Annotated in this window: 55 protein-coding genes (1 of these 55 cut by a window edge); 15 read left to right on the forward strand and 40 right to left on the reverse strand. The window is 60.5% G+C overall.

All coding sequences use genetic code 11. The annotated features are described in order from the left end of the window. Nucleotides 1-1,632, reverse strand: a 1,632-nt coding sequence (locus BM317_RS23495; RefSeq protein ID WP_092476476.1) for a GGDEF domain-containing protein, incomplete at its 3' end; no start/stop codon positions are given. A gap of 118 nt (nucleotides 1,633-1,750) precedes the next feature. Then, the gene (locus BM317_RS23500; protein WP_170842340.1) at nucleotides 1,751-3,829 is read right to left on the reverse strand and encodes a carboxy terminal-processing peptidase; all 2,079 of its coding nucleotides are present in this window, start codon (nucleotides 3,827-3,829) and stop codon (nucleotides 1,751-1,753) included. A 139-nt stretch (nucleotides 3,830-3,968) separates the two neighbouring features. Between BM317_RS23500 and BM317_RS23505 the strand changes: the two genes are divergently transcribed. Further along, a complete protein-coding gene (locus BM317_RS23505; RefSeq protein ID WP_092171176.1) occupies nucleotides 3,969-4,931 on the forward strand; it encodes a zinc-binding dehydrogenase in 963 nt (320 codons plus the stop codon). A 112-nt stretch (nucleotides 4,932-5,043) separates the two neighbouring features. On the opposite strand, the gene BM317_RS23510 is transcribed toward BM317_RS23505, so the two are convergent. The 6 genes from BM317_RS23510 to BM317_RS23535 form a co-directional block, all read right to left on the reverse strand. Beyond that, nucleotides 5,044-5,697: an HAD family hydrolase gene (locus BM317_RS23510; protein ID WP_060741106.1), complete on the reverse strand. Its 654-nt coding sequence runs from the start codon at nucleotides 5,695-5,697 to the stop codon at nucleotides 5,044-5,046. Nucleotides 5,698-5,743: 46 nt separating this feature from the next. After that, nucleotides 5,744-6,733 (reverse strand): ABC transporter ATP-binding protein, encoded by a 990-nt coding sequence (locus BM317_RS23515; protein ID WP_060741107.1) that lies wholly within the window; start codon nucleotides 6,731-6,733, stop codon nucleotides 5,744-5,746. Further along, a complete protein-coding gene (locus BM317_RS23520) occupies nucleotides 6,730-7,530 on the reverse strand; it encodes an ABC transporter permease (protein WP_060741108.1) in 801 nt (266 codons plus the stop codon). The genes BM317_RS23515 and BM317_RS23520 overlap by 4 nt, the downstream gene beginning before the upstream one ends. Beyond that, a complete protein-coding gene (locus BM317_RS23525; RefSeq protein ID WP_170842339.1) occupies nucleotides 7,517-8,353 on the reverse strand; it encodes an ABC transporter permease in 837 nt (278 codons plus the stop codon). The genes BM317_RS23520 and BM317_RS23525 overlap by 14 nt, the downstream gene beginning before the upstream one ends. 5 nt (nucleotides 8,354-8,358) lie before the next feature. Then, on the reverse strand, nucleotides 8,359-9,165 hold the full coding sequence (locus BM317_RS23530; protein WP_092476478.1) for an alkaline phosphatase family protein: 807 nt from the start codon (nucleotides 9,163-9,165) through the stop codon (nucleotides 8,359-8,361). 209 nt (nucleotides 9,166-9,374) lie between these two features. Further along, entirely contained in the window at nucleotides 9,375-10,442 is a 1,068-nt protein-coding gene (locus BM317_RS23535) for an ABC transporter substrate-binding protein (RefSeq protein WP_092171164.1), read from the reverse strand. 349 nt (nucleotides 10,443-10,791) lie between these two features. Here BM317_RS23535 and BM317_RS23540 point away from each other — a divergent pair, with 349 nt between their 5' ends. After that, entirely contained in the window at nucleotides 10,792-11,520 is a 729-nt protein-coding gene (locus tag BM317_RS23540; protein ID WP_092171160.1) for a UTRA domain-containing protein, read from the forward strand. A 7-nt stretch (nucleotides 11,521-11,527) separates the two neighbouring features. Here BM317_RS23540 and BM317_RS23545 read toward each other — a convergent pair whose 3' ends face one another. From BM317_RS23545 to minC, 7 genes are all read right to left on the reverse strand, one after another. Next, nucleotides 11,528-11,710, reverse strand: coding sequence for a hypothetical protein (locus tag BM317_RS23545; RefSeq protein ID WP_092171156.1), 183 nt, complete (start codon nucleotides 11,708-11,710; stop codon nucleotides 11,528-11,530). A 262-nt stretch (nucleotides 11,711-11,972) separates the two neighbouring features. Continuing rightward, nucleotides 11,973-13,262 (reverse strand): M18 family aminopeptidase, encoded by a 1,290-nt coding sequence (locus BM317_RS23550; protein WP_014339686.1) that lies wholly within the window; start codon nucleotides 13,260-13,262, stop codon nucleotides 11,973-11,975. A 101-nt stretch (nucleotides 13,263-13,363) separates the two neighbouring features. Then, nucleotides 13,364-14,467 carry a hypothetical protein gene (locus tag BM317_RS23555; protein ID WP_092476480.1) on the reverse strand — a complete coding sequence of 368 codons (1,104 nt, stop codon included), beginning with the start codon at nucleotides 14,465-14,467 and terminating at the stop codon, nucleotides 13,364-13,366. A gap of 37 nt (nucleotides 14,468-14,504) precedes the next feature. Further along, complete coding sequence (locus BM317_RS23560) at nucleotides 14,505-15,140, reverse strand: RluA family pseudouridine synthase (protein WP_092171147.1); 636 nt, start codon at nucleotides 15,138-15,140, stop codon at nucleotides 14,505-14,507. 102 nt (nucleotides 15,141-15,242) lie between these two features. Continuing rightward, nucleotides 15,243-15,497 carry a cell division topological specificity factor MinE gene (gene minE / locus BM317_RS23565; RefSeq protein WP_003179111.1) on the reverse strand — a complete coding sequence of 85 codons (255 nt, stop codon included), beginning with the start codon at nucleotides 15,495-15,497 and terminating at the stop codon, nucleotides 15,243-15,245. After that, a complete protein-coding gene (gene minD / locus BM317_RS23570) occupies nucleotides 15,497-16,309 on the reverse strand; it encodes a septum site-determining protein MinD (RefSeq protein ID WP_003179114.1) in 813 nt (270 codons plus the stop codon). The genes minE and minD overlap by 1 nt, the downstream gene beginning before the upstream one ends. Nucleotides 16,310-16,510: 201 nt before the next feature. After that, a complete protein-coding gene (gene minC, locus BM317_RS23575; RefSeq protein WP_092171142.1) occupies nucleotides 16,511-17,248 on the reverse strand; it encodes a septum site-determining protein MinC in 738 nt (245 codons plus the stop codon). A 118-nt stretch (nucleotides 17,249-17,366) separates the two neighbouring features. On the opposite strand from minC, the gene BM317_RS23580 reads away from it, so the two are divergent. Both BM317_RS23580 and BM317_RS23585 read left to right on the forward strand, forming a co-directional pair. Next, a complete protein-coding gene (locus tag BM317_RS23580) occupies nucleotides 17,367-18,299 on the forward strand; it encodes a lipid A biosynthesis lauroyl acyltransferase (protein ID WP_092476481.1) in 933 nt (310 codons plus the stop codon). A gap of 35 nt (nucleotides 18,300-18,334) precedes the next feature. Beyond that, complete coding sequence (locus BM317_RS23585; RefSeq protein WP_092476483.1) at nucleotides 18,335-19,495, forward strand: patatin-like phospholipase family protein; 1,161 nt, start codon at nucleotides 18,335-18,337, stop codon at nucleotides 19,493-19,495. A gap of 138 nt (nucleotides 19,496-19,633) precedes the next feature. Here BM317_RS23585 and BM317_RS23595 read toward each other — a convergent pair whose 3' ends face one another. The 6 genes from BM317_RS23595 to puuE form a co-directional block, all read right to left on the reverse strand. Beyond that, nucleotides 19,634-20,419 (reverse strand): outer membrane protein OmpK, encoded by a 786-nt coding sequence (locus tag BM317_RS23595; RefSeq protein WP_092171125.1) that lies wholly within the window; start codon nucleotides 20,417-20,419, stop codon nucleotides 19,634-19,636. Between the two features lie 500 nt (nucleotides 20,420-20,919). Then, on the reverse strand, nucleotides 20,920-22,221 hold the full coding sequence (locus BM317_RS23600) for a urate hydroxylase PuuD (protein ID WP_092171121.1): 1,302 nt from the start codon (nucleotides 22,219-22,221) through the stop codon (nucleotides 20,920-20,922). Between the two features lie 51 nt (nucleotides 22,222-22,272). Then, nucleotides 22,273-22,776 carry an ureidoglycolate lyase gene (locus BM317_RS23605; protein ID WP_092147750.1) on the reverse strand — a complete coding sequence of 168 codons (504 nt, stop codon included), beginning with the start codon at nucleotides 22,774-22,776 and terminating at the stop codon, nucleotides 22,273-22,275. Nucleotides 22,777-22,914: 138 nt separating this feature from the next. Beyond that, nucleotides 22,915-23,910, reverse strand: a complete 996-nt coding sequence (gene alc, locus BM317_RS23610) for an allantoicase (RefSeq protein ID WP_092171116.1) — start codon at nucleotides 23,908-23,910, stop codon at nucleotides 22,915-22,917. 67 nt (nucleotides 23,911-23,977) lie between these two features. After that, nucleotides 23,978-24,493 (reverse strand): 2-oxo-4-hydroxy-4-carboxy-5-ureidoimidazoline decarboxylase, encoded by a 516-nt coding sequence (uraD, locus tag BM317_RS23615; RefSeq protein WP_072406513.1) that lies wholly within the window; start codon nucleotides 24,491-24,493, stop codon nucleotides 23,978-23,980. After that, complete coding sequence (gene puuE / locus BM317_RS23620; RefSeq protein ID WP_092171113.1) at nucleotides 24,490-25,431, reverse strand: allantoinase PuuE; 942 nt, start codon at nucleotides 25,429-25,431, stop codon at nucleotides 24,490-24,492. The genes uraD and puuE overlap by 4 nt, the downstream gene beginning before the upstream one ends. Before the next feature lie 413 nt (nucleotides 25,432-25,844). On the opposite strand from puuE, the gene uraH reads away from it, so the two are divergent. Then, a complete protein-coding gene (gene uraH / locus BM317_RS23630; RefSeq protein ID WP_092171104.1) occupies nucleotides 25,845-26,198 on the forward strand; it encodes a hydroxyisourate hydrolase in 354 nt (117 codons plus the stop codon). A gap of 92 nt (nucleotides 26,199-26,290) precedes the next feature. Here uraH and BM317_RS23635 read toward each other — a convergent pair whose 3' ends face one another. The 5 genes from BM317_RS23635 to BM317_RS23655 form a co-directional block, all read right to left on the reverse strand. Next, nucleotides 26,291-27,865 (reverse strand): hypothetical protein, encoded by a 1,575-nt coding sequence (locus BM317_RS23635; RefSeq protein WP_139236060.1) that lies wholly within the window; start codon nucleotides 27,863-27,865, stop codon nucleotides 26,291-26,293. Nucleotides 27,866-28,030: 165 nt separating this feature from the next. Next, nucleotides 28,031-31,756 (reverse strand): calcium-binding protein, encoded by a 3,726-nt coding sequence (locus tag BM317_RS23640; protein WP_092476485.1) that lies wholly within the window; start codon nucleotides 31,754-31,756, stop codon nucleotides 28,031-28,033. A gap of 131 nt (nucleotides 31,757-31,887) precedes the next feature. After that, entirely contained in the window at nucleotides 31,888-32,517 is a 630-nt protein-coding gene (locus BM317_RS23645) for a LysE family translocator (protein WP_092171006.1), read from the reverse strand. A 62-nt stretch (nucleotides 32,518-32,579) separates the two neighbouring features. Further along, complete coding sequence (locus BM317_RS23650; RefSeq protein ID WP_092171002.1) at nucleotides 32,580-33,929, reverse strand: NCS2 family permease; 1,350 nt, start codon at nucleotides 33,927-33,929, stop codon at nucleotides 32,580-32,582. A 333-nt stretch (nucleotides 33,930-34,262) separates the two neighbouring features. After that, entirely contained in the window at nucleotides 34,263-34,700 is a 438-nt protein-coding gene (locus BM317_RS23655; RefSeq protein WP_092170998.1) for a MarR family winged helix-turn-helix transcriptional regulator, read from the reverse strand. An 84-nt stretch (nucleotides 34,701-34,784) separates the two neighbouring features. On the opposite strand from BM317_RS23655, the gene BM317_RS23660 reads away from it, so the two are divergent. After that, nucleotides 34,785-35,951: an aminotransferase-like domain-containing protein gene (locus BM317_RS23660; RefSeq protein WP_092170994.1), complete on the forward strand. Its 1,167-nt coding sequence runs from the start codon at nucleotides 34,785-34,787 to the stop codon at nucleotides 35,949-35,951. Nucleotides 35,952-36,073: 122 nt separating this feature from the next. Here BM317_RS23660 and BM317_RS23665 read toward each other — a convergent pair whose 3' ends face one another. Both BM317_RS23665 and folE read right to left on the reverse strand, forming a co-directional pair. Further along, nucleotides 36,074-36,445, reverse strand: coding sequence for a glutathione S-transferase N-terminal domain-containing protein (locus BM317_RS23665; protein ID WP_092476506.1), 372 nt, complete (start codon nucleotides 36,443-36,445; stop codon nucleotides 36,074-36,076). 103 nt (nucleotides 36,446-36,548) lie between these two features. Then, nucleotides 36,549-37,094 (reverse strand): GTP cyclohydrolase I FolE, encoded by a 546-nt coding sequence (folE, locus tag BM317_RS23670; RefSeq protein ID WP_010456659.1) that lies wholly within the window; start codon nucleotides 37,092-37,094, stop codon nucleotides 36,549-36,551. 160 nt (nucleotides 37,095-37,254) lie between these two features. Here folE and BM317_RS23675 point away from each other — a divergent pair, with 160 nt between their 5' ends. Further along, nucleotides 37,255-38,124 carry a hypothetical protein gene (locus BM317_RS23675; RefSeq protein WP_139197876.1) on the forward strand — a complete coding sequence of 290 codons (870 nt, stop codon included), beginning with the start codon at nucleotides 37,255-37,257 and terminating at the stop codon, nucleotides 38,122-38,124. Nucleotides 38,125-38,577: 453 nt separating this feature from the next. Here the strand turns inward: BM317_RS23675 and BM317_RS23685 are convergent, their stop codons facing one another. The 5 genes from BM317_RS23685 to BM317_RS23705 form a co-directional block, all read right to left on the reverse strand. Beyond that, nucleotides 38,578-39,324, reverse strand: a complete 747-nt coding sequence (locus BM317_RS23685; RefSeq protein WP_092170988.1) for a hypothetical protein — start codon at nucleotides 39,322-39,324, stop codon at nucleotides 38,578-38,580. Nucleotides 39,325-39,445: 121 nt separating this feature from the next. Continuing rightward, entirely contained in the window at nucleotides 39,446-39,859 is a 414-nt protein-coding gene (locus BM317_RS23690; RefSeq protein WP_092476487.1) for a DUF4430 domain-containing protein, read from the reverse strand. A gap of 295 nt (nucleotides 39,860-40,154) precedes the next feature. Next, on the reverse strand, nucleotides 40,155-40,712 hold the full coding sequence (locus BM317_RS23695; protein ID WP_053146321.1) for a Smr/MutS family protein: 558 nt from the start codon (nucleotides 40,710-40,712) through the stop codon (nucleotides 40,155-40,157). A 73-nt stretch (nucleotides 40,713-40,785) separates the two neighbouring features. Then, nucleotides 40,786-41,106, reverse strand: coding sequence for a hypothetical protein (locus BM317_RS23700; RefSeq protein WP_060741130.1), 321 nt, complete (start codon nucleotides 41,104-41,106; stop codon nucleotides 40,786-40,788). Between the two features lie 130 nt (nucleotides 41,107-41,236). Then, entirely contained in the window at nucleotides 41,237-41,827 is a 591-nt protein-coding gene (locus BM317_RS23705; protein ID WP_092170980.1) for a cysteine hydrolase family protein, read from the reverse strand. Nucleotides 41,828-42,081: 254 nt separating this feature from the next. Between BM317_RS23705 and prmB the strand changes: the two genes are divergently transcribed. Beyond that, complete coding sequence (gene prmB, locus BM317_RS23710; protein WP_060741132.1) at nucleotides 42,082-42,990, forward strand: 50S ribosomal protein L3 N(5)-glutamine methyltransferase; 909 nt, start codon at nucleotides 42,082-42,084, stop codon at nucleotides 42,988-42,990. 174 nt (nucleotides 42,991-43,164) lie between these two features. Here prmB and BM317_RS23715 read toward each other — a convergent pair whose 3' ends face one another. Both BM317_RS23715 and BM317_RS23720 read right to left on the reverse strand, forming a co-directional pair. Beyond that, nucleotides 43,165-43,953: a hypothetical protein gene (locus BM317_RS23715; RefSeq protein ID WP_060741133.1), complete on the reverse strand. Its 789-nt coding sequence runs from the start codon at nucleotides 43,951-43,953 to the stop codon at nucleotides 43,165-43,167. Nucleotides 43,954-44,059: 106 nt separating this feature from the next. Beyond that, nucleotides 44,060-45,025, reverse strand: coding sequence for an alpha/beta hydrolase (locus tag BM317_RS23720; RefSeq protein WP_092170977.1), 966 nt, complete (start codon nucleotides 45,023-45,025; stop codon nucleotides 44,060-44,062). Nucleotides 45,026-45,168: 143 nt separating this feature from the next. Here BM317_RS23720 and aroC point away from each other — a divergent pair, with 143 nt between their 5' ends. From aroC to BM317_RS23735, 3 genes are read left to right on the forward strand one after another with little or no spacing between them, the layout of a single operon-like run. Continuing rightward, complete coding sequence (gene aroC, locus BM317_RS23725; protein ID WP_060741135.1) at nucleotides 45,169-46,260, forward strand: chorismate synthase; 1,092 nt, start codon at nucleotides 45,169-45,171, stop codon at nucleotides 46,258-46,260. Nucleotides 46,261-46,294: 34 nt separating this feature from the next. Next, nucleotides 46,295-47,440 (forward strand): MFS transporter, encoded by a 1,146-nt coding sequence (locus BM317_RS23730; RefSeq protein WP_092170974.1) that lies wholly within the window; start codon nucleotides 46,295-46,297, stop codon nucleotides 47,438-47,440. Nucleotides 47,441-47,474: 34 nt separating this feature from the next. Continuing rightward, on the forward strand, nucleotides 47,475-48,020 hold the full coding sequence (locus BM317_RS23735; RefSeq protein WP_092476489.1) for a 1,2-dihydroxy-3-keto-5-methylthiopentene dioxygenase: 546 nt from the start codon (nucleotides 47,475-47,477) through the stop codon (nucleotides 48,018-48,020). A 158-nt stretch (nucleotides 48,021-48,178) separates the two neighbouring features. On the opposite strand, the gene BM317_RS23740 is transcribed toward BM317_RS23735, so the two are convergent. Continuing rightward, nucleotides 48,179-48,457 (reverse strand): DUF3509 domain-containing protein, encoded by a 279-nt coding sequence (locus BM317_RS23740; protein WP_003204481.1) that lies wholly within the window; start codon nucleotides 48,455-48,457, stop codon nucleotides 48,179-48,181. A gap of 354 nt (nucleotides 48,458-48,811) precedes the next feature. Between BM317_RS23740 and BM317_RS23745 the strand changes: the two genes are divergently transcribed. The 4 genes from BM317_RS23745 to BM317_RS23760 all read left to right on the forward strand — a co-directional run bounded on the left by BM317_RS23745 (nucleotide 48,812) and on the right by BM317_RS23760 (nucleotide 52,295). Next, the gene (locus tag BM317_RS23745) at nucleotides 48,812-50,638 is read left to right on the forward strand and encodes a long-chain-acyl-CoA synthetase (protein ID WP_092476490.1); all 1,827 of its coding nucleotides are present in this window, start codon (nucleotides 48,812-48,814) and stop codon (nucleotides 50,636-50,638) included. A gap of 94 nt (nucleotides 50,639-50,732) precedes the next feature. Then, nucleotides 50,733-51,251, forward strand: coding sequence for an ankyrin repeat domain-containing protein (locus tag BM317_RS23750; RefSeq protein WP_092170964.1), 519 nt, complete (start codon nucleotides 50,733-50,735; stop codon nucleotides 51,249-51,251). 250 nt (nucleotides 51,252-51,501) lie between these two features. After that, nucleotides 51,502-52,032 carry a hypothetical protein gene (locus BM317_RS23755; RefSeq protein WP_092476492.1) on the forward strand — a complete coding sequence of 177 codons (531 nt, stop codon included), beginning with the start codon at nucleotides 51,502-51,504 and terminating at the stop codon, nucleotides 52,030-52,032. 71 nt (nucleotides 52,033-52,103) lie between these two features. After that, nucleotides 52,104-52,295 (forward strand): PLDc N-terminal domain-containing protein, encoded by a 192-nt coding sequence (locus BM317_RS23760; protein ID WP_003204476.1) that lies wholly within the window; start codon nucleotides 52,104-52,106, stop codon nucleotides 52,293-52,295. A 60-nt stretch (nucleotides 52,296-52,355) separates the two neighbouring features. On the opposite strand, the gene BM317_RS23765 is transcribed toward BM317_RS23760, so the two are convergent. The 4 genes from BM317_RS23765 to BM317_RS23780 all read right to left on the reverse strand — a co-directional run. After that, entirely contained in the window at nucleotides 52,356-53,558 is a 1,203-nt protein-coding gene (locus BM317_RS23765) for an MFS transporter (protein WP_092170958.1), read from the reverse strand. A 293-nt stretch (nucleotides 53,559-53,851) separates the two neighbouring features. Continuing rightward, a complete protein-coding gene (locus BM317_RS23770) occupies nucleotides 53,852-54,850 on the reverse strand; it encodes a sulfate ABC transporter substrate-binding protein (protein WP_092170954.1) in 999 nt (332 codons plus the stop codon). Between the two features lie 96 nt (nucleotides 54,851-54,946). Next, a complete protein-coding gene (locus BM317_RS23775) occupies nucleotides 54,947-55,771 on the reverse strand; it encodes an ion transporter (protein ID WP_072406483.1) in 825 nt (274 codons plus the stop codon). Nucleotides 55,772-55,791: 20 nt separating this feature from the next. Next, nucleotides 55,792-56,332, reverse strand: partial view of an urea transporter gene (locus tag BM317_RS23780; RefSeq protein ID WP_092476494.1) — the 3' portion only. Its footprint extends 359 nt past the window's final position; 541 of the gene's 900 nt are visible here — the last part of the coding sequence; its start codon lies beyond the right edge, outside the window — the gene reads right to left on this strand; the stop codon is at nucleotides 55,792-55,794.

A 56,332-nucleotide genomic window follows, 5' to 3' on the forward strand; every position in this document is an offset into this window, starting at 1 on the left:
CAGGTGCACCACGCCAATCGACAGCGACAACAACGCGAATTCCTGGCGAACCCCTTGCCGATTCAGTGCGGTAAAGCATCCCGCCTCCAGATGTTCAGGCCGATAGAAGCGCCGGCAATGGGTCTGGAAGTCGCTCAGCAATTGGTCCAGGCGTTTGCGCCAGTCTTCCGGGCCGAGGACCAGCAGGAAGTCGTCGCCGCCGATGTGGCCGACGAAGTCGCGGCTGGGGTCGATGCGTTCATTCAGGCATTGGGCCAGGCACAGCAGGACTTCGTCGCCGCGGCCGTAGCCGTAGATATCGTTGAAGGGCTTGAAGCTGTCGATGTCCACGTAGCAGATCATCGATTCCTGCCGTTGTTGCAGCAGGCGCGTGAGGCATTGCTGGATCGGGACGTTGCCCGGCAGCAGGGTCAGTGGGTTGGCGTAGCGGGCCTGTTGGATTTTCAGCTCGGTGATGAGCTTGAGCACGTCGATCACCCGGCCCAGGCCCAGGTAGCCGCCGTTGAGGGTGATGATGAAGTCTTCTTCGATGCGTTGTCGGGCGCGGCTGGTGATCAGGCGGCTGACTTGTTGCAACGATTGGTTCAACTCCACCGCCAGAAAGTCATCGCTCATCAGCCGGCTGATGGGCTTGCGGGCGAACAGGTCGGTGGCGAAGGGTTTGAGCAAGGCGTCGGAGAGTGAATGGCGATGGACGATACCGCAGGGTTGGTTCTGATTGTCCAGCACGGCCAGCGAGTTGAGGTTGGCCTGGCGCCTAAACGCTTCCAGCACGGTGGCGGTCGGTGTGTTGTGAGCCATCGCCGGTTGTTCGTTGAGCAGCGCACTGAGGTCGTTGATCTCATCGCTCAGCGCCGCCACGCCGCTGTCCTGCCTGGGCATCAGCGCCCTGGCATCGCGTGACGGTTGTTCCTGGGGGCGGGCCAGCAGATAACCCTGGACCAGGTCGACGCCCATTTCGATCAGCACCGCCAGTTCTTCCGGCAGTTCGATTCCCTCGGCAATCACCTGGGCGCGGGAAGCCCGGGCGATTTTCAGGATCGAGCCCACGAACTCGCGCTTGAGGGCGTCCTGATGGATGCCGTCGATGAAATGCCGGTCGATCTTCACATAGTCGGGTCGCAATTCTGACCACAACCGCAGGCTCGAATAACCGGCGCCGAGGTCGTCCAGGGCAATCGAGAAACCCATGGCCCGGTAGTGATGCAGGGCGGTTTGCAGGAGCTGGAAGTCATCGATAGGGGTCTGTTCGGTCAGTTCGATCACCACCTGGCTGGGTGCGATGCCGAAATCCTGCAGCAATTGCAGCGTGCGCCCCGTCTGGTGTGCGGATTCCAGCAGGGATTCGGGCGAGACGTTGAGAAACAGCTTGCCCGGCAGTTTTTGCTCGTTGAAGCGTTGGCAGGCGCTGCGGCGGCAGGCCAGCTCCAGCTCGCTGAGGCGTCCGGCCTGGCGCGCCACGGAGAGCAGCGCGATGGGCGAGTGCAGCGGGCTGTTGGAAGGGCCGCGGGTCAAGGCTTCGTAGCCCACGATGCGCCGTTCGGAAAGGCAGATGATCGGTTGGAACAGACTGTGCAAACCGCTTTGAGCCAGGATCGAACTCAAGGCACTCAGCTGTTCTGTCGTGGTCATGGCAATCTCGGGCGATAAAAAAAGGACCGGGTGCGGGGCACCCAGTCCTGTATTTCACGACAGACTGATGTCAGTTTGATGACACTCCGACGAGCATCACCATTAAATGGCCATCATCTTAGTGCTTGGCGATCGCCGTATTGAGTTTCAGGTAATCCAGCAGGATCCGCCCGGTCTCGCTCAGGTAGGCATCGTCTTCCGGCTTGGTCTTCTCCGGCTCGGTGATCAGGTCTTCGTCTTCTTTCTTCAGCTCTTTGAGCGGTTCTTCGCCCTTGGCCTTGCGACGCAGGTTTTCCATGGCCAGTTGCTTGGCCTCGATGTCGGCATGCTGCGCACGACGGTCGGCTTCGTTGAGGGTGACGGTTTTCTCCATCATCAACTTCTGCGCCAGGGCCAGCTTGTCGCGGATGAACACGAACTCCGCATCCTGGGCCGAGCGCGCGTCGTGGTCGGACTTGAGTTGGGCCAGGAACGGCTTGAACGGGTCCACGGCCGGTTTGATCGCCGGCCGGATGGTGTCCCACGGCATGGCTTCGGGCAGGGCGCTTTCACCGATTTCCTTGGTGTCGATGATCGACGGGTAATCGATGTCAGGCAGTACGCCCTGGTGCTGGGTGCTCTGGCCGGACACCCGGTAGAACTTCGCCAGGGTCAGCTTCAGCTCGCCGTGGTTGAGCGGCTGGATGGTCTGCACGGTGCCTTTGCCGAAGGTCTGGCCGCCGATGATCAGTGCGCGGTGATAGTCCTGCATGGCGCCGGCGAAAATTTCCGAGGCCGAGGCCGACAAGCGGTTGACCAGCAAGGCCATCGGCCCTTTGTAGAACGCGCCCGGGTTTTCGTCTTCCAGCACATCCACTCGGCCATCGGCGTTACGCACGAGCACGGTCGGGCCCTTGTCGATGAACAGGCTGGTCAGCTCGGTGGCTTCCTGCAGGGAGCCGCCGCCGTTGTTGCGCAAGTCGATGACCACGCCGTCGACCTTTTCCTTCTGCAGTTCGGTCAGCAGCTTCTTGACGTCGCGAGTGGTGCTCTTGTAGTCCGGATCCCCGGCGCGGAAAGCCTTGAAGTCCAAGTAGAAAGCCGGGATCTCGATGATGCCGAGCTTGTAGTCCTTGCCGTCCTGCTTGAGATTGAGAACCGATTTCTTCGCCGCCTGTTCTTCCAGTTTCACCGCTTCGCGGGTGATGGCCACGACTTTGCTGGTCTGGTCGTTCGGCGCGTTGCTGGCCGGGATGACTTCCAGGCGCACCACCGAGCCTTTCGGGCCGCGGATCAGCTTGACCACTTCGTCGAGGCGCCAGCCGACCACGTCGACCATTTCCTTGTTGCCTTGGGCGACACCGATGATCTTGTCCGCCGGGCTGACCTGTTTGGTTTTGTCTGCGGGGCCCGCCGGGACCAGGCGCACGATCTTCACCTGGTCGTTGTCGCTCTGCAGCACGGCACCGATGCCTTCCAGGGACAGGCTCATGTTGATGTCGAAGTTTTCCGCGTTATCCGGCGACAGATAGTTGGTGTGCGGGTCGTAGGACATGGCAAAGGTGTTGATGTACGCCTGGAAAATGTCCTCGGCGCGGGTCTGGTCCAGGCGCGCCAACTGGTTCTTGTAGCGCTTGGTCAGGGTTTCCTGGATCTGCTTGGGATCCTTGCCGGCGATCTTCATGCGCAGCACTTCGTCCTTGACGCGCTTGCGCCACAGGTCATCGAGTTCGGCTGTGCTTTTGAGCCAAGGGGCGTCCTTGCGGTCGACCTGCAAGGTTTCCTTGGTATTGAAATCGATTTTGTCGACGCCCTTGTTCAGCTCGGCAAGGGCGTAGTCCAGACGCGCCTTCACGCGGTCCAGGTAGCGCTTGTAGATAGTGAACCCGGCGTTCAGGTCGCCGCTCTTGAGGAAATCGTCGAACTGGGTCTTCCACTTGTCGAATTCGGCGATGTCGCTGGCCAGGAAATAACTGCGGGACGGATCGAGCAGCTTCAGGTAGCTGTCATAGATGATGACCGAGCGCGCGTCATCGAGCGGCGGCTTGCTGTAGTGATGGCGCTTGAGCAATTCGACGACGTTAAGGCTGGCAATCACTTCGTCGCGATCGGGCTGAAGCTTGTCCCAGCTGTTGGCCGCGAACGTATCGTTCGACAACGGTAACAGGCCGAGGCCAATGACGAGCGCGAGGGCGGTGCTGGGGAACAGATGCTTCATGCTGATTCGACGCAGGGACAATTGATAACGCATATTAGGCCGTCTTTGAAGTCGCCGGTTCCATGTGGCCCGGGCGCATAATGCAAGAAAGCCCGGCGTTGAAGCAGCGGGCCCAGTCGAGACTCACTATGGAGGCACCGTGAAAGCATTGCAAGGCGTTGAAGGCCAAGTGGTATGGGCAGATGAGCCGAGCCCGACGTGTGATGTGGGGCAAGTTCGCATCCGTGTGGCGGCCGCCGGCCTGAATCGGGCCGATTTGTTGCAAAAAGCCGGGCTTTACCCGCCGCCACCCGGCGCCAGCCAAGTGTTGGGGCTGGAGTGTTCCGGGGTGATCAGCGAGGTCGGGCCGGGCTCGTCCTGGCAGGTGGGCGACCGCGTTTGCGCGTTGCTGGCCGGCGGTGGAATGGCCGAGGAGGTGGTGGTCGATGGCCGGCATGTGCTGTCGGTGCCGGAGGGCTTGTCCTTGGCTGAAGCGGCCGGGCTGCCTGAGGTCTACAGCACCGCGTGGCTGAATCTGTTCCAGCTGGCGGCGCTCAAGCCGGGCGAGAAAGTGCTGCTGCACGCCGGGGCCAGCGGCGTCGGCTCGGCCGCGATCCAGCTGTGCAAGGCGTTCGGCAACCCATGCTGGGTCAGTGTCGGCTCCGCTGATCGTCTCGCCTATTGCGAGGCCCTGGGCGCCCAAGGCGGGGTGGTACGCACCGATGGCCTGGAGGGTTTGAACGACCTCGGTCCCTTCGATGTGATCCTCGATCCGGTGGGTGGCAGCTACGCCAAACTCAACGTGAAACTTTTGTCAGTTGACGGCCGTTGGGTGTTGATCGGCCTGATGGGCGGGCGCTCGACCGAGCTCGATCTGGCCCAGGTGCTGGGCAAGCGTATCCAACTGCTCGGCTCGACCCTGCGCAGCCGCGATGAGCAATTCAAGGCCGACTTGATCAGTGAGCTGGGGCAACAGGTGTGGCCGCTGTTTGCCGACAAGCGCCTGAGCCCGCAGTTGGCCCGGACCTTCGCGATCAAGGACGCCGAGGCGGCGTTCGCGGAGCTGGCGACCAATCAGGTGTCGGGCAAGTTGGTGTTGCTGATCGATGAGAACCTGAGCTGATTTTGCGCAGACTTGTGGGAGCGAGCTTGCTCGCGATAGCGGTGTGACAGTCAACAAAGTTGTTGGGTGTGCGACCGTCATCGCGAGCAAGCTCGCTCCCACACCGGGCTGCTTATTTCCAGCTATGGATTGGCCACCCGGCCGATTCGGCATGGGCCTTCAACACCGGGTCCGGGTTCACCACGTGCGGGTGATCGACCTTGAGCAACAACGGCAGGTCGTTGCGCGAGTCGGAATAGAAACTCGCGCCTTCCAGGTTCTCCTCCTCGGCATCCAGCCAATCCAGCAACCGCGCGATCTTGCCTTCGCGGTAGGTCAGGGTGCCCACGGTCTTGCCGCTGTACACGCCATGGGCCACTTCAAGCTCGATCGCCAGGATCTCATCGATACCCAGGCGTTCGGCAATCGGCTTGACCAGGTGCGTGCCCGAGGCCGATATCACCAGGATCCGGTCGCCGGCCTTGCGGTGTTCGGCGATGGTCTTGGTGGCGTCGCTGAAGATGATCGGTTCGATGAAGTCTTCCACCCACGGCGCCACCAGGTGCTCGATTTCTTCCGGTGTGCGGCCGATCATCGGTTCCAGGCTGAAGTCCATGTACTCTTCCATGCTCAGCTTGCCGTGGCTGTAGGCATCCATCAGCTCGTTGTTGCGCCGCATGAACGACTCGGGATCGACCCAGCCCAGGCGACCCATCTGTTCGCTCCAGAGGGTGGCGCAGTCGCCGTGGATCAGGGTTTCGTCCAGATCAAAAATTGCCAGGGCCATCAACGTGTTTCCCTTTTCAAGATCAGCTTCAAAATCAACAAAGCCATCAGGCTACCTCACACAGCGCCGATGGATCGATGGAAAGTGCCAACCGTGCGCCATCGGGGTGCAGGTCGGCGGCCGAGCGGTTGAGCACATCCACCACCAACTCCACGCCACGGGCCTCGACCCGGTAGCGGATGACGTTGCCCAGCAGGCTGTGGCTGCGGATCAGCGCATCGGCCTGGCCGCTGCGGCTCAGTTCGATGGCCTCGGGGCGGATGGCGATGCGACCGTTCACCGGCCGCTGCAGCAGTTTGCTCGCGCTGTCGGCGTCCAGCAGGTTGTAGTTGCCGATGAAGCCGGCGGCAAAGACATCGACTGGCGCAGTGTAAAGGGTTTCGGCATCGCCGCTTTGTACGATCTTTCCCTGGTTCATCAGGAAAATCCGGTCAGACATGGTCAGGGCTTCTTCCTGGTCATGTGTGACGAAAATCGTGGTCAGGCCCAATTCACGCTGGATCTGTCGGATCTGTTCACGCAAGTGCTTGCGAATCCGCGCATCCAGGGCTGACAGCGGCTCGTCCAGCAGCAACAGGCGCGGTCGCGTGACCAGGGAGCGGGCGAGGGCGACACGCTGGCACTGGCCGCCGGAGAGTTGATGGGGATAGCGGGCGGCAAAATCGTGCAGCTCCACCAGGCGCAGAATCTCCAGCACGCGTTGGCGACTGTCCGAGGCGTCGACCTTTTGCATGCGCAGGCCGAAGGCGACGTTTTGCTCCACGGTCATGTTCGGGAACAAGGCGTAGCTCTGGAAGACCATGCCGATGCCGCGTTTCTGAGGACTCAGCGGGACGATGTCCTGTCCGTCGAGGATGATCTGGCCGGCATCCACTGCGGTCAGGCCGGCAATGCAGCGCAACAGCGTGGACTTGCCGCAACCGGAAGGGCCGAGCAGGGTGACGAATTCGCCCTTGGCGATCTCGCAGTTGATGTCGCTGAACACCGGGGTGCCGGCATAGCTTTTTTGCAGGTGTTGGACGCTGACGTAGCTCATTGGCTTTTGTCCTTGTTCAAGATATTGGCCGCCCAGGTCAGGACCAGTACGAAGAAGAAATAGGAGATCACCAGCGCACTGGTGAAGTGGCCGCTGCTGTTGCGCATGTTGTTCAGGTAGACCTGCAGGGTTTCATAGCGGGTGCCGACGAGGATGTTGGCAAACACGAATTCGCCGAACAGGAACGAGAAGGACAGCAGCAGCGCCACCATCAGGCCCTTGCGCAGGTTTGGCAGCACCACCAGGAACGCGGCCTGGAAAGTGCTGGCGCCAAGCAGTTGGGCGGCGTCCATCAGGTCGCGCAGGTTGATGGCTTGCAGGTTGTTGGTGATCGCCCGGTACATGAACGGCAGGGCGACGGTGAAGTAGCAACCGATCAGGATCCACGGCGTACCGACCATCGCCAGCGGCCCGGAGCCATAGAGTTGCAACAGCCCCACCGACGACACCACGGGCGGCACCGCGAACGGCAACAGGATGAGGATGTTCATCAGTGCGTCGAGTTTGGGGAAGTGGTAGTGCACCACGAACAGCAGCGGCAGGATCAACACCACCGAGAGCACCAGCGCACCGACACAGACCAGCAACGATTGACCGAAGGCGTGGAGAAAGCGCGGATCGCTCCACAACTGCACATACCATTTGAAGGTGAAGCCGCTGGGCAGCACGGTGGCCGACCAACTGCTGGCGATGGAGTAGACCAGCGTGCCGGCCAGGGGCAGCAGCAGGATGGCGAACAGCAGGTACACCACCGCCCGATGATAGAGCCCGACGGAGCCCGGTTCAGCGCGAGACATGGTAGCTCCTCTTGAGCAGCAACTGATGGACGATGGTCACCACGGTCATCAACGCCACCAGCACCACGGCCAGGGCACTGGCCAGGTTCGGGTCGAGGGAAATGTCGCCGGAGACCATGGCGGCGATTCGGATCGGCAGCACGTTGAAGTTACCGGTGGTCAACGCGTAGACCGTGGCATAGGCACCGAGGGCGTTGGCCAGCAGGATCACGAAGGTGCCCAGCAGTGCCGGGGTCAGCACCGGCAAGCCGATGTGCCGCCAGAACTGCCAGCCGCTGGCGCCGAGCAACTCGGCGGATTCGCGCCAGTCTTCGCGCAGGGCGTCGAAGGCCGGGTAGAGCAGCAGCACGCCGAGGGGAATCTGGAAGTAGGTGTAGAGAATGATCAGCCCGGTTTTCGAATACAGGTTGAAATCCTCGATGATCCCCGCCTGCTTGAGCATGATCGTGATGCTGCCGTTGAACCCCAGCAAAATGATGAAGGCGAAGGCCAGGGGCACGCCGGCGAAGTTACTGGTCATGTTGGCGAAGGCATTGACGAAGTTGCGCAGCCGCGAATCCACACGGCGCAGTGAGTAGCTGCCGAGCACGGCGATGACGATGCCGAACACACTGGACCAGAAGCTGATCTCCAGGCTGTGCTGGATGGCTTGCAGGTAGAACTTGGAATTGAAAATCTTGCTGAAGTTGGCCAGGCCCCAGCCGAACTCTTCCGATTCCAGGCTGTTGACCAGCACCCAGAGCAACGGGGCGATCTGGAACACGATGAAGAAAATCGCGAAGGGCACCAGGCACAACGCTGCCAGCCATTTGCCGCGCGTCATGGCGTTCACTTGAGTAACTCCTGGCAATAGGGTTTGTCGTGGTCGATGCCGAGCAATTGGCAAATCGTGCCGCACAGTTCGGTCTGTCTCGGCGTGGCAGCGGGATCGAAACTGAAGCTGTCACCCAGGACGAACAGCGGCACTTCCCGTTCTTCGGCCAGCAGGCCGTTGTGGGAGCGGTCGTTGTTCATGCCGTGGTCGGAGGTCACCAGCACCTGGTAACCGGCGTCGAGCCAGGCTTGCAGGTAGACCGCCAGGTTGATGTCGGCCGAGCGGGCACTGTTGCGGTATTGCGGGGTGTCGAGGCCGTGCTTGTGGCCGGCGTCGTCGATGTTCATCGGGTGCACCAGCAGGAAGTTCGGCAAGTAGCGCTGACGCAGGTGTTCGGCGTCGGCGAACAGATGGGAATCGGGGTAGTGGTCGTTCCAGTAGAAATGCCCGTATTGAATCGGTAGGTCGGGATTGTCGGTGTGACGGTCGCGACCGGCCACGAAGGGTGAAGCGTTGTAGAGCTCGCTGACCCAGTGGTACGCCGCAGCCGCTGTGCTCAGGCCGGCCTGGGTGGCGTAGTGGAAAATGCTGCGCTGGTTCGACAGGCGCGTGACGTTGTTGTGCACGATCCCGCTGTCGATGGGCACGACGCCGGTGAGGATGCATTCGTAGAGTGGGCGGGACAGGGCGGGCAACTCACATTCCAGTTTGTAGAGGGCCGCGCGTCCTGCGCTAACGTAAGCCTGCAAATGCCCCATGGCATGCCGGGCGACCTCATGGTTGAGACCGTCGAGCACCACCAGGATGACGTTGTGCTTCATGGATACCAGGACTCCGGATGGACACCAGAAAACTCGGACTCACCGCAGATCCAATGTGGGAGCGAGCTTCTGTGGGAGCGAGCTTGCTTGCGATGAAGGCGACACGGAGCAATACCGTGTCATCGTTTATCGCGAGCAAGCTCGCTCCCACAGGGCCTGCCCCCACAATTGGATTGCCAGTGGATATCCGAGCGGGTCTGACTACCGCCTCACTTCATCTCGACGATGACTTGTTCATTCCACGCCTGCGGCAGTGCCTTGGAAGTCTTCTCCCACGCATCCGCATCCTTGATCGGGGTCACGCCTTTGTACTGCTCGTTCGGCAGCAGCTTGGCCTGGACCTCTTCCGGCAGTTTCAGGTGCTCGGCGCGGATCGGACGGGCGTTGCCCTTGGCCAGGTTGATCTGGCCGGCGTCGCTGAAGATGTACTCGCGGGCCAGCTTGGCGGCGTTCGGGTGCTTGGCGTATTTGTTGATGATGGTGGTGTAGCCGGAGATGACCGAGCCGTCGGACGGAATCAGCACGACGTAGTCATCCGGGTTGGCCATCTTGGCCTTGTAGCTCAGGCCGTTGAAGTCCCAGACCACACCGACTTCGACTTCACCTTTTTCCATCGTGGCGATGGTCGGGTTGGCCATGGACAGGCGCCCTTGCTTGGCGATCTCGGCAAACATCAACAGGGCCGGCTGGAGGTTCTTCTCATTGCCCCCGTTCGCCAGGGCCGCCGCCAGCACGCCGTTGGCGGCCTGGGCCGCGGTGCTTACGTCGCCGATGGAAACTTTGTATTTGCCGGTCTTCAGGTCAGCCCATTTGGTCGGCACTTCGGAACCGTGCAGCAGCTTCTTGTTGACGATGAAGGCGATGGTGCCGGTGTAGGCCAATGCCCAGTTGCCGTCCTTGTCCTTGGCCCAGGCGGGCACTTGTTCCCAGGTGCTTGGCTTGTAGGGCTGGACCACGCCCTGCTTGACCGCGATCGGACCGAACGCCGCTCCGACGTCGCCGATGTCGGCACTGGCGTTGTCTTTTTCGGCGGCGAACTTGGCGATTTCCTGGGCCGAGCTCATGTCGGTGTCGATGTGTTTCAAGCCGTACACCTTGGCCAGGTCGTCCCAGGTGCCTTTCCAGTTTGCCCAGTCATCGGGCATGCCGACACTGTTGACGGCGCCTTCCGCTTTCGCAGCGGCTTCCAACGTTTTCAGATCGGTGTCAGCGGCCATGGCGGCGGTGCACATGGCAATGGTCGAGCCTAACAGTGATGCCAGGAAAAGCTGTTTCATCCGAAGCTCCTATGGGCGTTTTCAACGCTGCGATTGCGGTTGTGTTGGTCTAGGTCAGCAATACCTGAGCCAATGTAGGCGAGCCCTGTGACATTTTGATGTCGGTGTCGGGGGCTCCCGGAAATACCCGGCTCGTGGAGGTTGGCTGCGAATTAAGCGTAGACCATGGTTAAACAGCTGATCTGAAAGGACTTGGCCGTTAATTTGCACGCTGGCAAAACGACCGTTCGGCGGCTCTGTCATCTGCCAGTCATGAGCAGTGCCTAGGCTTGCTGGACCCAGAAACGGATCAATGAACCGTCGATCCTGCCCCGAAACAGTGCTGGTCTAGTCCAGATAGGTAACGTTGATGCGCATCGATGCAACCAAAGCGGTGACAGCCATCGGACAGGTCCTGCAAGAGCAACTCGACCATGGGTTGCTGGCGCCCGGCAGCAAGTTGCCGGCCGAGCGCAAGCTCAGTGAATTGTTCGGGACCACGCGGATTACCGTGCGTGAGGCGTTGTTGCAGCTCGAAGCCCAGGGGCAGATCTATCGGGAGGAGCGCCGCGGCTGGTTCGTCTCGCCGCCGCGCCTGGCCTACAACCTGATGCAGCGTAGCCATTTCCACGCCATGGTTGAGGCCCAGGGGCGTGTGCCTTCTACCCAAGTGATCTCGGCGCGCCTGCAACCGGCTTCGGCGGCTGTGTGTGCCTGGTTGCAACTGCCGGCGCTGTCCAGCGTGATCCAGATCTGCCGCGTGCGCCGTATCGATGAGCGCCTGGTGCTGTATGTCGAGCACTACCTGAACCCGCAGTATTTTCCGGACATCCTGGAGTTCGATCTCAACCAGTCCATCACCGAGTTGTACGCCCGCCATTACGACCTGCACTACGGCCGAGTGAAGTTCGAAATCGTGCCCACTTCTTTACAGCCGGAAGCGGCAGCGGCGTTGAGGGTTTCGGCGGGCAGCCCCGGGCTTCGCATCGCACGGGTCAACTATGACCAGCACCAGCGGCTGATTGACTGCGACCTGGAGTTCTGGCGACACGACGCGATCCATGTCGGAGTGGATGTGCCCGCGCAACCGTCTGCTTGAGGTGAACTCAGGCTGACTCGTTGAGCTTGGCCAGGATCCTGAATAACACCGTGGCGAGGATCAGCAGCATGCCGATCCACATAGCGAAGACCCCGACGTTCTTGTCGCGGAAGTTGAAGCCGATGGCCAGCAGGATCATGCCGGCGATGATGGGGACCAGCATGGCGTTGAACGACGATATGGAAACCATGGAGACGGCCTTGTCGGGGAGGATAAGGCCAGTCTAGTTGGGGTTTTGCCGGGTTGTGGTGATGTGTGTCACATCACCCGCGATCCTGAGGAGAACACTGTTGTGGCGAGGGGATTTATCCCCGCTGGGTTGCGCAGCAACCCCCTACGCCTACCGGATAATCGCGGTGGTTGGTGAGTTCTGGGACTGCTTCGCAGTCCAGCGGGGATAAATCCCCTCGCCACAAGAGCCTGCATGTCTCTGGTCCAAATAGGTTTAGCGGTTATGGCAACTCGCGAGAGGCGTAGAACGCGCTCAGCACCTTCACCAGATGCGCCAGGTCATGGCTGCCGCACAGTTCGCGGATCGAATGCATAGCGAAGGTCGGCAAACCGATGTCCACGGTGCGCACGCCCAGCTGGCTGGCGGTGATCGGGCCGATGGTCGAGCCGCAGCCCATGTCGCTGCGTACCACGAAGCTCTGCACCGGCACTTCTTCGGCCATGCACAGGTGACGGAAGAACCCGGCGGTTTCGCTGTTGGTGGCGTAGCGCTGGTTGCTGTTGACCTTGATCACCGGACCGGCGTTGAGCTTGGGGCCGTGGTTGGCGTCGTGCTTGTCGGCATAGTTGGGGTGCACGCCGTGGGCGTTGTCCGCCGACACCAGCAGGGATTTCTGAATGGTGCGGACGAACTCTTCACCTTCAGGCAGCAGGCGACGCAGGGTTTGTTCCAGCATCGGGCCGTCGGCGCCACAGGCCGAGCACGAGCCAACTTCTTCGTGATCGTTGCACACCAGTACGCACGTTTCTTCGGTGTCGGCGTTCAGCAAGGCTTGCAGGCCGGCGTAGCACGACAGCAGGTTGTCCAGGCGCGCGCCGGCAATGAAGTCGCCGTGCAGGCCAATGACCGCGGCGCTTTGGGTGTCGTAGAAACTCAACTCGTAATCGAGCACCACGTCCGCATTCAGGCCGTGTTCCCGGGCCAGTTGATCGGTGAGCACGGCACGGAAGTCGACGCGCTCGTCACCGGCGAACTGGGCAAGGATCGGCGGCAGTTCGTTCTGCGGGTTGATGGCCCAGCCCTGGTTGGCTTCGCGATTGAGGTGGATGGCCAGGTTCGGAATCGTGGCGATCGGCGCCTTGAAATCGATCAACTGGCTTTCGACCTTGCCATCGCGGCGGAAGGTCACGCGCCCGGCCAGGGACAGGTCGCGGTCGAACCACGGCGCCAGCAGTGCGCCGCCGTAGACTTCCACGCCCAACTGCCAGAACCCGTGGCGTTGCAGCTCCGGCTGTGGCTTGACTCGCAGGCAAGGGCTGTCGGTGTGGGCGCCGACCAGGCGAATGCCGTCGTGCAGCGGTGAGTTGCGGCCGAGCTTGAAGGCGATGATCGAGGAATCGTTGCGCGTGACGTAGTAGCGACCGTTGGCCTCGGTGGCCCAGGTCTCGCGCTCGTCAAGACGCTGATAACCGGCCGCCTCCAGGCGCTTGGCCAGGCTGGCGGTGGCATGGAACGGGGTAGGGGAGGCCTTGAGGAAGTCGATCAGGCCTTGGTTCAACTCTGCGCGCATAAGTCACTCCAGACAGCGATGGGCGGGAGTTTACCCCATCGACCGCCTGCGTTGCAGGCCCAATCCCCCGTCGCGGATTGTTCCACGGGTCCCGCCATCGATCAGTCCGACGCCGTGATCCGTTTGCGCAAGTGCGCCATGATCAGGGGCTTGTCTTGTGCCTTGGAAGGTTCCGGCAGGTGCCGCGGCCAGTACTCCAGTTGGCCGAATAGCTGTTGCTGGTGTTTCGGGTCCAGGCGAAGGATCTCCCGCGATGCAGAATCCCACCAATGGTGCCGGCAGAGGTTGTAGTAAGGGTGCTCTGGTGCCGCGCTGCCATACAGCAGGTCGCGACCGATCCTGTGCAAGGGGCCGCTGTGATTGCGCAACTTCCATTTGATCTTCAGCCGCCGCCAGGCCGACGGGAAAGGCCGGGTGCGCGGAACGTCATGGCAACGCTCCACCAATTGGGTATTGAACGCCTCGCCGTGCTGGGCAAAGAAGTGCGCTTGCATGGTGTGGAAGAAGCGCTTCTCGGCGAAGTAGTGATAAACGTGCTTGTTGGTTTCGCTGATGGCCTGGTTGCGCAGGGTGAATGAAATCGCGATCTGTTCGATGGTGTGGATGTCGAAGCCACTTTCGGTCCACTCATCGATCAGTCCGACGGCCTGGGCCAGCAGCGCGCCGTCTTTGTCCGTCACACCGCATAACCCGCTGTTGTAGAGCTTGAAACGGTTGTCCGGGGTGATGCCGTGGGCGCGCAGGCGCGTGCCCAGCTTGAGGTAGTCCTCGCGCTTGCAGACATAGTCCCAGTGGTATTCGAAGCTGTCCATCAGGTACTGCCCTGGCTGGATTTGCTTGAACAGCAGGTCGGGATCGGACAGGAACAGCGTGTCGGTGTCGACGAACAGGGTCTTCTCCGCCAGCGTCAGGCCGGCCGCGATGGCACAGGCCTTGCGTCGGTGAATGTAACCGTTGTTGCCTTGCCACTCGGCCAGCAACTGCGGGCTCAGCGCGAGGGTTTCGACTGGCCAGCCGCGATAATCCTCAGGCCGGTCGGTCAGGATCCTGATGCTGGGCAGGGTCGCCGGATTGCCGTGGGCCAGGGCGGTGAGGATGCTGAACTTGGCTTCGTGGCGATAAGCGTCCTTGTCGCCGTAGATCAGGTAGAGCAATTGGTGGCGGACTTTTTTGACGGGTGTTTCCTGAAAATCAATAACCTGCATGCCAAGCCTTTATCGGATGAAGCCATTTTTAACGGATCTAGAACGGTGCCGGGCACTCGAAGCGCAAGCGCTCGCCGCTTTGCGGATGGGTGAAGCTCAGCATGCTGGCGTGCAGGCACAGGCGTGGCCAGGCGGCGAGGGCCTGCGGATGGGCGTAGAGCCCGTCGCCCAGCAGCGGGTGACCGATGGACAGCATGTGTACGCGCAATTGGTGCGAGCGCCCGGTGATCGGCGTCAGCTCGACCCGGCACCAGTCGCCGCAACGTTCCAGTACGCGCCAGAAGGTCAGGGCGTGTTTGCCGTGTTCATAGTCCACCACATGCCGGGGTTTGGTCGGCGGGTCGTAGCGCAAGGGCAGGTCGATGCTGCCACTGTCCAGCTCCGGTTGGCCCCAGCACAACGCGGTGTAGGCTTTTTCGGTTTCGCGATCATGAAATTGCCTGGACAGTTCGCGATGGGTGTCCGGGTCACGGGCCAAGAGGATGATGCCGGAGGTTTCCCAGTCCAGTCGGTGCACGATTCGCGCTTCCGGATAGCCGTTTTCCTGCAGGCGGGTGATCAGGCAATCTTTGTTGTCGTCGGCCCGGCCGGGCACGGAAAGCAACAGGGTCGGCTTGTCGACCACCAGGACAGCGGCGTCCTGATGAATGATGCGGATGTTGGACAGGGGCATTGAAAACAGTCTCGTTACAAACGCCAACGGCGGCTCGGGCCCTTCTCGAACCCAAGGGTGGGAGGAGAAGGACCCGAGCCGCCGTGGCTCCCGCCGGGGCGATCAGCGATCCGGCAGGGTGATATTGAGTTCCAGGATCGAGCAGCTGCCCTGGCTTTCCAGCGCCACATGCACGTCATCGCTACCGATGTTGACGTATTTGCGGATCACTTCCACCAGTTCCTTCTGCAAGGCTGGCAGGTAGTCAGGGGTGCTGCGTTGGCCGCGTTCGTGCGCCACGATGATCTGTAGACGCTCTTTCGCGACCGAGGCGGTACTGGGCTTTTTGTTGGCACGAAAGAAGTCAAAAAGGTTCATTACCTACCTCCAAACAGGCGCTCGAAGAAACCTTTCTTCGTTACATCGAGGAAACGATGCTCCACGGTCTTGCCCAGCAGGCGATCGACGGCATCGCTGTATGCCTGGCCGGCATCGCTCTGGTCGTCGAGAATCACCGGCACGCCGGAGTTGGAAGCCTTGAGTACCGCCTGGGATTCCGGAATGACCCCCAGCAGGGTGACCGCGAGAATTTCCTTGACGTCTTCGACGCCCAGCATCTCGCCATCGCTGACCCGTTGCGGGTTGTAGCGGGTCAGCAGCAGGTGTTCCTTGATCGGCTCTTCGCCCTTTTCGGCGCGGCGGGATTTGCTCGCCAGCAGGCCCAGCATGCGGTCGGAGTCACGGACCGACGACACTTCCGGGTTGGTCACGACAATCGCTTCGTCGGCGAAGTACATGGCCAGGTGGGCACCTTTCTCGATACCGGCCGGGGAATCGCAGACCACGAATTCGAAGTCTTCCTTGAGTTGCATCAGGACCTTTTCCACGCCTTCCTGGGTCAGCGCGTCTTTGTCGCGGGTCTGACTGGCGGCCAGCACGTAGAGGTTCTCAAGGCGCTTGTCCTTGATCAGGGCCTGTTGCAGGTTCGCTTCGCCGTTGACGACATTGACGAAGTCGTAGACCACGCGACGCTCGCAACCCATGATCAGGTCCAGGTTACGCAAACCGACGTCGAAGTCGACGATGACTGTCTTGTGGCCGCGCAGAGCGAGGCCGGTACCGATAGCGGCGCTGGTGGTGGTCTTACCCACACCACCCTTGCCGGATGTAACCACGAGAATCTTGGCCAAGGTGTTTCACCCCTAAGGAAAAAGGGACTTTGTCAGCCCCTGAAAAACATCTCTGGAAAACCGTTGCAATTGGACAGGCTTGGCTGGAATCGGCTGTCGGGCGGGGTCTACCTCCGGTAAACACTGCCAGATCCTTTTTCCTACGTCGTTTAAGCCGTTTTCGCTCGTTTTAGAGATGCTTGGAAAATGCGGCAGTATCCGTTAAAGCCGAATGATGTTCAACACGTCGCCCGACAGGCTGATCTGAACGCCGGCCCCCCACAACGGGTCGCGACGCAAATCCTCGGAGACCTTGTACTGCCCGGCGATGGAAACCAGCTCAGCGCTCAATTGCTGACAGAAGATCCTGGCTTTGGTATCACCCTTGACGCCGGCCAGCGCTCGACCGCGCATCGGGCCGTATACATGGATGTTGCCATCGGCCAGAAGTTCCGCCCCCGGGCTGACCGACGACACGATGACCAGATCGCCGCCCTGGGCATAAATCTGCTGCCCGCCGCGCACTGGCGTGGTGATGACCCGCGTTGGCTTGATGGTGGGCTCCGGTGGTTTTTCCGGGGCTTTCTTCGTTTCGGCCGGGCTCAGTTCCAGCACGCGTTCCCGGGCGCCGGACGGCGGTAGCACGGGAATGTCCACGGCGATGGCGGCGGCGATGTCTTCGATGCGGCTGGCGCGGATCGCCAGGGTGCGCAGACCATGCTGGCGGCAAATGCGCATCAGGCCTGGCAGATCCACTGAGCCTTCGCCGGCCGGCAGCTTGTCCAGGGCCAGCACCAGGGGGGCATTGCTGAAGAAGTTCGGGGCCTGGGCGACTTTCGCCGCCAGTTGCCGGTCAAGGCTCTCCAGGTCGTTGCGGGCCAGTTCCAGCACCGTAATGGCGAGCATGCTGCCCTTCAGCTGGAACACGGGATCTTGGTCTAGCGGTTCGGTTTGGCTCATGGTCGGCGTACAACGGCTTGTCACTAAAAGTGCCGAGACTTATAACGAGATCGTCCGCCAGCCGCAACCCGGGTCGAACAATGTAGAATGCGCGGCCCATGTCTTAATGGAAGCTGTAATGGATCGCCCGCGTTTTCGAGCTGCTTTTTTTCATCCGCGTTTCTGGCTGCTGTGGTGCGGCCTGGGGCTGTTGTGGCTGATCGTGCAATTGCCTTATCCGTTATTGCTGCGGGTCGGTCGTGCATTGGGGGCGCTGATGTACCGGGTGGCTGGCGACCGACGGCGCATTGCCCGTCGCAACCTGGAACTGTGTTTCCCGGAAAAGAGCGCTGCCGAGCGCAAGCGTCTGCTCAAGGAAAACTTTGCCTCCACCGGCATCGCCTTTTTCGAAATGGCCATGAGTTGGTGGTGGTCGCGCTCGCGGCTGGCGAAACTGGCCCATGTCGAAGGGCTGGAACATCTCAAGCAGGCCCAGCGCGAGGGCAAGGGCGTGATCCTGATGGCGCTGCATTTCACCACGCTGGAAATCGGCGCGGCCTTGCTCGGCCAGCAGCACACCATCGATGGCATGTACCGCGAGCACAAGAACCCGTTGTTCGACTACATCCAGCGCCGGGGCCGTGAGCGCCACAATCTGGACTCCCTGGCGGTGGAGCGTGACGATGTGCGGGGCATGCTCAAGCTGCTGCGGGCCGGGCGGGCGATCTGGTATGCGCCGGACCAGGACTACGGCGCCAAGCAAAGCGTGTTCGTGCCGCTGTTCGGCATCCAGGCCGCGACGGTCACCGCCACCACCAAGTTCGCCCGCCTGGGCAAGGCGCTGGTGGTGCCTTTCACCCAGGAGCGCCTGGCCGATGGCAGCGGTTATCGCCTGGTGATCCAGGCTCCGTTGAAGGATTTCCCAGGGGAGACCGAGGAAGCCGATTGCATCCGCATCAATCAATGGGTCGAGCAGTCGGTGCGCGATTGTCCCGAGCAGTACCTCTGGGCCCACCGGCGCTTCAAGAGCCGTCCACCGGGCGAGCCCAAGCTGTACGACAAACGCGGCTGAGTTTTTTGATATCACCTTGAGCACGGAGCATTGCGATGACCCCAGCTGAACCGGTTACAGGTTTGATTCTTTCCGGCGGCGGGGCTCGGGCGGCGTATCAAGTGGGGGTATTGGCGGCGATTGCCGAATTGTTACCCGACGGGGCGGATAACCCGTTTCCGGTGATCGTCGGCACCTCGGCCGGGGCGATCAACGCGGTCAGCCTGGCGAGCGGGGCGATGGACTTCAAGACCGCCATCGAACGGCTGACGGCGTTCTGGCAAGCGGTACGCAGCCATCAGGTCATGCGCAGCGACTGGCGCGGCGTGATCGCCCAGGCGACGCGTTTCATTACCCACAGCCTGTTGGGCCTGGGGGCCAAGTTGCCGGTGGCGCTGATCGACAGTTCGCCGCTGCGCGAACTGCTCCAGGCCCAATTCCACGCCTCGGGTATCGAGCAGTCCATCGCCGAACAGCAATTGCGGGCGGTGGCGGTGACGGCATTCGGTTATGAATCCGGCCAGGCCGTCACTTTCTACCAGGGACGCGGGACCATCGATGCCTGGCTGCGCCACCGGCGCATCGGTGTGCCGACACTGCTGTCGGTGGAGCATCTGCTGGCCAGCTCGGCGATTCCGCTGTTGTTCGCGCCGGTCAAGATCGGTCCGCAATACTTTGGCGACGGCGCGGTGCGGCAATCGGCGCCCATCAGCCCGGCCTTGCACCTGGGGGCCAATCGCGTGCTGGTGATCGGCGTCAGCGGCAACCCCCGTGGCGCCGGTGGCCAGGATCCTTCCGAGCGCAGCTACACCGGCCTGCAACCGACCCTGGCGCAGATCGGCGGCCATATGCTCAACAGCACCTTCATCGACAGCCTGGAAAGTGACATCGAGTTGCTTCAACGCTTGAATGGTTTCAGCCACCTGCTGCCCGATGATGTACCGGCCCATGCCTTGGGCGCGGCGCCGGTGGAGGTATTGGTGATTTCGCCAAGCCAGCCGATCGATGAAATCGCCGCTCGCCATCGTCAGGAACTGCCCCGTGCGTTGCGGGTTTTCTTGCGTGGGCCGGGTGCGACCAAGACGAGTGGCGCGGGGGTGCTGAGCTACCTGTTGTTCGAGGCGGGGTATTGCAGCGAGCTGATCGAGTTGGGACGCCAGGATGCACTGGCGCAGCGCGAGGCGTTGAGTCGGTTTTTGGGGTTGACTCAGGGATGAGTCCATCTTGAGCCCCTGTGGGAGCGGGCTTGCTCGCGAAAGCGGTGGATCAGCTTGCACTGATATTGAATGTTCAGTCGCCTTCGCGAGCAAGCCCGCTCCCACAGGGATGTGTGGCGGGCCTGAGACTGAGTCAGATCAGAAATGGTACTTGAGCAAGAAGCTGGTGTTGCTCTGGTTGGTCTTGAACCCTTCGCTGTCTTCGATCCCGTATTTGTTCTTCCAGTAGTCATACTCCACGCCCACATACAGCTGCTTGGCGCCAAGCTTCAAGGCCTTGCCCAGGTCATATTTGATCTGCGGGTTGATGTGCAGGTTGGCGTGGTAGGTGCCCTTGTCGTTGGTGTCGTTGTCCACCACCCAGTCGATGAAACCGTCGATCAGGATGTCGGAAGAACCCACCGGTACGGTGTAGGCCCAGGCCGGGGTGATCTGCCAGACGTTGTCGCCGGCGCGCGGGCCTTCGGTCTGGCGGTTGTAGAAGTTCAGCTGGAAGTAGTCGAAGCCGGGAATCGCCAGGTCGAAGCCCGGGCCGATCAGGTAGGACTCGTTGTCGCCTTCACCGAATTCATAGGTCATGGCCAGCAGCACATCCTTGATCGGACCCAGTTCCAGCTTCTGGTCGAAGATCTTGCCGAACGACAGGCGTGGGCTGAACTCGCCGTAGTAGGTATTCGGGCCGGACTGGCTGTCGTCCTGGCCGTTGTAGAAGATCCGGTCGAGGAAGAAGAAGTTGTCCCCGTATTTCCAGGCATCGGCGTGTTCGAAGGTCACGGTCTGCTGGATACGCGGGTTGACCTGGAAATCCTTGCCATACAGGTAGGTCAGGCTGTTGTTCTGCCATTGGAACAGGTCGTCGGCCATCGCCTGGCCTGCGACCAGCAAGGAGCCTGCGAGTATCAGGCTGGTGCACGTACGTTTCATTCGGTTTGCTCCCAAAGGTAAGTGGTACCGCTTTTTTTCAGGTCAGCGCTCTGGTGTGGCGCCTTTTTCCATGGATTGGAAAACATCCGTTCGGTCAGCTTTTTGAGCGTGGCGAATGCTGATAGCAAGCGCTGAGCCAAGTCCGGAAAAAATCGGAAATGGCTTGCCCTGCGGTTTTTTGATCAGTCGGAAAAGCTGTTTTCAGGGGCGCGTCATGTCCGCCAACGCCGCAACAAGTTGGCGGTCTGGTCAGGATCGGAAGGGATTTTGTTGTAGGCCTGCCTCAAACGGCCGCGCAGGATACGGGCTTGCCTCGAAGGGCTCAAGTGCCCTGTAACAGCGCATGGGCGGCGAATTTGGGGCTTGATGGCGGGGCTTGGTCATCGGGTGCTTTCCTCTTGTTCTTATTGTCGAGGCGCAGGCAGTCGCTGACGGGGGACCGGTGGTGTGCCGGTCGACCTGTCAGCGGTATGACGATTAACGGTGTTGGAGCGCGTGGCTCAGTTGGTGCGCGCGCCCTGGTTGATCCACGCGCCGATCAGGTCGCGTTCCTGCTGGGTCATCTGCGTGATGTTGCCCAGCGGCATGATCTGGCTGGTCACGGCTTGGGCCTGGATGCGCGCGGCTTGTTGCTGGATCTGCTGCGGCGTGTCGAACATCACCCCGCCCGGCGCGGCACTGAACAGCGGGCTGGTGGGCTTGGCCGAATGGCAGACCGAGCAGCGTTCCTGGATCACGCTGTGGACCTTCTCGAACGAGGGACCCTGGGCGTTGGCGGCCTGAGTGGGCGCCGAGGCCGGTGCGGCGGGGGCGGTCGCCGGTTTCGCGCCGCCGCCCACTGCCGTTTCCGGCAACGGTTGGTACTCGATCACGCCGGGTGCCTTGGCCACATCCGGTGCGCTGGGCATGGGTTTGGGGCCGGTGACATAAGCCAGGCAGATCATCGCCAGGGCGCCGACCGGCAGCGTCCAGGCAAACCGGTTGCTGTCATGGCGCGTGTTGAAGTAATGCCGCACCAACACTGCCGCCACGGCGATACCGGCCAGGATCAACCAGTTGTACTGGCTGCCGTAGGTGCTCGGGAAGTGGTTGCTGATCATGATGAACAGCACCGGCAGGGTGAAGTAGTTGTTGTGGCGCGAGCGCAGCAGGCCCTTGGCCGGCAACGCTGGATCGGGGGTGCGGTTCTCGGCGATGGCCGCCACCAGCGCGCGCTGGGCCGGCATGATGATGCGGAACACGTTGCCCACCATGATCGTGCCGATGACCGCCCCGACATGCAGGTAGGCACCGCGACCGCTGAACACCTTGCTGAACCCGTAGGCTGCGGCGATCAGCAGCACGAACAGGATCAGGCCGAGCAAGGCAGGGCGCTTGCCCAGGGCCGAGTCGCAGAGAAAGGAATAGACGAACCAGCCGACGAACAACGAGCCGATGCCCAAGGCGACGCCTTCGGGGCCGCTCAGGCCGCTGCCGGGCGCCAGCAGGTAGACGCTCGGGTTCCAATAGAACACCACGCACAGCAAGGCGATGCCTGACATCCAGGTGAAGTAGGCTTCCCATTTGAACCAGTGCAGGTTGTCCGGCATGGACGGTGGTGCAAGTTTGTATTTTTCCAGGTGGTAGATGCCGCCACCGTGGATCGCCCACAGGTCGCCGGCCAGGCCACTCCTGGGGTTGACGCGATTGAGGTTGTTTTCCAGCCAGACGAAGTAGAACGACGCGCCGATCCAGGCCACGCCAGTGATCATGTGAACCCAGCGTACGCTCAGGTTCAGCCATTCCAGCATATGTGCTTCCACAGTCTTTACCTCTCGCCCGTCACGCTTGTCTGCGCGTGATCGGACCTTCTCTTATTGGTGGGGGGCGAGGATTAGAAATTCATCCTCTTGGAAAAAATGCTCATCGCAGTTGTTGCCTGTGCCACTGCGATCAACCACCAGGAAGTCATCCCGCTTTTCGATCGTCAGCACCGGGTGGTGCCAGACGCCGCGATGGTAATTAATGCCCTGCCTGCCGTTGGTGACGAAGGCGCGGACCAAGCCTGATACAGGTGCATCGCCAAGTGGCGCGACCACGATCAGAAAGGGGTTGCCGAGCAGCGGAATGAAGGCCTGGCTGCCCAGCGGATGGCGCTCCAGCATGCGCACGGTCAACGGCATCTCCAGCGCGTCGGCGCGGAAGATGCTGATGATCGCCTGATCGTCCGGCGTAGCGGTTTGCACCGTCGCCAGGCGATGGAAGCGCATGGTCGAACCGTTGTTGATCATGAAGTGATCGCTGCCGTCGGTTTCGATCACGTCACCGAACGGGGCGAAGGCTTCTTTGGTCAACGGTTCGATCTTGAGTGTGCGCATGCTGGTCTTCTTAATCTTTTAGATTTGATCGTTCCCACGCTTTGCGTGGGAACGCCTCACCGGACGCTCCGCGTCCGCTTTGTGACGCAGAGCGTCACGGGATGTATTCCCACGCAGAGCGTGGGAACGATCATGGTGCTACTTCGCTACCTTGCCCAGCACCCGCAGGCGACTCACGCCACCATCCGGGAACACATTGAGGCGGATGTGGGTGATCGGCCCCAGTGCTTTGATCTGCTCGGCGAAGGTGTGCTCGGCGTGCATCTCCAGCTTCTGGCTCGGCAGCAATTCGCGCCAGAACAGCGACTGGGTTTCGATCTGGCTGTCGGTGCCGCCCTTGACGAACGCGCCCTGGATCGAGCAACTGTCGGGGTAGTTGCCTTTGAAGTGCAGGGTGTCGACGATGACTTTCTCGACCTCGCCGGCATGGCCCAGGGCGACGATCACCCAGTCATTGCCCGGGGTACGACGACGGGCGGTTTCCCAGCCATCGCCCATGTTCACGCCACGACCCGGGTTGAGGATATTGCTCATGCGGCCGAAGTGCTCGTCGGAGCAGGCCAGGGCGCGACCACCGTTGAGGGCGGCGGCCAGGTCGATCTGTTCGTTGTCGCCCACGGCCGACCAGTCGCGGTACGGAATACCGTAGACCCGCAAGCGTGCCACGCCGCCATCGGGGTAGATGTTGAAACGCAGGTGGCTGAAGGCCTGGTCGTTGCTGATTTCGTGGTAGTGGTGGCTGTTGCCTTGCAGCTCGACGGCCGACAGCACTTCAGTCCACTGGGTGTTTTCGTCCGGCTCGCCTTCGGTCAGGAAGCAGGCTTCCAGGGAGGCTGATGGTGGGTAGTTGCCGGTGAAGAATGAGGTGTCGATGTCCACGCCCTTGATCGAGCCCGCCACACCCAGGCGGATCACCGCGCTGTCGTAGCCTTCGAAGCGCTTGCGCCGCGATTCCCAGCCGTCCATCCACTTGCCGTTATCATCGAACACGCCCTCCTTCCACACGGCCGGGGTCGGCTGGAACAGGCGGTTGGCGTCGGCGAACCAGTCATCGGTGACCGAGATGATCTTGGTGCCCAGGCGGGCGTCGGCCAGGTTGACGAACTTCTCGAAGGGTACGGCGTAAGCTTTCATTCTTCTTGTCTGCCTTTAAATAAGTTGGCTGGGGATGCTTGCAGGTTCCAGGGTTCAGGACTGCTCGCTAAAGGGTCAGTAATCGGAACAACGCGATCTTGTTGATCTCTGCCAGGGCGCATTTGAATTCGGCGTCTGCCGAGTGATGGATGCGCGTTTCGAACGCCGCGAGGATCTGGTGCCGGTTGCTGCCTTTTACCGCCATGATGAAGGGAAACTTGAACTTGGCCTTGTAGGCGTCGTTCAGCTCGGTGAAGCGTTGAAACTCTTCGGCCGTGCATTGGTGAATACCGGCGCCGGCCTGTTCGTTCGTGCTGGCTTCGGTCAGTTGGCCCTGGACGGCGGCTTTGCCGGCCAGGTCCGGGTGGGCGTTGATCAGCGCCAGTTGGCTGGCGTGATCGGCGCTCAACAGGATGTCGCTCATGCGCTGGTGCAGGGTCTCGATCTCGTCGATCGAGGGATCCTGGCCCAGGTCAAACGCCTTTTCGGCGACCCAGGGCGAGTGTTCGTAGATATCGGCAAAAGCCCGGACGAAGGCTTCACGGCTCAAGGTGGAAGGCTTGAGGGTCTGGAAGGCGGTCATTTCGAGGCTCCTGGATTCGAAGCCCCTTGGTACGGGTGGGCCTGCTGCCAGTGGCGGGCGATATCGACACGACGGCTGAACCAGACGTGTTCATGGCCTTTGACGTATTCGAGGAAGCGCTTGAGGGATGCCAGGCGCGCAGGGCGGCCGATCAGCCGGCAATGCAGCCCGATGGACAGCATCTTCGGCGCCTCGGCACCTTCGGCATACAGCACGTCGAAAGCGTCCTTGAGGTACTGGAAGAAATCGTCACCCTTGTTGAAACCCTGCACCTGGGTGAAGCGCATGTCGTTGGTGTCGAGGGTGTAGGGAATCACCAGGTGCGGCTTGCCGTTCGGGGTGTTCGGTTCCCAGTAGGGCAGGTCGTCGTCGTAGGTGTCGCTGTCATAGAGGAAACCGCCTTCCTCCATCACCAGCCGGCGGGTGCTCGGGCCGGTGCGGCCGGTGTACCAGCCCAGCGGGCGCTCGCCTGTGATTTCGGTGAGGATGCGGATCGCTTCGAGCATGTGCTCGCGCTCCTGGGCCTCATCCATGTATTGGTAGTCGATCCAGCGATAGCCGTGGCTGCAGATTTCGTGACCGGCGGCGACCATGGCGCGAATCACGTCCGGATGCCGTTGGGCGGCCATGGCCACGGCGAAGATGGTCAGCGGGATGTCGAACTCCTTGAACAGCTTGAGGACCCGCCAGACACCGGCACGGCTGCCATACTCGTACAGCGATTCCATGCTCATGTTGCGTTCGCCCTGCAGCGGTTGCGCAGCGACCATCTCCGAAAGGAACGCCTCGGATTCCTTGTCGCCATGCAGGACGTTACGCTCGCCACCTTCTTCGTAGTTGAGCACGAAGGACAAAGCGATGCGGGCATTGCCCGGCCATTGGGGATGGGGAGGGTTATTGCCGTAACCGATCAGGTCGCGTGGGTAGTCAGCGCTCACTGCAGTTTTCCTTCTTGTTCGAACCATGTGGGTGGCGCCCTGATGATGAAATACAGGCTGGCGTCACGACGATGGATTGATTGTATACAACTTTATGCGCGATTTGTAAGCCTGATTTTCTGCATTTTTCACTGCTGCCCCTGGCTTGTCTACACTGCAAGAAACCTGCCCACTTGGTCAGTGAATCGTCAGGAGGATCTTGTATTCATTTGGTTTGCTTGAGGCCGAGGCCGGCGTGCCGATGCGCAGCCCATGGGCTGAATGTTTATTTTTTATTGTGTACAATTTTCTTTTAAAATGTCTTAATTATCTCATCGCCGTGGCGTTTCGTGCTCCGAAACGGTGCGGCCTGTCTTTCAACTGATTCAGGAGGCGTCGTGCCGGACTGCCCCGCAGCGAGGCGCGCACAAGCAATGGGACGTTTGACTACTCACGTTTTGGATGCTGCACATGGCTGCCCGGGCAACGCGATCAAGATCGAGTTGTACCGGGTGGAGGGCTCGCAATTGCAGCTGGTCGCCAGCGCGCAGACCAACAGCGATGGCCGTTGTGATGCACCGTTGCTGCAAGGGGAGGACTACCGTTCGGGCGTCTATCAATTGCAATTTCACGCTGGCGATTACTATCGCGCCCGCGGCGTGCAACTGCCCGATCCGGCGTTTCTGGATGTGGTGGTGCTGCGCTTCGGTATTTCGGCCGAGCAGGAGCATTATCACGTGCCCCTGCTGATTTCGCCCTACGCCTATTCCACCTATCGAGGCAGTTGATCCCCCAAGCAGCTGCCTCTCCTGGAAGCGACTGCGCATGGCGCTTCTTTGGTTTTCGCCCGCTCACACTGCGGGCTTTTTTTGCCGCCAGCCTACAGCCTGGCGTTGTCATCCCGAATGATAAAGACAGTGTCCGCGTAACCAGGCCGGATCTGTGAACCGCCCTTTAGCCAGATGATTTTGCCGGCCTGATGGGCGTCCTTGACCGCTTGTGCGGCAGCGTCGCCGACCTGGGTCTCCAGATTGATGCCGGTGGTGTTGGGATTCATGTGGGTGGGCAGGGAGAGTTTCGGCATGCGAGTGCGATGCAGGCTCATGAAAAATACATACTCATGCCCGGTGCGCCGAAACACCAGCGCCGGAAAACTGTTGAAACTGTTGGGCTCCATGACCGTGTAGCCATTGCGCGTCAGGATGCCGGCCATAAAGCGCTTGAGGTCCATCGGCGAGTAGGTCGACATGAAGAAATTCCACTCTCGCGGGAACCGTAGGGGGTCGAAATCCAGCCGATCCAGTCTCCCCGTCGAGGTGGAAATGGGCAGGTCTATCGAACGCGAAGCGCTCGTGATCCCTGAAGAGGTCGGGAGCACGGGCAGCATCAGCAAGGGGTCGGTCCATTGCGGATGGGGCGAGGGAACGGCGTTTTTCCAGCTATGGAAGATCTGCCTCAGTGCGGTCAGGCCCGCAGCGTCGGCGATTAAAGAGCTGTTGGCGAGTTCGAACTGCCTTCTGGCGATATTTTCCAGGGTGACGGTGGTGACCTCGGGAAACACTTCCCTGACATAGGCCGTCAGCGGTTTCTCGAAGGGAAGCCTGGCATCGATCTCCCAATGGTTGTCCGGCGGCACGCGGATTACGCTTCGGGGCTGCTCGTCCGGGGTATGCCTGAGGATGGCTTCCAGCAGGTCAAAATCATAGGCGGGATGGCCAGGTTGCTGGATGTAGGCAATGGGGTAGTCCCGTGCGTCGACACGTGTCACCCGCTTATAGTGAACGTCGCCGATGGTGATGAAGGCCGGCAGGGTGAGCTTTGGCTCGACCCCCCATTCCTTGCGAAAAACCGGGGTGGTCTCCACTGCGACTTCGCTGGAGGGTGGCGCCGTGCGCTGGCGCTTGGGCGCGGGCCCTTCCAGAGGATCATCGTCCGGCACGTTGTAGCGGGTAATGGTGAGCGTGGAGTCGCTGCCGTGGGAAACCTGCCGCCACAGCAGGCTGCCTTCGACTTGTTCCAGGCGGGGCCCGGACGCAACGAGCTCAGCGCTTGAGCGCGCCCGGTAGTTTTGGTCGGCATCGCGCCCCAATAGCACCGTCCCACCTTCGGCAAGTTTGACGTAAGTCCGGGTCCTGAATGTCTGGATCCCGGAGGTCGGGTCCGGGTCCGACAGCATGGGAATCAGCTCGGGGGAAAGGTAATAATTGTCCAGCGATAGCGAGGCGGGCACATGGGCGATGGCGGCCTGGGAGGTGAGTTCCGCTACCTGGACCACCGTGGGCTGGGCGTCAGCGGCTTCGGTTTGTCGCCCAGGCGACGGGCCGGGCGACGAATCGCTGTCATCGACCCTGATGGGGCTCCTGGGCAAGCTTTCGGGTGTGGTATCGCGACTGCCGTGGGGCGTATCGGGAGGCGAAGTTGGAACGTTGGGGCGGGTGTTTTTTCTTGGGCTCATTGACGTTTGCGCTCTTGAATTTGAAAAGTATGGGCAATGACTACGTCGCCGCCCGTCGTGTGGATTGACGGGCAACGCGCTGAAAGATGTTCTTGGAAAATCAACGGGCGGGTGCACTACATATGTATTGCATCTGCAAGAGATGTTCGCAGTCATTTCTCAGGACTAGGTCTGTCCGGAGACGATCTCGCCTGGGGAGAGCAGCCAACGCCAATGAGGAAGTTCCAGGCCAAAAGTCGGGCTCAGCGCGATGGCCTGCGCAAGCATCAGTGACTTGTTCAACGTCGTGCCTTCGACCCATTTCACGCAATGTTCGCGCAACAAGCGCAGCGCCTCGTCGTCCAGGGGTGGGTTCTGGCTGAGCCCTTCGCGAGCCAGGTCCTGATAAAGACTGAGATGGTGATCGCACAAATTGGTTTTTCTTAGGCTCGTTGCGGCGATGACCCGGGATTCATCGGTATCGAGGGTCCACCGGCGCGCCTTGAGGTGATAACTCAGTGAGCCGGGCGAGCCATCTTTGAGCGCCATGTTGGAGACTCTCAGTTGTGCCGATGCTAACCGTGACAATTCGTGGGGCAGGGCGGCTTCGGGATCGACCGGGGGCGAGAAGTACCGGCCGTCCAGTGCCGTTACATAGACGCGCTCGAACAGGCTGTCCACTGCATGGACGACACCCTGGGCCGTGATGACGCGTATCTGGTCGACGAGGTCGTCCTCTGCGTAGGCGGGTAGATGAAGGATCGTCGTGCCTACCTGCAGCAGGTTATTGGCCAGTTTGATCTCGACCTCCCCGAGGCGGGTGGCGTCGAGTTCCCAAGTGGATGCCTGGGGCAGTCGGGGATTGGCGCCAGCCAGTGCGCCTGGCGTGGTCAGCCGCAGTGTCATGCCCGGGCTCAGGTGGACAAGGTACGTGGAGCCTTGGCCTGTCAGCACTTCGATACCGGTCTGCTCAACGGCGGGCGTGAGCATCGCGCAGGTGGCCTGGCTGCCCATGGGATGGGGCTTCTTATCCAGGGGCTGGAGAAACGCGTAGTGCTTTCTGGTGGGCGTGAGTGAAAGGGGGGCTTGTGTCTTCCATTGCACCGGATCCTTGTCGATGAATCCCTTATCCAGCAACCGCGCGGGGTCGGGGGTGGGGATGGCCAGGCGGTAGGAGGCGCCGTCGCGCAGGATCAGGATAAACGTGTGCTGCGAATCCAATGCGGAAAACGCACGTCGCCCGGTGGTCTTTGTCCGTGCGCTGTAGCGCTCATCGGAACGGGCCAGGTTGTTCAGGACGACACGGCGACTGCCAAAATCCAGGGTGAGACCGCACTCACCATATTTCACCGTGTCCCCTCCGTCTTCCTGGATGACATAGGCGTTGTAGTGAGCTTCGACCCGGGTCAGTTCGCTATGGGCATAGTCCAGGTGAAGCGTGGTGCAATACTCACTTTTCTGCCTCACCTTGAGCGTGGTGAATTCAATCAACCGGGAAACGTAGTAGCTCGTGTCCTTATCGTGGGCCACCCAGCGCTCGCTTCGGTCATTGAGGATGGCCGGGTTCCGGGGAATGCCGTGTTGCACCATGACCGCTTCAATGACGAGGGGGCTGTCGTGCTCCAGCGTCTCCGGCAGGTCTGGCATCCAGTGGAAGCCGTCCTTTGTCGTGAAGGTCAGGCGGTTGTTCTGTAATGCTCTTGGATAGTCCGTATCGGCATAGACATTGTTGAGGGTGACTTTGCGTGACTCCCAGTCATTGCCATCGAAGCACGACGTGATCACCAGGTTGCCCTGCTCGATCACCCAGCTTTCAATCAGGTCGGCGCGCCAGTCCAGGGAAATGACGCTGCTGCCCATGCCGTCCTCGGTGATCGATACGTGGCCGGGTTTGTGGGCGATGACGTAGGCATCGTCCCCGGGCCCGCCGTCGGCGTTGCGGTTGTTGCCGCCGAGAATGAAGATCCGGTCGTCTCCCGCGCCGGCCTCGATGAGATCGTTGCCCCGGGACTTGATGATGTTCGCGCCGGCGCTGCCCTTGATGACATGGGTGCCGCCCTCAAGGATTTCCACATGTTCGATGCCTTCAAGAAGCGCGTGGCGATACTGTCCGCTTTCGCTCTTGGGAGCTTCCTGAGTGATGATGGCTGCCTGCCCCGCCTCCAGGTCGATGTGATAACCCAGTCGCGGCACCTGGCCATGGCCGGAATTGCCGGCCAGTATCAACGTGTCGTTACCCGAGCCGCCTACCAGCCGGTTCGGCGCAGGTACTTCGTCTCCCGGGGCAATGGATGTCGAGCCTTCGAAAACGAATACATCGTCTTTCGCGCCGCCCCTCAGTCGCTTGACGCCTGAGCCGTAGTGGAAAACGTTCGGCTTGTTTTCAACCCCGAAAATCGTGTCGTTGCCGCCACCGATATACCAACGGATGCCTTTGTGCTCAGCCGCCGCTTCGATGACTGCGCCAGGGGTTTCGAGCGTGACGCCTTGGCGGGCATCGATCCAGTCATCGCTGTCCTTGATTTTCGGGCGCGCGTTCGTTGCCTGATACTTTTCGCCGGTCCACCAGTTCCAGGTGTTGTAGGTCACTTGCTCGAGTTCCACGGTGAATCGACCGTTCACGATCGCCTCGGTGCTGTCTTTCAACGGGCCCTTGAGCAAGTTCAAGGCGTTGGCCCGCAGTTGCCTGGTGTGTTCGGCGGTCGCCTTGGCGAGGGTGTAGCGCTCCTGGATATCGTCGTCAGGGCTGATTGTCCAGAAGGCGAGCCAACCCGTTCGCAGGCGCTCGTGGGCGCTGAGGGTTATGTAGTCGTCGATCTCATCGACCTGGCGAATCGCCCCCCAGACCTGTGACCCGACCACCAGGATAAGCCCGGCGGCAAGGCCCACCGGACCGGCTGAACTGAAGCCCGCCAGAGCGGCCATGCCGATGGTCAGGGTCATCGCGGCGCTGGTGACGCTCAAGGCGGCACTGACGTAATGATCGGTGGCCGCTTTGCCACTCGCGTTGGCGGCGGCCTTGAAAGCGTCAACTGCAGAGACGATATCGAAAGGCAGGGTCAACACGCTGGCAATCAGCCCGCTTCCCCGGGCCAGTCGAGTCGCGAAGGTGGTTTTCGCGAAATCCCCCAGGGAGCGCTGACCGGCCCGGATCATTTGCGTGGCTTGTCGGGTCACCAGCGCTTCGACGCCCAAGGAAGCCACTTCGGCGGCCACGCTGGCGCCGTTGAACAGGGTCTGGTAATCGTCCTTGTTGCGGATGGCGTCTTGCAGGCCGCGCAGGCCGCTGTAGATTCCGAAGGCCTGGAGCCCCAGGCCGGTGGGGATGAGGATCTGGCTTTTGGTCTTGTTTACCCAGCTCAGTGACGTCTGGGCAAACTGATGAGGGTCGAGGCCCTGCGCAGACTTCAGGAGTTTTTCCAGGATCTTGTGGTAACTGCCCGCTTCAGTCTGTACTGCAAGGTTTGCTCTTAATAACGGGCGTGCAGAGCGTGAGCGTTGGCTGGCTATTTCAAAAAGCAATGTCGGCAGGCGATAGTCGTTTGCATCGGCGGTCAGTTTTATATGGGTTTCGACATCCGCTGCATTGAACTGCAGTGAGTCCAGGAAAAAACGACTGGCGATGCGAAAGAAACTGTTTTCACCGTTCAATACCTGACCGTCAGTGGTTGCACCCAGCGCATTCAGGGCGGAGCGGGTCACGGCTACGGAGCCGATCTGGAGCGGGCCGTAAAGTTTGTCGACGACTTCGAGTTGGGCTTGCCGGTGCTTGTGTTCCGGATTGAGTCGCGCTTGATCGGCGACTTTGAAGTCGAGCGTCTCGATCGTATGCTCATTGGCCTGAAAGACAATATCGCTAATGACGACTCCCCGGTCGTCAGCAGCGGGAGAGGGCGTTATAAGTTGGGCCATTGTGAACTTCCTTGTTCAACGACGTTTGAATTGGCCCTCTATGTAAGGTGTTTTCCCGAGTGCTGTATATCGATGGGTTGTTGCGATGTTTTGCGAATGCCGCACACAAAGGCATTCGCAAAGCCGAGGGCTCAGTGGGCGGACATTAAGGAAGCTGCACCCGCGCCGCCAAACAGACCCGCGCTGATCCGGTTGAACCAGCTCTGACCTTTGCCCGTACGCAGATACCGGGCCGCGCCGTGGGCGCCGAGGCCGTAGGCCAGCTTGCAGATCAGGTCGAGTACGGTCCAGGTGGCGATCATGATCAGCAGTTGCGGCAGGAAAGGTTGTTCGGCGCTCAGGAACTGCGGCAGGAAAGCGGCAAAGAACAGGATGTCCTTCGGATTGCTGGCGCCCAGCACGAACGCCCGGCCGAACAACGCGCGGAAACGTGGCACTGCGGCGGCCTGGGGCACTTCGGCGCCTTGGGCAGGTTGCCGGGATTGTTGCCAGCTCTGCCAGGCCAGGTAGAACAGGTACAGGGCACCGACGATCTTCAGGGCGCTGAACAATTGCTCCGATGCCAGCAACAACGCACCGAGTCCCAGCGCCGAAGCGCTCAGCAGACAGATCGACGCGACCACCCCGCCGAGGAATGCCGGGTACGAGCGGCGCAGGCCATAGTTCAGGCTGTTGCCGATCATCAACAGCGACAGCGGGCCGGGGATGAGGATCACCACCAAGGCGGCGCCACTGAACAACAGCCAGGTTTCCAGATTCATTGCTTTGCTCCTGATGGACAAAAGCCTCACCCAAGGGTGAGGCGGGGTGGTTACGGTATCGCTTACAAGAAGATGAACTTGGCGATGAAGATCGCGCAGAGCACCCACAGGCTGACGGAGATTTCCTTGTGTTTACCGGTACCGGCCTTGAGCACCACGTAGGTGATGAACCCCAGGGCGATACCGTCGGCGACCGAGAACGTCAGGGGCATCATGATGGCCGTGACGATGGCTGGAATGCTGTCGGTCGGTTCGTCCCATTCGATGTGGGCCATGCCGCCCATCATCAGCATGGCCACGTAGATCAACGCGCCGGCCGTGGCATAGGCCGGGATCATCCCGGCCAGCGGTGCGAAGAACATGGCGGCAATAAATAGCACACCGACGGTCACGGCGGTAAGCCCGGTGCGGCCACCGGCGGCCACACCGGCGGCACTTTCGACGTAGCTGGTCACCGGCGGCACACCGACCATGGCACCGAATACGCTGGAGGCGCTGTCGGCTTTCAAGGCGCGGGACAGGTTCTCGATCTTGCCATCGGCTTTCACCAGCCCGGCCCGCTGGGCGACGCCCATCAAGGTGCCGGCGGTGTCGAACATGTGCACGAACAGGAAGGCCAGCACCACGCTGATCATGCTGACGTTGAACACACCGGCCACGTCCATCGCCATCCAGGTCGGGGCCAGGCTGGGCGGGGTCGACATGACGCCGTTGTACTGCACCAACCCCAGCCCCCAGCCGGCCAGGGTCACGGCGATGATGCTGATCAGGATCGCCCCGAACACGCGGTGATAACTGAGCACGGCGATCATCAGGAAGCACACGGCAGCCAACAGCGGACCGGGCTCACGCAACGAACCGAGCTTGATCAGGGTGGCGGGGCTGTCGACGATGATCCCGGCGGTTTTCAGGCCGATCAGCCCGAGGAACAACCCGACCCCCGCGCCCATGGCGAACCGCAGGCTTACTGGAATGCTGTTGAGCAGCCATTCGCGCACCCGTGACAGGGTCAGGATCATGAACAGCACACCGGAAATGAACACCGCGCCCAACGCGGTTTCCCAGTTGTAGCCCATGGTGCCGACCACGGTGTAGGTGAAGAACGCGTTCAGGCCCATGCCCGGTGCCAGGCCCACCGGCCAGTTGGCGTACAGGCCCATCAGCAGGCAGCCCAGGGCGGCGGCGATGCAGGTGGCGACGAAGGCGGCACCGTGATCGATGCCGGCGTCGGCCATGATGTTGGGGTTGACGAAGATGATGTAGGCCATGGTGATGAAGGTCGTCAGGCCGGCAATCAGCTCGGTCTTCACCGTGGTGCCATGCAAGCTGAGTTTGAAGATGCGTTCCAGCCAGCCACTGCGTAGTGGCGGCGAGAGGTCCAGCGTCCGGGCTTCGGGTTTGCGGCTTTCCACAGCGAGTACTCCTCAAGAGTCTTATTGTTATTTCCAGCACCGCAAACGCCCTGGGGGGCTGCGATGCGCTGAGGCAGGTAAGGCTGGCGAAGTATGTTGACCTTTTGGTCAGGAACTCGCACGAAGCGAATTATGCTTTTGTATACAAATAATGCAAATAATGTTTTCTGTGTTGTCGACGAAATGTCTGGCGATAGGGATATATCGCCCTTGCGGGCGCTATCGCGAGCGAGCTCGCTCCCACAATGGGCTGTGGTGAATGCAAGATTTGTGTCTGGCGACGTCCACCCTGTGGGAGCGAGCTTGCTCGCGATAGCGTCGGATCAGACGCCTTCAGTCGCCAGACTTGCCCAGTGCCAGGTTCACCGCCAACCACCCATTCACCGCCGCCTCCCCAGCCTCGGCAAACACCCGCTCCAGCAATTTTACCTGCTCACGCCGCAACGCCTGCTCGAACCGCTCGCCCTCGGTCGTCAGTTCCAGCAGCCGCTTACGCTTGTCGGTCTCGGACGCGACGCTGTTCACCAAGTGCATTTCCATCAACTGCCGCAACGGCATGTTCAGCGCCTGCTTGCTCACCCCGAGCAGCGCCAGCAATTCCTTCACGCTCAGGGACGGGTAGCGGGCGATGAAAAAAACGATGCGCTGGTGGACCCGACTCAACCCACGGCGTTCGAGCATTTCATCGGCCTTGGCGGTGAACGCCTGGTAACCGAAGAAAAACGCTTCCATGGCCATTTGTTGGGAGGTCGGGTTTTTAAGGTCAATCATATTGACGTATCCAGAGAGGTCGGAGTAATTTCGGTCAATCAGTTTGACTCATTCTTCCAGCGACCCGCTACAGGTGACCCCCCCATGGCTTTTTCCGAACGTGTCTCGCGCCTCAAAAGTTCTTTGATTCGAGAAATCCTCGCGGCGGCGCAGCGCCCTGAAGTGATGTCGTTCGCCGGCGGCCTGCCGGCCGAAGCCATGCTGCCGAAGGTGGAATGGACGGCCATGCCGTTGTCCATGGGCCAGTACGGCATGAGCGAAGGCGAACCGGCCCTGCGCGAAGCCCTGGCGGCCCAGGCGCGGGGGCTGGGTGTGGCCTGTGAGGCGAGTCAGGTGTTGGTGGTCAGCGGCTCCCAGCAAACTCTCGACCTGGCGGCCAAGCTGCACATCGACGTGGGCACTGAAGTGATGCTCGAAGCGCCGACCTACCTGGCGGCGTTGCAAATCTTCCAACTGTTCGGCGCCGACTGCATCACCGTGCCCCTGGAGGCCGACGGCCCCGACCTGCACCAGTTGCGGGCCCGCCTGGAGCAGCATCGGCCAGCGTTCATCTACCTGATTCCGACGTTCCAGAACCCCTCGGCGGTGCGCTACAGCGAAGCCAAGCGCGATGCCGTGGCGGCGCTGCTGGACGAGTTTGGCGTCACCCTGATTGAGGACGAACCCTACCGCGAGCTGACGTTCGATGGCGGCAGTGCCACGCCGATCGTCAGTCGCTTGAAGAAGGCCAGTTGGATCTATACCGGTACCGTGTCGAAAACCCTGTTGCCGGGACTACGAGTAGGCTACCTGATCGCCAGCCCGGATTTGTTCCCGCACCTGCTGCGGCTCAAGCAGTCGGCGGACCTGCACACCAACCGCATCGGTCAGTGGCAGGCGCTGCAATGGATCGGTACCGAACAGTACCGCAGCCATTTGAGTGAACTGAGGGATTTCTACCGGGACCGTCGCGATCGGTTCCAGGCGGCGTTGCAAAAGCATTTCTCTGATATCGCGGACTGGAACGTGCCCCAGGGCGGGTTGTTTTTCTGGCTGACCCTCAGGCAACCGCTGGACACCCGCACCTTGCTCGCTGCCGCGCTGGCGGCCGACGTTGCGTTCATGCCGGGGGAGCCGTTCTTCCCGGAGCCGGACCAGCATCCGGGGCACTTGCGCTTGAACTTCAGCCACATCGACCCGGCGCGGCTGGATGAAGGGCTCAAGCGGTTGGCGGGAGTGGTGCGGGAGGCGTTGGCTGCAAAAGCGGCTTGATATCAAGGGCTTTGTGGTGGCTGTCCGGGCCTCATCGCGAGCAAGCTCGGCTCCCACAGTGGACCTTCCCCTGTGGGAGCCGAGCTTGCTCGCGATGGGGCCAGTAGTCACAGTAGAAATTGTCAGGCTGCAGAGAACCGCTTATCCAGATACTCAATGATCACCTTGGAGTCATACATCCAGGTGGTCTCGCCATTCTCTTCGATACGCAGGCACGGCACTTTGATCTTGCCGCCTTGTTCCAGCAGCGTCTGGCGATCCTGCGCGTTGTTTTTCGCATCGCGCAGGGCCACCGGCACATTGAGGCGGCGCAACGTGCGGCGGGTCTTCACGCAGAACGGGCAGGCGTGGAATTGATACAGCGTCAGGCTGCGGGCGGCCTGGTCGACCTGTGCCTGGGCCTCGGTCGGGCGCTGTTTCTTGCTTGGGCGAGTGATGAAGTCGATGAGGATGATGAGCTGGCCCAGGCCAACTCGAAGCGCTTTGACGATCACGGTATTCAGCCTCGCGGCGGGGAAGAAGAGGGCGCGCAGCTTACCTGATTTTTCACCGGCGAAAAAAAACCGGCGATGCACGCCGGTTTTTTCTTGGGGCGGGTTACTTGATGAGGCTGAGGAATTCGCTGCGCGTGGCGGCGTTTTCCCGGAACTCGCCGAGCATCACCGAAGTGATCATCGAGGAATTCTGCTTTTCCACACCGCGCATCATCATGCACATGTGCTTGGCCTCGATCACCACCGCCACGCCCAGGGCGCCGGTCACTTGCTGGACCGCGTCGGCGATCTGGCGGCTGAGGTTTTCCTGGATCTGCAGGCGCCGCGCATACATGTCGACGATGCGGGCGACTTTCGACAACCCCAGCACCTTGCCGCTGGGAATGTAGGCCACGTGGGCCTTGCCGATGAAAGGCAGCAGGTGGTGTTCGCACAACGAGTACAACTCGATGTCCTTGACCAGCACCATCTCGCTGTTATCGGAGCTGAACAAGGCACCGTTGGTGACTTCTTCCAGCGTCTGTTCATAACCGCGGCAGAGGTACTGCATGGCCTTGGCAGCGCGCTTGGGCGTATCGAGCAGGCCCTCGCGGGAAACGTCCTCGCCGAGTTGGCCGAGAATCGCGGTGTAGTTCTGTTCCAGTGTCACAGAGGCTGATTCCATAAGGGTTTCAGGAGGGTACTTGTTCTGTCTGTACCAATTTTGTACCAATCGAGCGTTTCGATTCTGCCCAGGCCATCCAGTCGGTACCGGAGACCCACAGGGCATAGGTCGACAGCAACTGACGCTTTGACCAAGCTGAGAGGCAGTGATTGCAGGGATTAATACCCGCCGTGTTGCACATGGTAGCTTAAGTGTGACGGCAGTTGTATGGCCGGCGGGCGCGAAGCTGCAATCCGGTCGATGCTGTCCTGAGGTCTCGGTTGACCGTACCGGCCTGCTTGGGTTGAGGAGACAAATCTATTTCAAGGCTGATAGCATTACGCTACCTCTTGCCCTCATCTCAGGAACGGAATCCATGCTTAAAAGAACCTGTGCGCTGGCCCTGTCCATGGTCGCCATTCTCTCGGGAACGCAGAATGCAGCCGCAGCGGACAACCTGTTTAAGGATTACGCCTACGATTCGCCGATCACTAAATACACCGAGGCGGACGGTTATTACGATTGCACGACGAGCCCAGATACTAAATCGAAATGTATCGAATTAGCTTTTATTGAACATAAGTTCACTGCGTCGTTAGTTTTTAAAAACGATAAGCTTTCGATGGTTTCGCTGCTTTCACCGCTGGATCGTGAGTTGTTTTTACGTGCCATGACTGCCGTGAAGAAGAACTTTGAAATGGTAGTGATCAGCGACGGTAAGTCTCTTCTGGATGTGCTTCAAGTACTGGGCAAGTCGGCGAACGTCCAAGAGGCAGCCCATCAGATGACTGATTATGAAAGCGCAGCTTTGAATGCGGGTAATATCATTTACACTTTCATTGAAAACGATTTCCCGATTGACGGTGCAAGGGATTTTCGTCGTCTGGTGGAAATGGCGCCAGATAATGTGAGGACTGCGGATTTCATCGTCAGTGGCGTGGGTAACGATGCGTATATGATTCTAAAGTTCTCCCTTCCCAAGCTTGACCAAAAAAAGCTTGAAAAGCAGGTCAATAAGCCAGTCGAATCATTTTGAAGCGTGTATGAGAAAACTTAAGCCCCGCAATTGCGGGGCTTTTCATTGAGGGCTTCATTGCCAGGAGGGATCGCCTACGCTTAACCTGTTCGCTAAATTACCTAGCTCACTCCAATCAGTGCTCGAATATCCGACGGGCATAAGTCGAAATTAACATCTGGACGCTGTGCCCTAGCTGTGTAGCAATAAAAGCAGGGTTCATGCCCGCCATGACGCACAGGGTTGCATAGGTGTGTCGACACTTATATAACCGGTGGATGCGGATGTCGAATTCGCTCAGTGGCGCCTGGAAATGCTTGTCGGTGACACTGGACAGCTGGATGAACTCAAAATTCTTCGTAGGAGGGAAAATACAGGGTGACTTCGCCTGCTTCCTACGGCTCTGTTTCGCCTATCGACTTATTATCTGGTTAGCTCCCCAATCCAGTGGTGCGTAATTGGTACAAGGCAATATCAAGGTGCTGCCGGATTCTCACCACCCAGCCCCCAACGCATTTGTGCGGAGGACTCGGGAAGGAACTGCCAATCGGTGCATAAAGTTGTTCGCATCTTTTTTTGGAGCCACTCTTCGAGGTATGCTTTTTCTATCTTTTTAAGATCGAGATTTGATTTTAGTTGTTGGTATTCCGGGTAAAACTCAGGAGGGAGGATGTGAGGCTTGAGATCGTGGAGATTTGAAAAGGAGATCATTCCCTTCGGAGCTTTTACCCATAATGTATGACCGCCATTGGTTTTTGCTTTGTGGTTTATGTTGATCTGCATGTTGTCCCAGCTGAGTTTTTTTTCTATTCGCGTAAATGCCTCGGCAAAAAAAAGTTCGGCGAAGCTTTTTCCCGTGAGGCGACTTCCGGCATTACAGGATACAAGGACAATTTTTAGTGGGCGCATCAGGTCCAAACCACGCTTGATAAGGTGGTCAAGTAGCTCGGATGGTGTTTTTCCTGATAACAGATTGTCACCTGAGGAGCTATGTCCAAGTATATAGAGCTTCTCTTCCGGTCCGAGCTTTGCCAGCGGAGTCCCTTCGTCAGCAACCATTATTCCTCGGGAGGCCGTACCGAGTTTGATGTTGAATTTTACTCTTTCCGAAAACAAAAATTCTTTTTTCTGCATGGACTTAACCCCGATTTTAAGGGTTTCGTCTTTTTCATAGCTACCACCACCATTAGGGACAGTGTCATCGGTAATCGGAATAATCATAGATACTCCATTTTTACTTCTTGCCAGGCTACTGACAAGCGACAGTGAGGGCATTGTATTCTCGGGTTGCAAGCATTCTTCAAGGATACAGAAACCGACGACGCTGCAATTTCTCGGTGCTTTAATCTTGTTTTTTCAGTGTGGTAATGCTTGCTTGGAACTCTTTCTTGCCCGCGATTGTCGAGTGAGTGTGTTTGACCGCATCATAGATTTCAAGTTCGAAGCTTACGGTATCACCGGGCTGGAGCATGACAGAGTCTATTCCTGTCGCGGCAGGTGACCCGTTGACTAAAAACTCCCAATAAAGAAATGGCGCCGAGGATGAAATGAATGAATCGTATGTCTCATTAATCATCATGACCAAATACCCAAGATTGCCCCCGTAGTATTGCAGTGCATAGGTAAATACGCTGGTGTTGTTGATTATGTTATAGGCCCCTTCCAACGCCTGTTGTGCGTTCATGCCTGAGGACCAAGGTACCGTTGCGCTAGGCCCCCCCACCACGGATACGGTTACCGATTGTGTTGTGCTCATAGATTGCTGATCCTTGTGCCATGTAGATCCAACGTTGCGAAAAGCGCACGATGCTGATCGGCTGCACCGAAGCGAAAGCGATATTGAATCTGAACATAGTTCATGGTTTTGACGCTGTCGACGCGGATGGGCACAAATACATGCTGGGTAAATTTTCTTACCTCTAACGACCAGGCAGAACCCACCCTACATAGCGGTGTAATTCTGTTCCAGAGACATGAAGCAACCTGTGGGATTTTTCGCAAAGGGCTGGGGGCGGCAGCGGACACGGCGCTGCAAGCCCGGCAGACGAAGGCTATTCGTCGCGGCCTTCCATCATGGTGCGCTTGAGCATCACGTAGACCGCCCCGGCGCCACCGTGTTTCGCCTGGCAGGAGGTGAAGCCCAGCACTTGCGGGTGCTGGCGCAACCAGGTGTTGACGTGGCTCTTGATCATCGGTCGCTTGCCATCCAGGCGTACGGCTTTGCCATGGGTGACGCGCACGCAGCGGATTTCGAATCGGGTGGCTTCGGCCAGGAACGCCCAAAGGGTTTCCCGGGCCTTTTCGACGCTCATGCCGTGCAGGTCGAGGCTGCCTTCGAAGGGGATCTGGCCGACCTTCAGCTTGCGCATCTGGCTTTCCTGGACACCGTCGCGTGCCCACATCAACTCGTCTTCCGGCCCGACGTCGATCACGAACTGATCGGACAGTCCGTCCACGGTCGTGGCGTCGGTGCGCACGGTGGCGGCCTGGCGCAGCTTGGCGATTTGCGCGCGATCGGCCTTGGGCTTGCCGGTCTCGGCACGGTCGTGCTTGATCGGTTTTACGCCCTGGATCGCACTTTTGAACAGGGAAAAGTCGTCGTCTTGCATGTCAGCCTCCGCGAAGCCGACCAGTTTACCCAACTCTGGCGGGATCAGGCGCGACAAAACGTCGGGTGGCGGATCAGTCGTGCTTTTTCATCAGGTGTGGAGCCATGGCCAGCTCCAGGGATTGGCGGGCGCGACGGCGGCAGCGGCGCCAGAGCCAGACGCCCAATAGCAATACGACAAGACCGGCTGCCAGGATGATCGCCGAACCCAGCGGGGTGGCATTCAACTCGCCCAGTGCGGGTGGACGGCCCAGCAGGCTGGCCGCACCGGCCATGGCCAGCAGGACACCGAGTGTTGCCAGGAGCGCAGCGATCGCCGCGCCAAAACGAAAACGCCAGTTGCTCGGGCCCTTGGGCCGCAAGCGACGTGCGTCAAAACCATCGGATAACTTCATTCCGACCTTCCTCAATGGGTATCGGCCCTTCGACCGGAAGATATTCGGGTTGTTCCTGAAGGTAGGGCAATTGCGGCAAACGAGAGGCTTTTGCGGATGAGCGGCAGGACGGGCCGCTCATCAAGGCGCATCAGATGAAGTCGCGGGTCAAGGCCAGGGTGGCGAAGTTGTCGGCCATGATCGCCATTTCGGTCTGCTGCACGTGTTCGGCGCTGAGGACGCCGCCCTTGTAAGGCAGGTCGCGGGTGGCGCAGGCGTCCTCCACCAGGGTGCAGCGAAAGCCCAGGTTCTTGGCGGCACGTACGGTGGTGCTGACACTGGAGTGGCTCATGAACCCACACACGATCAGGTCCAGGGGGCCGAAATCTTCCAGGCGCTTTTTCAGTTCGGTGCCGTGGAAGGCGCTGGGTAGCAACTTTTCGACCACGGTTTCGTCGCCCTGGGGTTCGAGGCCGGAAATGAATTCCCCGCGTTCGCCTTGTGGATCGAACAGCCCGCCATGGGTGCCCAGGTGGCGCACATGCACGATCGGGCGACCGGCTGTACGGGCCGCGCCGAGCAGTTGCTTGATGTTCGCGACGGCTGCATCCATGCCGCTCAGGGCCAGGGGCCCTGCGAGGTATTCCTTCTGGGCATCGATGATGATCAAGGTCGCTTGACTCAGATTGGCCGCTGCGTAACCACGGCCGCTGAGTTGAAACATCGTTTTTGGAACGGACATTCTGGGGCTCCTTCGAGTGGGGCTTTTGCGACATTGTCCTCTGGCTGAGCGGTTCTGTGAATCGCTTCCATCGCAAGGGCCGCCGTTGCTGGCCTACAGCCTTGTCAAGATGCTCGTCCTGTTCAATAGATAGTGCAAAAAAGGGATAAATCCTACGATTGGTCCGGAGCTTTTCGTTCGTCATCAAGGCGTGTTTGGGTGGGGCCGCGTTTGGCTGGTAGACTCGCCCGTCGATTTTTCTGGAGTTTGCCGCCGTGATCACTTCCCGTCTCCGTACCCTGCGCGACCACATCCGTTGGGCCGTCAGCCGTTTCCATGGGGAGGATCTGTTTTTCGGCCATGGCACCGACAATGCGTGGGACGAAGCCCGGCAACTGGTGTTGGGCGCGTTGCACCTGCCGTGGGAAATTGCCGATAGCTATCTGGACTGCCGTCTTGAAGACGAAGAGTTGGTCCATGTGCAGCGTCTGCTGCGTCGGCGTATTGCCGAGCGCATTCCGGCGGCTTACCTGTTGGGTGAGGCCTGGTTCTGTGGAATGTCGTTCATCGTCGATGAACGCGTGCTCATTCCGCGCTCGCCCATCGGTGAGCTGATCGAAAAGCGTTTTGAGCCTTGGCTGGGCCAGGCGCCGGCACGGATTCTCGATTTGTGCACCGGTTCCGGCTGCATCGGCATTGCCTGTGCCTATGAATTCCCGGAGGCCGAGGTGGTGCTGGCCGACCTGTCGTTCGAAGCACTGGAAGTGGCCAACCAGAACATCGAGCGCCATGGCGTCGATGAGCGCGTGTTCACCGTCCAGGGCGATGGTTTCGACGGTTTGCCGGGGCAGCGTTTCGACCTGATCGTGTCGAACCCACCCTACGTCGATGCAGAAGACTTCGCCGACATGCCGCAGGAATACCAGCACGAACCGGAGCTGGGCCTGGCCTGTGGCGATGATGGCTTGAACCTGGTTCGCCGGATGCTGGCCGAGGCGGCCGATCATCTGACCGAGAAGGGGTTGTTGATTGTCGAGGTCGGCAACAGTCAGGTGCACGTCGAGGCGCTGTACCCTGAAGTCGATTTCGCCTGGCTCGACTTCGAGCGCGGCGGCCATGGCGTGTTCATGCTCAGCGCCGAGCAGTGCCGCCAGCACCAGGGGTTGTTCGCTTCGCGGGTTTGATCAGATCGACGGTGAGTGGCTTTTGTGGCGAGGGGATTTATCCCCGTTGGGCGGCGTAGCAGCCCCCGCAACTTTCCTGATACACCGCGTGGGCAGGTTTGGGGGGCGCTTCGCACCCCAGCGGGGATAAATCCCCTCGCCACAGGGTTGTGGAGTAAGCCGAGCCGCTGACAATCAGTGCCGCGTCGCAATCCAGATCAGCAATCCCGCCTGGAACATGGCAAACGCCACCAGGCAGGTGATGGTGAAGCGCAGGCCGGCGTCTTCGCGCTTGAACTTGGTGACCTTTTCTTCCTGCTGCTTGAGTTTGACTTCCTGTTCCGCCAGGTTCTGCTCGGCTTGCTGCAGCATCTGCGCGGCTTCAAGGATGGTCACGAACTGCAGCTTTTCGGTGTTCCAGTCCCCGACCAAATCGCCAACCTGGGCCGGCTTGATGCTGCCCTTGAGGTGCTGGGCGTCGGCGTAGGCCACCTCGAAACCCTGGGCCTTGAGAAAGCGGTCGCGGCGCAGGCGAGTGTCTTCGTTGAGGGCGTCCTTGTTATCCAGGTCGGAACCCTCGACCCGATAGGCCGACCAGCGTTTCTTGGCCCAGGTAATGCCTTGGGCCGCGAGGAAACGGCCGATGCCACGGTTCAACGGCTCGATTTGCAGATTTTCCGGCGAAAAGAACAGGCGTTTTTCGACGTGGTCGGCCCAGACATCCAGGTGATTCTGTTCCTTGCGCACCCGCTGGTTCGGCAACTGGATGCTCATGCGCAGCAGGCTGCGTTCCTTGCTGTGGCGCTCGACATAGCTGAACTCGACAAACCGCAGCGGCCGCACACCGGTGGCGCGGTCGGTCTTGAGCGGCGCCAGGCGGAGCATTTTGTGATGCTCGGTATGCACGTCGGCCCACGGCAGTTCCACCGCAGACGAGGCGGGGGCTTCGGCGGCGGTGTCGGGGGAAGCTTGAGTTTCAGTCATAACGGCAAAATCCTGTCCAGGCCGGCGGGTCGGTAGCCATTGCGCTATCCGACACCGGGTTATCGGCTGTTTTTGCCAGTACTGAAGCTAAATCGACTAAAACCGCCTAACGCGCGGCTAACGAGTCAATAAAACGCAAAATCCGCGTACCCAGTTCGGCCGCCAAGGGCAGGTTGGGGTCCTTGTAGGAGGCCAGTTGTCGTTTCACGTCGTTGGGCACGATGCGCATCACGTGGTTCATGCCTTCGATCAGCGCCAGTTCAGCGTCGGGCTTGGCGGCTTTCAACTGCCGGGCATCATCGGTGCCGACCTGGATATCGTTGCTGCCCTGAATGATCAAGGCTGGCATCTGCAACGCGGCGAAGGCCCGGGCCGGGTCCTGGCGGAACAGCGAGATCAGGTAGGGCTGTACGCTGGGGCGGAAGATGACCTGCAGTTGCGCCGGCACGTTGCTGTCGAGCCGACCGGCCTTGAGGCTGTCGAGCAGCTCATTGCTGCGCAGCATCAACGGCGGCGGCAGGCGGTTGCTCAGTTGTTGGCGCAATACCTGGTCGATCGGCCGGGCACTGCCGGACAGCGAAATCACCGCTGCCGCGTTGGCCTGGGGCGCGGCGAGGCTGGCGATCAACGCGCCTTCACTGTGGCCCAGCAAAATCAACGGGCCCAGGCGGGGATCGGCGGCGAGCTTGTGGCTCCAGGCCACGGCATCGGCCACATAGGCCTCGACGCTCAGGTTGCGCTCGTCCGGGGTCGCCGCGAGGCTGGCGGCCACGCCACGTTTGTCATAGCGCACGCTGGCGATGTTGTGCCTGGCCAGCACCCAGGCCAGGCGCTTGAGGCTGTCGTTGCGCCCGCCCTCGGGGTTGTTGCCGTCGCGATCCGTAGGACCGGACCCGGAAATGATCAGGACAACCGGCACCGGCGTGTCGGACTTGGGCAGCAACAACGAGCCGAAAAGCTCACCGCTGCCGGTGTCGAGGCTGATGGGGCGTTGCAGCACCGTGGCCTGGGCCAGGCAGGAAAACAGGCCGGTAAACAAGGTAAGGCTTAGGGCAAGCAGCTTTAACATCATCACGCCATTAGTTGCGAAGGTGCCGGTTGGACTGGTAGCCGCCGATAAGGTTCGAGGATGAACTACGCGGGGAGCCTGCGTATACTGGCGCCCACTACGAATCCAAGGTTGAGTCTCTCAGCGTTTTTCACGGAGCATCCTGCATGTCCGGCAATACCTACGGCAAGCTGTTCACTGTCACCACCGCGGGCGAAAGCCATGGCCCGGCGTTGGTCGCCATTGTCGACGGCTGCCCGCCGGGCCTGGAGATTTCCCTGGACGACCTGCAGCGAGACCTGGACCGCCGCAAGCCCGGCACCAGCCGCCACACCACCCAGCGGCAGGAAGCCGATGAAGTCGAAATCCTCTCCGGGGTGTTCGAAGGGCGCACCACCGGCTGCGCCATTGGCTTGCTGATCCGCAACACCGACCAGAAGTCCAAGGACTACTCGGCCATCAAGGACCTGTTCCGCCCAGCCCACGCCGACTACACCTACCACCACAAATACGGCGAGCGCGATTACCGCGGCGGCGGCCGCAGCTCGGCCCGGGAAACCGCCATGCGCGTGGCGGCCGGTGCGATCGCCAAGAAATATCTGGCCAGCCAGGGCATCGTCATCCGTGGCTACATGAGCCAGTTGGGGCCCATCGAAATCCCGTTCAAGACCTGGGATTCGGTAGAGCAGAATGCTTTCTTCTGCCCCGATCCGGACAAGGTGCCGGAACTCGAGGCCTACATGGACCAGCTGCGCCGGGATCAGGATTCGGTCGGTGCGAAGATCACCGTGGTGGCCGAAGGGGTGATGCCGGGCCTGGGCGAGCCGATCTTCGACCGCCTCGACGCCGAGCTGGCCCACGCGCTGATGAGCATCAACGCGGTGAAAGGCGTGGAGATCGGCGCCGGTTTCGCCTGTGTCGCCCAGCGTGGCACCGAGCACCGTGACGAACTGACTCCGGACGGTTTCCTCAGCAACAATGCCGGCGGTATCCTCGGCGGCATTTCCTCGGGCCAGCCGATCGTGGCGCACCTGGCCTTGAAACCAACGTCCAGCATCACCACGCCGGGACGCTCCATCGACATCCATGGCAACCCTGTCGATGTGATCACCAAGGGCCGTCACGACCCGTGCGTCGGCATTCGTGCCACGCCTATTGCCGAAGCAATGATGGCCATCGTGCTGATGGATCACCTGCTGCGTCATCGCGGCCAGAACGCCGACGTCCGCGTCAGCACCCCGGTGCTGGGGCAACTTTGATGGCCGGCTTGCCAGCCGCCGTGGCCTGACGACCATGGCGGCACTGCCGTACTGGCGGCTCTCCAGCTTCTACCTGTTCTATTTCGCCCTGCTCGGTTCGACGGCGCCGTTCCTGGCGCTGTATTTCGATCACCTGGGCTTCAACGCGGCGCGCATCGGTGAGCTGGTGGCGATTCCGATGCTGATGCGCTGCGTGGCGCCGAACATCTGGGGCTGGCTGGGGGATTACACCGGCCGACGCCTGGCGATCGTGCGGTTCGGCGCGATCTGCACGCTGCTGACCTTCTCGCTGATCTTCATCGATAAAAGCTACGCCTGGCTGGCGATGGTCATGGCCTTGCATGCGTTTTTCTGGCATGCGGTGTTGCCGCAGTTCGAAGTCATCACCCTGGCCCACTTGAGCGGGCAGGCCTCGCGCTACAGTCAGGTCCGCCTATGGGGCTCCATCGGTTTCATCATCACCGTGGTCGTGCTCGGCCGCTTGTTCGAATGGCTGAGCCTGGACATCTACCCGGTGGCGCTGGTGTTGATCATGGCCGGCATCGTCCTTGCCAGCTTCTGGGTGCCCAACGCCCAGCCCTTGCAGGGGCCACGAGTCGCGGGGGAGGGCTTCCTGCGGCAACTGCGCAACCCTGGCGTGCTGGCGTTCTACACCTGCGTGGGCCTGATGCAGGTGAGCCACGGGCCGTATTACACCTTCCTGACGCTGCACCTCGAACGCCTGGGCTACAGTCGTGGGTTGATCGGGCTGCTCTGGGCGGTCGGTGTGGTGGCGGAAGTGTTGGTCTTCCTGCTGATGAGCCGGATCCTGACGCGGTTTTCCGTGCGTCGGGTACTGCTGGCGAGTTTCCTGTTGGCGGCGTTGCGCTGGCTGTTGCTGGGCTCGCTGGCCGAGTTCCTCTGGGTGTTGTTGTTCGCCCAGGTGCTGCATGCGGCGACCTTCGGCAGCTTTCACGCCGCGGCCATCCATTTCGTGCAACGCAGCTTCGGTCCTCGCCAGCAAGGCCAGGGGCAGGCGCTGTATGCCGCGCTGGCCGGTACGGGCGGGGCCCTGGGCGCGTTGTACTCCGGCTACAGCTGGAACGCCCTGGGCGCCAGTTGGACGTTCAGCCTCGCCAGCCTCGCCGCGTTCGCGGCAGCCGTTATCATTGCGACACGCATGCAAGAGGACCGGCCATGAACCTTCGAACCATTAATTTGCTGGAGCCATTGTCATGAGCAGCCTGTCCGTCTATCACGTTTCGAGCCCTGACATTCCGAACAAGGTGTTGACCCATTTCGAGGACATTGCCGCGACCCTGGCGGAACAAGGCGTTCGCTTTGATCGTTGGGAAGCGTCGGCGAAAATTCAGCCGGGGGCCAGTGAGGAGAACATCATTGCGGCTTACCAGGCTCAGATCGATGCGTTGATGACTGAGCGCGGTTACGTTGCGGTGGATGTGGTCAGTGTTAGCAGCGATCACACCGAGCAGGTCGAGCCGCAGGCTGAGTGGCTTGATGAATATCGCCATGGCCAGGACGAGGTACGATTTTTCGTCAGCGGTCGAGGGTTGTTTAACCTGCACATTGGCGATTACGTCTATGCGGTGCTGTGTGAAAGGAATGATTTGATAACGGTGCCTGCCGGTACGCCGCATTGGTTTGACAAGGGGGAACGGCCGCATTTTGTTTCGATCCGTTTGTCGGGTGATTCCCAGGGGGTGGTCGCTGAGTTCACCGGCGATGATATTGCTCGCCGGTTTCCTCGCCTGGAAGACTGACCTGCGTTCAAAAGTGAGCGGCCGTTACCGTCGAACGGATATGCCCACCCATCGCCCGGAACACGGCGGGCTTTTTCAAGACGCAAAAAAACGGCGCTTCCCATTTCTGAAAGAAGCGCCGTTTTCCCAGTCAACAGCAACGCGAGTGTCCGGCAGACTCAAGCGCTATGGTAAGTCGGCAGCGCAAACCGATGCTGACTCTGCAGCAGGGTGATCTGGGGCAACTCGCTGGCTTGTTCAGCCAAGTCGCGACGGATCGCGCTGATCGCCCAGGACAACTGATCCCCCGCGTGCAATTGAGCGTAGGAAATCGTGCGTTTGAACAGCTTGCCGTCGCTATTGCGCAAGGTCAGCAGAATGCCGCCATCCGGGCGGGGCTGGGTGGTCACTTCGTAGTTGGAAAACAGGGATGCAAACTTTTCTTGAATCATGTTCATAGTTGACTGCTCCATGGTGTGGCAAACCGTGGAGGGGTGGTTGCACTGTCTGTGCCAGCATTTAGAATTTAAAAAAACACTTTAAAAACAAAGTGTTATATTTTTGCTCTCTTTTCGCTTTCGTGCATCTTGCATGAACGGCCATCGTGCATCCTGCATTTTGCGTGGTCGGGCAACGATATTTGGAACCAAATCGTTTTCCGGTGCTCACGCTTCGCCTGCCTCGGGCAGCAGATACAAAACATTGCAAAAACCGCATGTACAGCGCCGCGACCGCCGGCGTACTTTCGAGCCAAAATCACCGCCAGCGATAACAAGAACCGAGACCCACGAGGTCGAACGGGGAAGATCACCATGAGTCGTACACCCAGCGACGCCATTACCTGGGGCATGATGCTGCGCAAGCTGCCAGCCATCGCTAGAGCTGTTCCCCGGATCGTCAAGGGCAGGAAGCTGGCCAATGTCCTGGACCCGACCCAACCTTGTGGCCTGGGCTGGTGTTTCGAACAGGCCACCCGACGCAATCCCCAGGGCCCGGCACTGCTGTGTGGCGATACGGTGTTGAGTTATGCACAGGTCAACGCGCAGGCCAATCGCATCGCCCATTACCTGTTGGCCCAAGGCATCGGCAAGGGCGACTGTGTGGCGATATTCGTCGAGAATCGGCCGCAGTTGTTGATCAGTGTGCTGGCGATGGCCAAGGTTGGTGCGGTCAGTGCCATGCTCAACACCTCGCAAACCGGCGATGCGCTGGTGCACAGCCTGGCCCTGGTCAACCCGGTCGCGGTAGTGGTCGGGGATGAGCGGGTCGCGGCGTTCAACGATGTGCGAGCGCGCACCGCATTGTCGAGCGAAAGGACCTGGTGGCTGGCGGATCAGGATGGCGTCGATGTGCCGTCCGGTTTCGTCGACCTGATGGCCGGTTGCGAGGATTACCCGGGCGATAACCCAGCGTGCAGCCGGGAGGTCTTCTGCAACGATCCGTGTTTTTACCTCTACACCTCAGGCACCACCGGGCTGCCCAAGGCCGGGGTGTTTCGCCATGGTCGCTGGATGCGCACCTCCACCAGCTTCGGCCTGATCGCCTTGGACATGCAGCCCGACGATGTCGTCTATTGCACCTTGCCGCTGTACCACGCCACCGGCCTGTGCGTGTGTTGGGGCGCGGCGATCTGTGGCACATCGGGGTTTGCGATTCGACGCAAGTTCAGCGCCAGCCAGTTCTGGAGCGACGTACGCCGTTACCGGGCGACCACACTGGGGTATGTCGGTGAGTTGTGCCGCTATCTGGTCGACCAACCCATTGTTGCCGATGACCGCCACCACGGAGCGAAGAAAATGATCGGCAACGGCCTGCGGCCCGGGGCCTGGTCGGCCTTCAAGACGCGTTTCGGCATCGATCATATCTGCGAGCTGTATGCGGCCAGCGACGGCAATATCGGTTTCACTAACGTCCTGAATTTCGACAACACCGTCGGGTTCTCCCTGATGGGTTGGGAACTGGTGCAGTACGACCATGCCAGCGGCCTGCCGTTGCGCAACCTGCAAGGCCGCATGCAAAAAGTGCCCAAGGGCCAACCGGGCCTGCTGTTGGCGCGGATCGACGAGAAGGCGCCACTGGACGGCTACACCGAGCAAGCCTTGACCGAAAAAACCATCTGCCGGGATGTCTTCGTGCCCGGCGACCGTTATTTCAACACCGGGGACCTGCTGCGCAACATCGGCTTCGGGCATGGGCAGTTCGTCGATCGCCTCGGCGACACCTATCGCTGGAAAGGCGAAAACGTCTCCACCACGGAAGTCGAAAACGTCTTGCTGCAACATCCGCAGGTGGCCGAGGCGGTGGCTTATGGCGTGGAGATCAATGGCACCAATGGCCGTGCCGGCATGGCGGCGATCACCCCGGCCGAATCCCTGGCGACCCTGGACTTCAGCGAGCTGCTGCAATTCTTGCAATGCAAGTTGCCCACCTATGCCGTGCCGCTGTTCCTGCGCATCAAGGTGAAGATGGACACCACCGGCACCTTCAAGTACCAGAAGACGCGCCTCAAGGCAGAAGGGTTCGACCCGTGCGTCGCTGGGGGTGAGCCGGTCTACGCCTGGTTGCCGGGTACCGATACGTACGTGCGGGTGGACCGGCAACTCGCGGTGCGGATCCATGACGGACAATTGCGTTATTGATTCTGGCTATGGCGGGCACAGTGAAAAAAGGGATGACAGCGCCCGGGTCCCTCGGGAAACTAGCCGCTTTGCGAAGAACCGAGTGGAGTTTCCCATGTCCGATACAAGCCGCCAGATGACCCCGGAAGAGGCTGCCGAGTTTGCCGAGCAGGTGTTCAACGTCGCACGCCAGGGCGACGCCGCCATGATGGCCGCGCTCCTGAGCAAGGGCTTGCCGCCCAACCTGCGCAATCACAAGGGCGACACCCTGTTGATGCTGGCCGCTTACCACGGGCATGTGGAAACGGTGAAAGTGCTGCTGGAGCACAAGGCCGATCCGGAAATCCGCAACGACAATGGCCAGAGCCCGATTGCCGGTGCGGCGTTCAAGGGCGACCTGGCAGTGGTCTCGGCGTTGGTGGACGGCGGCGCGCAAGTGGAAGGCGCGTCCTTCGATGGCCGTACTGCCTTGATGATGGCGGCGATGTTCAACCGGGTGGAAATCGTCGACTACCTGATCGGCAAAGGTGCCGACCCGAAAGCCAAGGACGCCAACGGTGTCTCGGCCCTCGATGCCGCCAGGACCATGGGCGCGGTGGACACCACGGCGCAGTTGGAAAAGATGTTGGCCTGATCTTCATCCGGGGCCGTGATCCTGGAGTGACGTTGCTCTTGTGGCGAGGGGATTTATCCCCGCTGGGGCGCGAAGCGGCCCTAAAACCTGACAACTCGGTGTGGCAAGCTGTCTTTGGGGCTGCTTCGCAGCCCAGCGGGGATAAATCCCCTCGCCACAAAAGCTCCGGGACCACAGGTTCCTGACTCGACCGTTGTGATGCGCTATCCTGCCCGCCCTCAAAACACCCTTCGCCACAGGATTCACCCCCATGAAAGCCGCCCTCATCGAACTCATCGGCAAAATCAGCTCCGGCTGCCTCGGCGAGGCGGACATCGTGAAAATCGCTGACGAAGCGGCCCAGGCCTACGCCGATCCGACGGCGTTCCTGGCCGCCAACCCCGATATCAACTACGACGACACGTTCCCGATCCCGTTGGGTGAGTGGGTGGTGGTGGGCAGCCTGCCGGACACCGTGCTGTTCCAGGCCGACACCTACGTGGACCTGTTCGAACAGATCGTCGCCTCGTTCGGCCCTGGCGTAGCGTTCAATCTCAAGCCCAAGCAGCTGGCGAAAATCGAAGCCCTGGCCGCGCTCAACCGCATCCAGATACAGATGAGCAGCCTGAACAAGGAAAACGGCGGTTACGTGCTGATGAACTTCAGCCAGTTGCTCGACGATGAAATGCAAATGGTGCTGGTGTACGGCAACGATGTGCCGCGGGTGCTGGAACTGTGTGCCGAAGTCGGCGTCGCCGCCGCGCCGGCCTTGGAAGCTCTCAAGGTCGCGGTCCACGTCTGAAGCAATAAAACGGAACCCTTGCCTGGGGCCCGCTATCCTAAGGGTGCCTATCACCATTTGGGAGCGACACCATGGGTTCCACCTTCAACGGCCTGGTCGGCCTGATTATCCTGGCGCTCGATATCTGGGCGATCATCAATGTGCTCAAGAGTGGCGCGGAAACCGGGATGAAAATTCTCTGGGTGCTGCTGATCCTGCTGCTACCGGTCCTGGGCCTGATCATCTGGGCGATTGCCGGGCCGCGTGGCAACGTGCGGATTTGACCGCTCCATAAAAAATGCCCGGTCGCCTCGAGCGACCGGGCATTTTTTATGGGTGGGGTTTCAGGCCGTGGCCAGGGACGGCTTGCGCGAGGCACTCAAGAAGCGCAGCAAGGCCAACAGCGGGAAGGCGCTGCCGACGATCACCACCCACAACCAGCCGCCGTGCTCGTACACCGCACTGGCAATCGATGAACCGAAGGCGCCGCCGACGAAGATGCTGGTCATGTACAGCGCGTTCAGCCGGCTGCGACTCTTGGCATCGAGGGCGTAGATGGTGCGCTGGCCCAGGACCATGTTCATCTGCACGCAGAAGTCCAGGACCACGCCGGTCACCGCCAGGCCGATCACGCTGTAGAGCGGATGGATGAACGCCGGCAGGAAACTCAGGCTGGCGAACAGCATCGCCAGCAGCGAGGCGTTGCGGGTATGGCCGGCATCCGCCAGGCGCCCGGCGATGGGCGCGGCGATGGCACCGATGGCGCCGACCAGGGCGAATAAGGCGATTTCAGTCTGGGACAGGCCATGGTTGCGTGACAGCTCCAGCGGCACGGCAGTCCAGAACAGACTGAACGTGGCGAACATACAGGCTTGGTAGAATGCCCGTTGGCGCAACAGCGGTTGTTGGCGCAGCAGGGTGCCGAGTGAACCCAGCAGTTGGCCATAAGAGGCGCTATGGTCGGGCTGGCGCTTGGGCACGGTCAGCGCCAGGACGATGCTGATCGCGGCCATCAACGCGGCGGCGATGATGAACATGGCCCGCCAGCCGAAGTGATCGGCCACGACGCTGGAGACTGGCCGCGCCAGCAGGATCCCGAGCAGCAGGCCGCCCATGATCCCACCGACGACCCGCCCCCGGGATTCCTCCGGTGCCAGGTGCGCGGCCAGCGGAATCAGGACTTGCACCGACACCGAACTGAATCCCACCAGCAGCGAGACCAGCAGGAACACATTCGGCTGGTCGGTGAACGCCGCTCCCAACAGGCTGGCAATCGCCACCAGCGTGGTGAGAATCATCAGCCGCCGGTTCTCCAGCAAGTCACCCAACGGTACGAGGAAAAACAGGCCCAGGGCATAACCGATCTGGGTCAGCGAGACGATCAGGCTGGCCATGGTGCTGCTCAGGCCGACATCGGGTGCGATCAGTTCGATGATGGGTTGGGCGTAGTAGATGTTGGCGACAATGGCGCCGCAGCAGAAGGCGAAGAGCAGGACCATGCCGCGGGTCAGGGTGCTGCCGGGCGAGGTGGGTGAATGAGCACTCATGGCAATCTCATCGATCAATTGAAAGGATGGCGCGAGGCTAAAGACTTGTAGGGCTCAGGAACAGGCTTTGCGGCTGATATCAGACATGCTTGCGGTTGATGATGAACGCATCGGGAGCGCGCTGGCGCTGTCTTTGTGGCGAGGGGATTTATCCCCGTTGGGCTGCGAAGCAGCCCCAAATGCAGCCGACGCGATTTGTCTGAAACACAGCAGTGTCCGATTTTAGGACTGCTGCGCAGCCCAGCGGGGATAAATCCCCTCGCCACAGGGCCGCGCATGACTCATTTGTTTTCTTACTGGCCGCTATAGATCTGGTCGAAAATCCCACCGTCATTGAAGTGGGTCTTCTGCACCGTGCGCCAGTCGCCGAAGGTTTTTTCCACGGACAGGAAGTCCACTTTCGGGAAGCGGTCGGTGTATTTGGCCAGTACTGCCGGGTCCCGTGGGCGCAGGTAGTTGGCGGCGGCGATTTCCTGGCCTTCGGGCGACCACAGGTACTTGAGGTAGGCCTCGGCGGCTTCGCGGGAGCCTTTCTTCTCGACGACTTTGTCGACCACGCTGACCGGTGGCTCGGCTTCGGCGGAAACGCTTGGGTAGATCACTTCGAACTGGTCGCGGCCGAACTCGCGGGCGATCATTTCCGCCTCGTTTTCAAAGGTCACCAGCACGTCGCCGATCTGGTTGGTCATGAAGGTGGTTGTCGCGGCGCGACCGCCAGTGTCCAGGACCGGCGCCTGCTTGAACAGTTTGCCGACGAAGGCCTTGGCCTTGTTCTCGTCACCGCCATTTTTCAGCACGTAACCCCAGGCCGAGAGGTAGGTGTAGCGACCGTTGCCGGAGGTTTTCGGGTTGGGCACGATCACCTGCACGCCGTCCTTGAGCAGGTCGGGCCAGTCTTTCAGCGCTTTCGGGTTGCCTTTGCGCACGATGAATACCGTCGCCGAGGTGAACGGCGCGCTGTTGTTTGGCAGGCGGGTGACCCAGTTATCGGGCACCAGTTTGCCATTGTCCGCCAGGGCGTTGATGTCGGTGGCCATGTTCATGGTAATGACATCCGCCGGCAGCCCGTCGATCACCGAGCGCGCTTGCTTGCTGGAGCCGCCGAACGACATTTGCACGGTGATGTTTTCGTTGTGCTCGGCCTGCCAGTGCTTCTGGAAGGCTGCGTTGTAGTCCTTGTAGAAATCGCGCATGACGTCGTAGGAAACGTTAAGCAGGGTCGGGGCGGCGTGGGCCAGACTGCCGAAGGTCAGGCCAGCGGCGAGAAGGGAGGCGCCAAAGAAGTTCTTCACTTACGAATTCCTTTTTATCTGAACGGGGGGTCCGGGCAATTAGCCGGCACACTAGCTGCAAGCCTATAGACCTTCAAGCATCAAAAAGTGCTTTGCTTATTCCAATTTCTTAAACAGTGCATTGCCACAACGGGAGCAGAAAGCGGCGCCGTGGTCGTGGTTGTTTTTGCTGCACACCGGGCAATCGTGCTTGAGCTGGTCACCGCGCATGGCCGTGGCCAGTTCAGCCGTGAAAATACCCGTTGGCACGGCGATGATCGAGTAACCGGTGATCATCACCAGGGACGACACCACTTGGCCCAGGGGCGTCTTGGGCACGATGTCGCCGAAGCCTACGGTGGTCAGTGTCACGATAGCCCAATAGATGCCCTTGGGGATGCTGGTGAAGCCGTGCTCGGGGCCTTCGATGACGTACATCAGCGTGCCGAAGACGGTGACCAGGGTCGAGACGCTGACCAGGAACACGATGATTTTCTGCTTGCTCCCGCGCAGCGCCGCCATCAGGTAGTTGGCTTGCTTGAGGTAAGGGCTGAGTTTGAGTACTCGGAAAATCCGCAGCATGCGGATGATCCGAACGATCAGCAGGTATTGGGCATCGCTGTAGTACAGCGCCAGGATCCCCGGCACGATCGCCAGCAGATCCACCAGGCCGTAGAAACTGAAGGCATAGCGCAGCGGCTTGGGCGAGCAGTACAGGCGCAGGCCGTACTCGACGATGAAGATGAACGTGAAGCCCCACTCGATAGCCGCCAGCAGGGCCGCATAGTTCTTGTGCACGCTGTCGATGCTGTCGAGCATCACGATCACCAGGCTGGCGAGGATGATCAACAGCAGGGTGCTGTCGAAGCGCCGGCCGGCCACGGTGTCGGTCTGGAAAATGATCACGTAGAGGCGTTCACGCCAGTTGTCGCTGCTTTGCATAACTTTCGCCTGAACCGGAATCAGCGAAGCCTAGGGTGATTGCCCCGTACAGCGCAAGGCGCGATCTCGAGGCTGGCCTGACGCCACGCCCGGCCGGTGGCCTGGATCAGCCAGCAGGCGAGGATGAACGGCGCTGTCAGGGCAGGCAGGCCGAGAGCGGTAAAGCCTGGCGTGAGCATGACCGCCAGGACGATGCCCATCAGCGGTAGCCATGGGCGGCGCTGTTGGCTGAGGGCCAGCGCCACCAATACCGGGTTGTAGCCGCCCAGCCCGGACAGGGCGGTTGCGTTTTCATGCTGCGACAAGGTGAAGGCCAGGCCGACGGCAGAAGCGAACAATGCCCAAGCGCCGGCGCTCCGGTTGGCCAGCAGCAGCCCGGCGGCGATCAGCGCACCGGCCACTGGATGGCCGAGAAACATGACCTGGCCCAGCCCGCTCAAATGAGCGCCCAGTAGGTTGGGCAGGGTCATTTCAATCGAGGTGGCGAGAGGCGGCGGCAGGGTGAATCCCATCAGCAGCCAAGCCAGCCCGACAAAGGGCGCGGTGTAGGCGGGCAGGCAG

The organism is Pseudomonas sp. NFACC24-1, from assembly GCF_900115235.1.
Taxonomy (GTDB): domain Bacteria; phylum Pseudomonadota; class Gammaproteobacteria; order Pseudomonadales; family Pseudomonadaceae; genus Aquipseudomonas; species Aquipseudomonas fluorescens_AA.

Excerpts from the sequence above, each read along its gene's own strand:
- BM317_RS23500 (WP_170842340.1), bottom strand. The coding sequence starts at position 3,829 with ATGAAGCATCTGTTCCCCAGCACCGCCCTCGCGCTCGTCATTGGCCTC.
- BM317_RS23510 (WP_060741106.1), bottom strand. The coding sequence starts at position 5,697 with ATGGCCCTGGCAATTTTTGATCTGGACGAAACCCTGATCCACGGCGAC.
- BM317_RS23515 (WP_060741107.1), bottom strand. The coding sequence starts at position 6,733 with ATGAGCTACGTCAGCGTCCAACACCTGCAAAAAAGCTATGCCGGCACC.
- BM317_RS23520 (WP_060741108.1), bottom strand. The coding sequence starts at position 7,530 with ATGTCTCGCGCTGAACCGGGCTCCGTCGGGCTCTATCATCGGGCGGTG.
- BM317_RS23525 (WP_170842339.1), bottom strand. The coding sequence starts at position 8,353 with ATGACGCGCGGCAAATGGCTGGCAGCGTTGTGCCTGGTGCCCTTCGCG.
- BM317_RS23530 (WP_092476478.1), bottom strand. The coding sequence starts at position 9,165 with ATGAAGCACAACGTCATCCTGGTGGTGCTCGACGGTCTCAACCATGAG.
- BM317_RS23535 (WP_092171164.1), bottom strand. The coding sequence starts at position 10,442 with ATGAAACAGCTTTTCCTGGCATCACTGTTAGGCTCGACCATTGCCATG.
- BM317_RS23540 (WP_092171160.1), top strand. The coding sequence starts at position 10,792 with ATGCGCATCGATGCAACCAAAGCGGTGACAGCCATCGGACAGGTCCTG.
- BM317_RS23545 (WP_092171156.1), bottom strand. The coding sequence starts at position 11,710 with ATGGTTTCCATATCGTCGTTCAACGCCATGCTGGTCCCCATCATCGCC.
- BM317_RS23550 (WP_014339686.1), bottom strand. The coding sequence starts at position 13,262 with ATGCGCGCAGAGTTGAACCAAGGCCTGATCGACTTCCTCAAGGCCTCC.
- BM317_RS23555 (WP_092476480.1), bottom strand. The coding sequence starts at position 14,467 with ATGCAGGTTATTGATTTTCAGGAAACACCCGTCAAAAAAGTCCGCCAC.
- BM317_RS23560 (WP_092171147.1), bottom strand. The coding sequence starts at position 15,140 with ATGCCCCTGTCCAACATCCGCATCATTCATCAGGACGCCGCTGTCCTG.
- minE (WP_003179111.1), bottom strand. The coding sequence starts at position 15,497 with ATGAACCTTTTTGACTTCTTTCGTGCCAACAAAAAGCCCAGTACCGCC.
- minC (WP_092171142.1), bottom strand. The coding sequence starts at position 17,248 with ATGAGCCAAACCGAACCGCTAGACCAAGATCCCGTGTTCCAGCTGAAG.
- BM317_RS23580 (WP_092476481.1), top strand. The coding sequence starts at position 17,367 with ATGGATCGCCCGCGTTTTCGAGCTGCTTTTTTTCATCCGCGTTTCTGG.
- BM317_RS23585 (WP_092476483.1), top strand. The coding sequence starts at position 18,335 with ATGACCCCAGCTGAACCGGTTACAGGTTTGATTCTTTCCGGCGGCGGG.
- BM317_RS23595 (WP_092171125.1), bottom strand. The coding sequence starts at position 20,419 with ATGAAACGTACGTGCACCAGCCTGATACTCGCAGGCTCCTTGCTGGTC.
- BM317_RS23605 (WP_092147750.1), bottom strand. The coding sequence starts at position 22,776 with ATGCGCACACTCAAGATCGAACCGTTGACCAAAGAAGCCTTCGCCCCG.
- alc (WP_092171116.1), bottom strand. The coding sequence starts at position 23,910 with ATGAAAGCTTACGCCGTACCCTTCGAGAAGTTCGTCAACCTGGCCGAC.
- uraD (WP_072406513.1), bottom strand. The coding sequence starts at position 24,493 with ATGACCGCCTTCCAGACCCTCAAGCCTTCCACCTTGAGCCGTGAAGCC.
- uraH (WP_092171104.1), top strand. The coding sequence starts at position 25,845 with ATGGGACGTTTGACTACTCACGTTTTGGATGCTGCACATGGCTGCCCG.
- BM317_RS23635 (WP_139236060.1), bottom strand. The coding sequence starts at position 27,865 with ATGAGCCCAAGAAAAAACACCCGCCCCAACGTTCCAACTTCGCCTCCC.
- BM317_RS23640 (WP_092476485.1), bottom strand. The coding sequence starts at position 31,756 with ATGGCCCAACTTATAACGCCCTCTCCCGCTGCTGACGACCGGGGAGTC.
- BM317_RS23645 (WP_092171006.1), bottom strand. The coding sequence starts at position 32,517 with ATGAATCTGGAAACCTGGCTGTTGTTCAGTGGCGCCGCCTTGGTGGTG.
- BM317_RS23655 (WP_092170998.1), bottom strand. The coding sequence starts at position 34,700 with ATGATTGACCTTAAAAACCCGACCTCCCAACAAATGGCCATGGAAGCG.
- BM317_RS23660 (WP_092170994.1), top strand. The coding sequence starts at position 34,785 with ATGGCTTTTTCCGAACGTGTCTCGCGCCTCAAAAGTTCTTTGATTCGA.
- BM317_RS23685 (WP_092170988.1), bottom strand. The coding sequence starts at position 39,324 with ATGATTATTCCGATTACCGATGACACTGTCCCTAATGGTGGTGGTAGC.
- BM317_RS23690 (WP_092476487.1), bottom strand. The coding sequence starts at position 39,859 with ATGAGCACAACACAATCGGTAACCGTATCCGTGGTGGGGGGGCCTAGC.
- BM317_RS23695 (WP_053146321.1), bottom strand. The coding sequence starts at position 40,712 with ATGCAAGACGACGACTTTTCCCTGTTCAAAAGTGCGATCCAGGGCGTA.
- BM317_RS23700 (WP_060741130.1), bottom strand. The coding sequence starts at position 41,106 with ATGAAGTTATCCGATGGTTTTGACGCACGTCGCTTGCGGCCCAAGGGC.
- BM317_RS23705 (WP_092170980.1), bottom strand. The coding sequence starts at position 41,827 with ATGTCCGTTCCAAAAACGATGTTTCAACTCAGCGGCCGTGGTTACGCA.
- BM317_RS23715 (WP_060741133.1), bottom strand. The coding sequence starts at position 43,953 with ATGACTGAAACTCAAGCTTCCCCCGACACCGCCGCCGAAGCCCCCGCC.
- BM317_RS23720 (WP_092170977.1), bottom strand. The coding sequence starts at position 45,025 with ATGATGTTAAAGCTGCTTGCCCTAAGCCTTACCTTGTTTACCGGCCTG.
- aroC (WP_060741135.1), top strand. The coding sequence starts at position 45,169 with ATGTCCGGCAATACCTACGGCAAGCTGTTCACTGTCACCACCGCGGGC.
- BM317_RS23730 (WP_092170974.1), top strand. The coding sequence starts at position 46,295 with ATGGCGGCACTGCCGTACTGGCGGCTCTCCAGCTTCTACCTGTTCTAT.
- BM317_RS23735 (WP_092476489.1), top strand. The coding sequence starts at position 47,475 with ATGAGCAGCCTGTCCGTCTATCACGTTTCGAGCCCTGACATTCCGAAC.
- BM317_RS23740 (WP_003204481.1), bottom strand. The coding sequence starts at position 48,457 with ATGAACATGATTCAAGAAAAGTTTGCATCCCTGTTTTCCAACTACGAA.
- BM317_RS23745 (WP_092476490.1), top strand. The coding sequence starts at position 48,812 with ATGAGTCGTACACCCAGCGACGCCATTACCTGGGGCATGATGCTGCGC.
- BM317_RS23750 (WP_092170964.1), top strand. The coding sequence starts at position 50,733 with ATGTCCGATACAAGCCGCCAGATGACCCCGGAAGAGGCTGCCGAGTTT.
- BM317_RS23755 (WP_092476492.1), top strand. The coding sequence starts at position 51,502 with ATGAAAGCCGCCCTCATCGAACTCATCGGCAAAATCAGCTCCGGCTGC.
- BM317_RS23760 (WP_003204476.1), top strand. The coding sequence starts at position 52,104 with ATGGGTTCCACCTTCAACGGCCTGGTCGGCCTGATTATCCTGGCGCTC.
- BM317_RS23765 (WP_092170958.1), bottom strand. The coding sequence starts at position 53,558 with ATGAGTGCTCATTCACCCACCTCGCCCGGCAGCACCCTGACCCGCGGC.
- BM317_RS23775 (WP_072406483.1), bottom strand. The coding sequence starts at position 55,771 with ATGCAAAGCAGCGACAACTGGCGTGAACGCCTCTACGTGATCATTTTC.